General features: G+C 62.6%; 47 protein-coding genes and 2 pseudogenes (1 of these 49 cut by a window edge). 33 read left to right on the top strand and 16 right to left on the bottom strand.

Features of this window, described 5'->3' with window-relative positions; all coding sequences use genetic code 11:
* A protein-coding gene (locus ACWPWQ_RS07075; protein WP_454009392.1) for a stress response translation initiation inhibitor YciH crosses the window boundary here: on the bottom strand, window positions 1–284 show its 5' portion. 46 nt of this gene lie to the left of the window's left edge; only the first 284 of its 330 coding nucleotides appear in the window; it begins with the start codon at window positions 282–284; the stop codon falls past the left edge of the window.
* 120 nt (window positions 285–404) lie between these two features.
* On the opposite strand from ACWPWQ_RS07075, the gene ACWPWQ_RS07070 reads away from it, so the two are divergent.
* From ACWPWQ_RS07070 to ACWPWQ_RS07060, 3 genes are read left to right on the top strand one after another with little or no spacing between them, the layout of a single operon-like run.
* Window positions 405–632 (top strand): FeoA family protein, encoded by a 228-nt coding sequence (locus tag ACWPWQ_RS07070; protein ID WP_163149209.1) that lies wholly within the window; start codon window positions 405–407, stop codon window positions 630–632.
* Window positions 629–2,899: a Fe(2+) transporter permease subunit FeoB gene (gene feoB / locus ACWPWQ_RS07065; protein WP_454009391.1), complete on the top strand. Its 2,271-nt coding sequence runs from the start codon at window positions 629–631 to the stop codon at window positions 2,897–2,899. The genes ACWPWQ_RS07070 and feoB overlap by 4 nt, the downstream gene beginning before the upstream one ends.
* A gap of 43 nt (window positions 2,900–2,942) precedes the next feature.
* Window positions 2,943–3,185: a FeoC-like transcriptional regulator gene (locus ACWPWQ_RS07060; RefSeq protein WP_139436654.1), complete on the top strand. Its 243-nt coding sequence runs from the start codon at window positions 2,943–2,945 to the stop codon at window positions 3,183–3,185.
* Here the strand turns inward: ACWPWQ_RS07060 and ACWPWQ_RS07055 are convergent.
* From ACWPWQ_RS07055 to ACWPWQ_RS07035, 5 genes are all read right to left on the bottom strand, one after another.
* Window positions 3,076–3,879: a hypothetical protein gene (locus ACWPWQ_RS07055; RefSeq protein WP_454009431.1), complete on the bottom strand. Its 804-nt coding sequence runs from the start codon at window positions 3,877–3,879 to the stop codon at window positions 3,076–3,078. The two genes, ACWPWQ_RS07060 and ACWPWQ_RS07055, sit on opposite strands and share 110 nt — an antisense overlap.
* Window positions 3,825–4,268, bottom strand: a complete 444-nt coding sequence (locus ACWPWQ_RS07050) for a sugar phosphate nucleotidyltransferase (protein WP_454009390.1) — start codon at window positions 4,266–4,268, stop codon at window positions 3,825–3,827. Before ACWPWQ_RS07050 ends, ACWPWQ_RS07055 begins: the two co-directional genes overlap by 55 nt.
* Window positions 4,265–4,483, bottom strand: a complete 219-nt coding sequence (locus ACWPWQ_RS07045; protein ID WP_454009389.1) for a sugar phosphate nucleotidyltransferase — start codon at window positions 4,481–4,483, stop codon at window positions 4,265–4,267. The genes ACWPWQ_RS07050 and ACWPWQ_RS07045 overlap by 4 nt, the downstream gene beginning before the upstream one ends.
* A gap of 313 nt (window positions 4,484–4,796) precedes the next feature.
* Entirely contained in the window at window positions 4,797–5,936 is a 1,140-nt protein-coding gene (gene tapW, locus ACWPWQ_RS07040; protein ID WP_106886444.1) for a type IVa pilus ATPase TapW, read from the bottom strand.
* A 55-nt stretch (window positions 5,937–5,991) separates the two neighbouring features.
* Window positions 5,992–6,348, bottom strand: a complete 357-nt coding sequence (locus ACWPWQ_RS07035; protein WP_042654692.1) for a DMT family protein — start codon at window positions 6,346–6,348, stop codon at window positions 5,992–5,994.
* 112 nt (window positions 6,349–6,460) lie between these two features.
* On the opposite strand from ACWPWQ_RS07035, the gene ACWPWQ_RS07030 reads away from it, so the two are divergent.
* The 3 genes from ACWPWQ_RS07030 (at window position 6,461) to ACWPWQ_RS07020 (ending at window position 9,077) form a co-directional block, all read left to right on the top strand.
* Entirely contained in the window at window positions 6,461–7,210 is a 750-nt protein-coding gene (locus ACWPWQ_RS07030) for a substrate-binding periplasmic protein (protein ID WP_454009388.1), read from the top strand.
* Between the two features lie 87 nt (window positions 7,211–7,297).
* Window positions 7,298–8,305 (top strand): vitamin B12 ABC transporter permease BtuC, encoded by a 1,008-nt coding sequence (gene btuC, locus ACWPWQ_RS07025; RefSeq protein WP_202046068.1) that lies wholly within the window; start codon window positions 7,298–7,300, stop codon window positions 8,303–8,305.
* Window positions 8,292–9,077 carry an ATP-binding cassette domain-containing protein gene (locus tag ACWPWQ_RS07020; RefSeq protein ID WP_454009387.1) on the top strand — a complete coding sequence of 262 codons (786 nt, stop codon included), beginning with the start codon at window positions 8,292–8,294 and terminating at the stop codon, window positions 9,075–9,077. Before btuC ends, ACWPWQ_RS07020 begins: the two co-directional genes overlap by 14 nt.
* A gap of 338 nt (window positions 9,078–9,415) precedes the next feature.
* Here ACWPWQ_RS07020 and ACWPWQ_RS07015 read toward each other — a convergent pair whose 3' ends face one another.
* The gene (locus tag ACWPWQ_RS07015; protein ID WP_394293987.1) at window positions 9,416–10,483 is read right to left on the bottom strand and encodes a 3-deoxy-7-phosphoheptulonate synthase; all 1,068 of its coding nucleotides are present in this window, start codon (window positions 10,481–10,483) and stop codon (window positions 9,416–9,418) included.
* 141 nt (window positions 10,484–10,624) lie between these two features.
* Between ACWPWQ_RS07015 and ACWPWQ_RS07010 the strand changes: the two genes are divergently transcribed.
* A complete protein-coding gene (locus ACWPWQ_RS07010) occupies window positions 10,625–11,005 on the top strand; it encodes a diacylglycerol kinase (RefSeq protein ID WP_005328065.1) in 381 nt (126 codons plus the stop codon).
* 83 nt (window positions 11,006–11,088) lie between these two features.
* Here ACWPWQ_RS07010 and serA read toward each other — a convergent pair whose 3' ends face one another.
* From serA to ACWPWQ_RS06990, 4 genes are all read right to left on the bottom strand, one after another.
* Window positions 11,089–12,321 (bottom strand): phosphoglycerate dehydrogenase, encoded by a 1,233-nt coding sequence (gene serA / locus ACWPWQ_RS07005; RefSeq protein WP_139436667.1) that lies wholly within the window; start codon window positions 12,319–12,321, stop codon window positions 11,089–11,091.
* A 313-nt stretch (window positions 12,322–12,634) separates the two neighbouring features.
* Window positions 12,635–13,288, bottom strand: a complete 654-nt coding sequence (rpiA, locus tag ACWPWQ_RS07000; RefSeq protein WP_025327396.1) for a ribose-5-phosphate isomerase RpiA — start codon at window positions 13,286–13,288, stop codon at window positions 12,635–12,637.
* A gap of 147 nt (window positions 13,289–13,435) precedes the next feature.
* Window positions 13,436–14,032 carry a 5-formyltetrahydrofolate cyclo-ligase gene (locus tag ACWPWQ_RS06995; protein ID WP_454009386.1) on the bottom strand — a complete coding sequence of 199 codons (597 nt, stop codon included), beginning with the start codon at window positions 14,030–14,032 and terminating at the stop codon, window positions 13,436–13,438.
* A 103-nt stretch (window positions 14,033–14,135) separates the two neighbouring features.
* On the bottom strand, window positions 14,136–15,482 hold the full coding sequence (locus ACWPWQ_RS06990; protein ID WP_139436671.1) for a Na+/H+ antiporter NhaC family protein: 1,347 nt from the start codon (window positions 15,480–15,482) through the stop codon (window positions 14,136–14,138).
* Window positions 15,483–15,803: 321 nt separating this feature from the next.
* Here ACWPWQ_RS06990 and dapB point away from each other — a divergent pair.
* The 6 genes and pseudogenes from dapB to ACWPWQ_RS06960 form a co-directional block, all read left to right on the top strand.
* Window positions 15,804–16,604, top strand: a pseudogene (gene dapB, locus ACWPWQ_RS06985) (4-hydroxy-tetrahydrodipicolinate reductase); the annotation flags it as partial.
* A gap of 678 nt (window positions 16,605–17,282) precedes the next feature.
* Entirely contained in the window at window positions 17,283–18,419 is a 1,137-nt protein-coding gene (gene carA, locus ACWPWQ_RS06980) for a glutamine-hydrolyzing carbamoyl-phosphate synthase small subunit (RefSeq protein WP_025327392.1), read from the top strand.
* A 16-nt stretch (window positions 18,420–18,435) separates the two neighbouring features.
* A complete protein-coding gene (gene carB / locus ACWPWQ_RS06975; RefSeq protein ID WP_454009385.1) occupies window positions 18,436–21,660 on the top strand; it encodes a carbamoyl-phosphate synthase large subunit in 3,225 nt (1,074 codons plus the stop codon).
* A gap of 522 nt (window positions 21,661–22,182) precedes the next feature.
* Window positions 22,183–23,841, top strand: a complete 1,659-nt coding sequence (gene leuA / locus ACWPWQ_RS06970) for a 2-isopropylmalate synthase (protein ID WP_202046061.1) — start codon at window positions 22,183–22,185, stop codon at window positions 23,839–23,841.
* A 270-nt stretch (window positions 23,842–24,111) separates the two neighbouring features.
* Window positions 24,112–25,017 carry a GGDEF domain-containing protein gene (locus ACWPWQ_RS06965; protein ID WP_454009384.1) on the top strand — a complete coding sequence of 302 codons (906 nt, stop codon included), beginning with the start codon at window positions 24,112–24,114 and terminating at the stop codon, window positions 25,015–25,017.
* A 148-nt stretch (window positions 25,018–25,165) separates the two neighbouring features.
* Window positions 25,166–26,329 carry a DUF1615 domain-containing protein gene (locus ACWPWQ_RS06960; RefSeq protein WP_454009383.1) on the top strand — a complete coding sequence of 388 codons (1,164 nt, stop codon included), beginning with the start codon at window positions 25,166–25,168 and terminating at the stop codon, window positions 26,327–26,329.
* Window positions 26,330–26,569: 240 nt separating this feature from the next.
* Here the strand turns inward: ACWPWQ_RS06960 and ACWPWQ_RS06955 are convergent, their stop codons facing one another.
* On the bottom strand, window positions 26,570–27,124 hold the full coding sequence (locus tag ACWPWQ_RS06955; protein WP_404836691.1) for a DUF4256 domain-containing protein: 555 nt from the start codon (window positions 27,122–27,124) through the stop codon (window positions 26,570–26,572).
* A 28-nt stretch (window positions 27,125–27,152) separates the two neighbouring features.
* Window positions 27,153–28,118: a hypothetical protein gene (locus tag ACWPWQ_RS06950; protein WP_454009382.1), complete on the bottom strand. Its 966-nt coding sequence runs from the start codon at window positions 28,116–28,118 to the stop codon at window positions 27,153–27,155.
* 350 nt (window positions 28,119–28,468) lie between these two features.
* On the opposite strand from ACWPWQ_RS06950, the gene ACWPWQ_RS06945 reads away from it, so the two are divergent.
* The 5 genes from ACWPWQ_RS06945 to ACWPWQ_RS06925 all read left to right on the top strand — a co-directional run bounded on the left by ACWPWQ_RS06945 (window position 28,469) and on the right by ACWPWQ_RS06925 (window position 33,258).
* Complete coding sequence (locus tag ACWPWQ_RS06945) at window positions 28,469–29,119, top strand: DedA family protein (RefSeq protein WP_454009381.1); 651 nt, start codon at window positions 28,469–28,471, stop codon at window positions 29,117–29,119.
* Window positions 29,120–29,387: 268 nt separating this feature from the next.
* Window positions 29,388–30,683, top strand: a complete 1,296-nt coding sequence (locus tag ACWPWQ_RS06940; RefSeq protein WP_162519212.1) for a DEAD/DEAH box helicase — start codon at window positions 29,388–29,390, stop codon at window positions 30,681–30,683.
* Window positions 30,684–30,774: 91 nt separating this feature from the next.
* Complete coding sequence (locus tag ACWPWQ_RS06935; protein WP_454009380.1) at window positions 30,775–31,428, top strand: DUF2913 family protein; 654 nt, start codon at window positions 30,775–30,777, stop codon at window positions 31,426–31,428.
* A gap of 310 nt (window positions 31,429–31,738) precedes the next feature.
* Window positions 31,739–32,779 (top strand): M35 family metallo-endopeptidase, encoded by a 1,041-nt coding sequence (locus ACWPWQ_RS06930; RefSeq protein ID WP_454009379.1) that lies wholly within the window; start codon window positions 31,739–31,741, stop codon window positions 32,777–32,779.
* Between the two features lie 44 nt (window positions 32,780–32,823).
* Window positions 32,824–33,258 (top strand): protease, encoded by a 435-nt coding sequence (locus ACWPWQ_RS06925; protein ID WP_454009378.1) that lies wholly within the window; start codon window positions 32,824–32,826, stop codon window positions 33,256–33,258.
* Here ACWPWQ_RS06925 and ACWPWQ_RS06920 read toward each other — a convergent pair.
* The gene (locus ACWPWQ_RS06920; RefSeq protein WP_454009377.1) at window positions 33,255–34,235 is read right to left on the bottom strand and encodes a questin oxidase family protein; all 981 of its coding nucleotides are present in this window, start codon (window positions 34,233–34,235) and stop codon (window positions 33,255–33,257) included. The genes ACWPWQ_RS06925 and ACWPWQ_RS06920 overlap by 4 nt on opposite strands.
* Window positions 34,236–34,307: 72 nt before the next feature.
* On the opposite strand from ACWPWQ_RS06920, the gene soxR reads away from it, so the two are divergent.
* Together soxR and ACWPWQ_RS06910 are read left to right on the top strand one after the other, a co-directional pair.
* A complete protein-coding gene (gene soxR / locus ACWPWQ_RS06915) occupies window positions 34,308–34,766 on the top strand; it encodes a redox-sensitive transcriptional activator SoxR (protein WP_454009376.1) in 459 nt (152 codons plus the stop codon).
* Window positions 34,767–34,822: 56 nt separating this feature from the next.
* A complete protein-coding gene (locus ACWPWQ_RS06910) occupies window positions 34,823–35,401 on the top strand; it encodes an O-methyltransferase (RefSeq protein WP_454009375.1) in 579 nt (192 codons plus the stop codon).
* An 80-nt stretch (window positions 35,402–35,481) separates the two neighbouring features.
* Here the strand turns inward: ACWPWQ_RS06910 and ACWPWQ_RS06905 are convergent, their stop codons facing one another.
* Both ACWPWQ_RS06905 and gltB read right to left on the bottom strand, forming a co-directional pair.
* Window positions 35,482–36,897, bottom strand: a complete 1,416-nt coding sequence (locus tag ACWPWQ_RS06905) for an FAD-dependent oxidoreductase (RefSeq protein ID WP_265436280.1) — start codon at window positions 36,895–36,897, stop codon at window positions 35,482–35,484.
* A 12-nt stretch (window positions 36,898–36,909) separates the two neighbouring features.
* Entirely contained in the window at window positions 36,910–41,367 is a 4,458-nt protein-coding gene (gene gltB, locus ACWPWQ_RS06900; protein WP_454009374.1) for a glutamate synthase large subunit, read from the bottom strand.
* Between the two features lie 595 nt (window positions 41,368–41,962).
* On the opposite strand from gltB, the gene ACWPWQ_RS06895 reads away from it, so the two are divergent.
* From ACWPWQ_RS06895 to ACWPWQ_RS06835, 13 genes and pseudogenes are all read left to right on the top strand, one after another.
* Window positions 41,963–42,898: a TIGR01212 family radical SAM protein gene (locus ACWPWQ_RS06895; protein WP_454009373.1), complete on the top strand. Its 936-nt coding sequence runs from the start codon at window positions 41,963–41,965 to the stop codon at window positions 42,896–42,898.
* A gap of 371 nt (window positions 42,899–43,269) precedes the next feature.
* Window positions 43,270–45,414, top strand: a complete 2,145-nt coding sequence (locus ACWPWQ_RS06890; protein WP_404839003.1) for a type I secretion system permease/ATPase — start codon at window positions 43,270–43,272, stop codon at window positions 45,412–45,414.
* Window positions 45,407–46,822: an HlyD family type I secretion periplasmic adaptor subunit gene (locus ACWPWQ_RS06885; RefSeq protein WP_454009372.1), complete on the top strand. Its 1,416-nt coding sequence runs from the start codon at window positions 45,407–45,409 to the stop codon at window positions 46,820–46,822. The genes ACWPWQ_RS06890 and ACWPWQ_RS06885 overlap by 8 nt, the downstream gene beginning before the upstream one ends.
* A gap of 35 nt (window positions 46,823–46,857) precedes the next feature.
* Complete coding sequence (locus ACWPWQ_RS06880; protein WP_139436708.1) at window positions 46,858–48,189, top strand: TolC family outer membrane protein; 1,332 nt, start codon at window positions 46,858–46,860, stop codon at window positions 48,187–48,189.
* Between the two features lie 99 nt (window positions 48,190–48,288).
* Complete coding sequence (locus tag ACWPWQ_RS06875; RefSeq protein ID WP_454009371.1) at window positions 48,289–49,059, top strand: transglutaminase-like cysteine peptidase; 771 nt, start codon at window positions 48,289–48,291, stop codon at window positions 49,057–49,059.
* A 3-nt stretch (window positions 49,060–49,062) separates the two neighbouring features.
* Window positions 49,063–51,047: pseudogene (locus ACWPWQ_RS06870) on the top strand (EAL domain-containing protein).
* Window positions 51,048–51,956: 909 nt separating this feature from the next.
* Window positions 51,957–52,142, top strand: a complete 186-nt coding sequence (locus ACWPWQ_RS06865) for a cadherin-like domain-containing protein (RefSeq protein ID WP_454009430.1) — start codon at window positions 51,957–51,959, stop codon at window positions 52,140–52,142.
* A 657-nt stretch (window positions 52,143–52,799) separates the two neighbouring features.
* Complete coding sequence (locus ACWPWQ_RS06860; protein ID WP_454009370.1) at window positions 52,800–53,027, top strand: hypothetical protein; 228 nt, start codon at window positions 52,800–52,802, stop codon at window positions 53,025–53,027.
* Window positions 53,020–53,451, top strand: coding sequence for a hypothetical protein (locus ACWPWQ_RS06855; RefSeq protein WP_454009369.1), 432 nt, complete (start codon window positions 53,020–53,022; stop codon window positions 53,449–53,451). Before ACWPWQ_RS06860 ends, ACWPWQ_RS06855 begins: the two co-directional genes overlap by 8 nt.
* A gap of 781 nt (window positions 53,452–54,232) precedes the next feature.
* On the top strand, window positions 54,233–54,469 hold the full coding sequence (locus tag ACWPWQ_RS06850; protein ID WP_454009368.1) for a hypothetical protein: 237 nt from the start codon (window positions 54,233–54,235) through the stop codon (window positions 54,467–54,469).
* A 626-nt stretch (window positions 54,470–55,095) separates the two neighbouring features.
* Window positions 55,096–55,299 carry a hypothetical protein gene (locus ACWPWQ_RS06845; protein ID WP_454009367.1) on the top strand — a complete coding sequence of 68 codons (204 nt, stop codon included), beginning with the start codon at window positions 55,096–55,098 and terminating at the stop codon, window positions 55,297–55,299.
* Window positions 55,300–56,799: 1,500 nt separating this feature from the next.
* A complete protein-coding gene (locus tag ACWPWQ_RS06840; RefSeq protein ID WP_454009366.1) occupies window positions 56,800–56,925 on the top strand; it encodes a hypothetical protein in 126 nt (41 codons plus the stop codon).
* Between the two features lie 343 nt (window positions 56,926–57,268).
* On the top strand, window positions 57,269–57,631 hold the full coding sequence (locus tag ACWPWQ_RS06835) for a hypothetical protein (RefSeq protein ID WP_454009365.1): 363 nt from the start codon (window positions 57,269–57,271) through the stop codon (window positions 57,629–57,631).
* Window positions 57,632–57,671 lie beyond the last annotated feature (40 nt).

Raw genomic sequence — 57,671 nt, 5'->3', positions numbered from 1 at the left:
GCCTTGATAAGGTCCCGTTTGTCCCCCTGGATCTCGATGATCCCCTCCTTGAGGCCGCCGCCGGTGCCGCACTTCTTCTTGAGCAGGGTGGCGATGGTTTTCTGCTGTTCGGCCGGCACGCCGTGGATGGTGATGACACCGGCGCCCTTGCGTCCCTTGGTCTCGCGGCGGATGCGCACGACCCCGTCGGCGGGGAAGGGGGAGGCGCTCTGGGTGGGGGCGGATTCCTTGATGATGCCGCCGTCCGTGCTGTAGACCAGGCGGCTGTTGTTGTCGTGACTCATGGCAATACTTTGTCGGTTAGCTAAGCGGAGTTTGATTTTACGCAAATAAATGTTGAGGGCACAGCTTATAATCCTCCCCACTAAAAGCGAATTATTCTTGTTTAACTTCAGGAGCCCGTCATGGTACTCACAGAGTTGTCGCCGGGGCAGCGTGCTCGTATCAAGAACATGAACCAGCTTGGCCGCACCTTGCGACGCAAGCTGATGGTGATGGGGCTCCTGCCCCAGACCGAGATCCTCTATCTGCGGGCGGCCCCCCTGGGGGATCCGCTCCAGATCCAGTGCCAGGGCATCTGCCTCTCCATGCAAAAGAGCCTGGCCCAGCAAATCGAGGTCGAACCGGTATGAACTACTCCCTGGTAACCGTAGGCAACCCCAACAGCGGCAAGACCTCGCTGTTCAACGCCCTGACCGGTGCCCGCCAGCAGGTGGGCAACTGGAGCGGGGTCACCGTCGACAAGAAGATGGGCGAGTTTTCCGCCAAGGGGCAGGATTACACTCTGATGGACTTGCCCGGTATCTACTCCCTGGCCAATCAGGAGGCGAGCCTGGACGAACAGATCGCCAGTCGCTTTGTGCAGGGCCAGCAGCCGGACCTGCTGCTCAACGTCATCGATGCCGCCAACCTGGAGCGCTCCCTCTATCTCACCCTGCAACTGCGGGAATTGGGCCTGCCCATGGTGGTGGTGCTCAACAAGATGGATCTGCTGCAAAAGCGCCGCATCACCATAGACGAGGGGCTGCTCGGCCAGGCGCTCGGTTGCCCGGTGGTGTCGCTCTCGGCCCACAATCGCCAGCAGGTGGCGGCCTTCAAGGAGCAGATCCACCGGTTCATCGGCCAGCCCCAGCCTGCCCTGGTGCTCGATTACGGTCAGCCGCTGGAAGCCGACATCGCCGAGCTCGAGACCCTGCTCGCCCCTCACCACCTCAGTGACCGCGGCCGTGCCCTGCGCCTGCTGGAGGAGGACGTTGCCATGCAGGAGACCCTGGCGGCGGGTCAGCAGGCGGCGGCCGACAACGTGGTGAGCCGCGCCCACCACGCCCAGGACATCGATCTGCAACTGGCAGACCTGCGCTACGGCCACATCCACCACTGGTGCCAGCAGGCATGCCGCCATCAGGACAAGCTCACCGTCGCCCAGAGCGAACGGCTGGACAGGATGCTGCTCAACCGCTGGGTGGGGATCCCCTTCTTCCTGCTGGTGATGTACCTGATGTTCATGTTCGCCATCAAGGTGGGCAGCGCCTTCATCGACTTCTTCGACATCCTGGGGGGCGCCCTGTTCGTGGACGGAGTGCACCACCTGCTGGGGCTGGTGTCGGCACCCGACTGGCTGGGGGCCGTGCTCGCTGACGGGGTCGGCGCCGGTCTGCAGACGGTGGCGACCTTCATCCCAGTGGTGGGCTGCCTCTTCCTGTTCCTCGCCGTGCTGGAGAGCTCGGGCTATCTGGCCCGCGCCGCCTTCGTGGTGGATGCCCTGATGCGCCGCCTCGGCCTGCCCGGCAAGGCCTTCGTCCCCATGCTGATGGGCTTTGGCTGCACCGTGCCCGCGGTGATGGCGACCCGCACTCTGGGGTCGGAGCGCGAGCGGCTGATGACCTCGGCCATGGCGCCCTTCATGTCCTGCGGCGCCCGGTTGCCGGTCTATGCCCTGTTCGCGGTAGCCTTCTTCCCCGAATCGGGCCAGAACCTGGTGTTCGGCCTCTACCTGCTCGGCATACTGGTGGCGGTGCTCACCGGCCTCTTCCTGCGCAGCACCCTGCTGCCGGGCAAGAGCGACTCCATGGTGATGGAGATGCCGGACTACGAGTGGCCCCGTCCTGTGGATGTGGGGCTGCGCACCTGGCAAAAACTCAAGGCCTTCATCTTCGGCGCGGGCAAGACCATAGTGCTGATGGTGGCGGTGCTGAGCGTGCTCAATTCGCTGGGCACCGACGGCAGCTTCGGCAACCAGGATCAGGAAGACTCGGTGCTGAGCAAGATCAGCCAGTCGGTGACCCCGGTACTGCACCCCATCGGGATACGGGAGGAGAACTGGCAGGCCACGGTCGGCATCCTCACCGGCATCTTCGCCAAGGAGGCGGTGGTCGCCACCCTCAACAGCCTCTATGCCGGCAGCACCGGTGACGAGGAGGAGAGTGAATACTCCCTGCTCGGCAGCCTGAAGGAGGCGCTGGCCACCATTCCCGCCAACCTGGCGGACATAGATCCCGCCGATCCCATGGGGCTCAAGGTCGGGGAGCTGGCCGATCAGCAGGCGGCCGCCGAGGCCCAGGAGGTGGATACCTCCACCTATGGCAACATGCAGACCCACTTCGACGGGGCGGCCGGTGCCTTCGCCTACCTGCTGTTCGTGCTGCTCTACATGCCCTGTGCCGCCGCCATGGGCGCCCTGGTGCGGGAGACCGGCCGTCAGTGGGCCCTGTTCACCGCCGCCTGGTGCAACTACATGGCCTTCATGTGTGCCACCCTCTTCTACCAGCTGGCGACCTTTGCCGCTCACCCCGAGCAGAGCCTGCTCTGGACCCTGAGCTACGGGCTCTCCCTGGCGCTGCTGTGGTGGTTCGGTCGCCGCCACGGGGACATAGTCGCCCGCAAGGTGGTGACTCTGTGAGGGCGCAAACGAGGGGATGTCCCCATCAAGAGGAGGTCACGCCATGATATTGCGAGAGCTGGGTGATTATCTGGCGGCGCAGCAGAGGGTGAGCCGGCGGGAGCTGGCCCGCCACTTCCACACCTCGGAGGATGCGGTGGAGGCCATGCTCGGCGTCTGGATGCGCAAGGGCCGCGTCACCAAGCGGGAGACCCGGGTGTGCGGCGGCAGTTGCTGCGGCAAGAGCGAGGAGGTGATGTTCGAGTGGTGCGAACCCGGCCGGATCGGCCTGGTACAGCAGCGCTGAGCGCTCTGCCGCCAGAGAGCGTCGGCTGACAACAAGAGACCCGCCACTGGCGGGGCTCCTTTTTTGTGTTTGTTGCCGCCCCGGGGGGGGGGGGGCGCCGGGGCCCCCAACCCCGGCCCCCCCCCCCGGGGGGGCCGCCCCCTGCCCCCCCCCCGGCGCGAGAAAAGACCGGGGGCATCCTCGCAGGCGTTCTCCCCACCACCAGCCCTTCCGGCAGCCGGCAACCCTTGTCGATCACCACCCGGCGCAACCGGCAACCGGCCCCGATCTCGACCCGGGAAGAGATCACCGCGATCCAGGGTGCAGAGGAGTCGACCACGTTGTTGAACAGTACAGAGCTCACGATGAAGGAGCCGCTGACTATAGTGCCGCCGGCGAACAGGGAGTTGATGGTCATGCCGTGTTGGCCGTTCTGATCCTGCACGAACTTGGCGGGGGCCGTCATCTTCTGGCTGGTCAGATGGGCCAGTCTGATCGTAGATGTCGAGCTCGGGGTCCACCGAGCCGGGATATCCATATTTCTGCAGAGGAGTCTGATCCCCACATCGCGCCAGTAGAGGCGTTTTTGCGGGCAGCAGCCGACGCAGGAGAGGCTGAACGGATGGGCATAGGCAGTGCCCTCCTTGACCACCCGCGGGATCACGTCCATGCCAAAATCGTGGTGGGACTGCGAGTTGGCGAGATCCTCTTCCAGCAGCTGATAGAGGTAGTCGGCGTCGAAGATGTAGACCCCATGGAGGCCAGCGCGGTGTCGGGTTGCCCGGCATGGCGAGGCGGGTCGGCGAGGCTCTCGACGAAGGCGTTGATCTTGCGGCTCTCGTCCACCGCCATCACGCCGAAGGCGCTGGCCTCCTGGCGCGGCACTTCGATGCAGGCCACCGTCACCCGGCTGCAGGTTGACGTGATCGAGCAGCATGGCGGCGTAATCCATCTTGTAGATGTGATCCCCCGCCAGCACCACATATTTGGGGCCGTGCTCTGAATGATGTCCATGTTCTGGTAGACCGCATCGGCGGTGCCGCGATACCAGCTGACCTCGTCAATGCGCTGCTGGGCCGGCAGCAGCTCGATGAATTCGATCATCTGGTAGCGCAGGAAGGACAGCCCGACTGCAGGTGACGCAGCAGACTGTGAGACTTGTACTGGGTGACCACGCCGATCCGGCGGATCGAGTTGATGCAATTGGAGAGGACGAAGTCGATGATGCGGAACTTGCGCCAAAATGAACGGCCGGTTTGCCTGTTGTCCGTCAACTGCTGGAGCCGACTTCCTCGCCCCCCGGCTAACACCAACGCCATGGTCTCGTTCAATAACTTTGTCTGGACCTTGCTGTGTTGGCTGGTTGTATAACATTGAATACCCCTTTATTGATATACCTCCTCAATGGTGCCTCCGCTGGGGCCTTCTTGAGGGTTTTCAGCCCGGGTGTGGGTATTAAAACTGTTTTTTTTGTCATTTTTGTGAGCGCGCGCCATTGCCAATCAAATGGGGGCTCGGTGGGTGGTCGAATAAGGGGCAGAGGGCAGAGGGAGGGGGGGGGGAGCCGCCGTGCTCTTGTTGAACACCCGGCCGCGAGGGCGGCCGGGTATGGCGGGGGAGGGCTGCGCCTGACTAGAAGAGATCGTTGTTATCATCCTTGGTGGGCTCCAGGCTCCAGCCGCTGGCCGCCGCACTGTTGCCTATCTGCCCCTTCTCGCGCCAGAGTTTTATCTTGAGGCGCAGGTTGTTCTGGGAATCTGCGTTCTTGACCGCCTCTTCTTCGTCTATCACCCCCTCCACTACCAGATCGAACAGGGTGCTGTCGAAGGTGACCATGCCAAGGGCCCTGGATTTCTCCATGATCTCCTTGAGGCCGCCAAACTCGCCGCGCTTGATGAGATCGCGAATGGTGTGGGTGCCGAGCATCACCTCCACCGCCGCCCGGCGGCCGCCATCGGTGGTCTTCACCAGCCGCTGGGAGACGAAGGCCTTGAGGTTGTTGCCAAGATCGTTGAGCAGCTGCGGGCGGCGCTCCTCGGGGAAGAAGTTGATGATGCGGTCCAGCGCCTGGTTGGCGTTGTTGGCATGCAGGGTGGAGATGGCAAGGTGGCCTGTCTCGGAGAAGGCCAGGGCATGCTCCATGGTCTCGCGGTCGCGAATTTCCCCGATGAGGATGACGTCCGGCGCCTGGCGCAGGGTGTTCTTCAGGGCCGCGTGGAAGCTGCGGGTATCCACCCCCACCTCCCGCTGGTTGATGATGCTCTTGCGGTGGCGATGGACGAACTCCACCGGATCCTCGATGGTGATGATGTGGCCGCCGCTGTTGCGGTTGCGATGGTCGATGAGGGCCGCGAGCGAGGTGGACTTGCCAGAGCCGGTGCCGCCGACGAAGAGCACCAGACCGCGCTTCTCCATGATGGTGTCGAGCAGCACGGGGGGGAGCTTCAAGTCCTCGAAGCGGGGGATCTCGGTCTTGATGTTGCGCGCCACCAGGGAGACCTCGTTGCGCTGCTTGAAGATGTTGACCCGAAAGCGGCCTATCTGGGGCAGGGAGATGGCGAGGTTCATCTCCAGCTCCTTCTCGAACTGCTGCTTCTGCTCCGAGTCCATGAGCTCGGCGGCTATCCTGGCCACCTCGCCCGGCTCGAGCGGCACCTCGTTCAGGGGGCGCAGGGCGCCGTTGAACTTGGCGCAGGGGGGGGCGCCGGTGGAGAGATAGAGGTCGGAGCCATCCTGCTTGGCCAGGATCTGTAGCATGTCTCGCAATTCCATGTGTTGCCTCGTCACTCAAAGAAATAGGGGGAGCAATGTGCTTGAGTGTACAGCCTCAGGCACCGGTCAGTTTCTCGCGAAACACAAAAAACACCGCGCCCAGGATGCACAGGCCGGCCCAGAGGTAGTCCCACTTCAGGTCCTCCTTCAGATAGAAGATGGAGAAGGGGACGAACACGGTGAGGGTGATCACCTCCTGCAGGATCTTGAGCTGACCGACGGTCAGCACTGTGTGGCCGATGCGGTTGGCGGGCACCTGCAGCAGGTACTCGAACAGGGCGATCCCCCAGCTCACCAGGGCGGCGATGATCCAGGGTTTGTGGTTCATGCTCTTGAGATGGGCATACCAGGCGAAGGTCATGAAGACGTTGCTGCAGATCAGCAGACCGATACTGGTGATGATAGGGTTCATTAGGTTCTCCTTTGAAATCAATGCATTTTATCTCGACTCCACGGGTTTCCATAAGTGGGGCTTGAGGGTATTTTTAACCCACAAGGATGTGGCAACAGAAGGTTGAAACTGGATGGGCAAGACAAGCTGGGGAGTGCTTGGTCTGTTGTTTGCCTGTATGACGCCCGTTACCGCGATGGCGAACGGAGCGCCAACCCTGACGGTGGTGACCGATGTCTGGCCCCCGTTTCGCATGCTCGCGCAGAACGACGAGTTCCATGGTCTGGATATCGACATTTTGCGCCAGCTGCAGGCTCGCAGCGGCATAGTGCTCACCCTCAAGCGGGTGCCCTGGGGACGGGCACTCAAGCAGATGCAGACAGGTCAGGCGGACTTGATGATAGGGCTGGCCCACACGCGAGAGCGGGCGGCTTTCATCGATTACCTGCAACCGGCCTATTACCAGTGCAGGCCGGCCTTCTACGGCAAGGCGGCGGCGGTGGCCACCCTGAAAACCTACGAGGATCTGCGCGGCAGGGAGATAGGCTATGTGCTCAACTCCGCCTATTTCGCCCCCTTCGACGACGACGGCCGGCTCGACAAGCACGGGGTGCCCACCGAGGATCAGTTGCAGCGCATGGTGGAGCGGGGTCATCTGCCCCTGATGATAGGCACCGACTGCCAGGTGGATTACGCCCTGAGCCAGCGCAACGACGCCGGCCTCATCAAGGCGGACTACCGCCCGCCCCACCCCGTGGTGCTCTACCTGGGCATGAGCAAGCACTCACCCCACCATGCGCTCGGGCCTGCACTGTCGCAGGCGTTGCAGTCCATGGTGGAGAGCGGCGAGATAGCGACGCTGGCCAAGCCTTACCAGCCTTGACCTTGGGTGGTAACGCGCTGTTATCATGCAGCTTTCCTGCTGGCCCCCGGTTCGGGGGCGGCACCTGTCTCATTTCGGGGATCCCGCGTGTATCTCGCTCTCATCCACCGCCAGCAGCGCTGGCAGCGCCACTGGCTGCTCGCCCTGTCGCTGCTCGTGCTCTCCCTCTTCCTGCTCTCCCTTGCCCTGGGGGAGTTCGTGCTGCTGCCCTGGCAACCCCTGGGGGAGCTGGAGCTGCGCATCCTGCTGGAGCTGCGGCTGCCGCGCGCCCTGCTGGCCCTGCTGGCGGGGGCGGCACTCGCCTGTGGCGGCGCCGTGCTGCAGGTGATGCTGCACAACCCTGTGGCCGAACCCGGCCTGCTCGGCGTCTCGAGCGGGGCTGGCCTCGCCGCCATGGTGGCGATGGCGGTGGCCAGGTCCCTCGGGGTCTACCTGCCGGGCTGGGGGTTGTCGCTGGCGGCCTTCGGCGGCGCCCTGGTGGTGACCATGCTGCTCATCCACCTGGCGCGCCGGGCCCGGCTCGGCCACACCCGGTTGCTGCTGTTCGGGGTGGCCATCGGCATCCTCACCAATGCGGCCATGACCTGGCTGATGTACTTTGCCGACGACGGCTCACTGCGGGAATTCATGTTCTGGATGATGGGCAGCCTCTCCTATGGCAGCCAGCAGCTCGCCTGGTGGTGGCTGGTGCTGCCGCTGACCCTCGGCTGGCTCTGCTGGCAGGGCCGGGCGCTGCAACAGCTGCTGCTGGGGGAGACCCAGGCTAGGCTGATGGGGATGAACGTGGACCGCATGCGGGTGCGGCTGGTGCTGGCGGTCTGCCTGCTCACCGGGGTGGCGGTGTCCCTGTGCGGTGTCATCGGCTTCGTCGGCCTGGTGGTGCCCCACCTGCTGCGGCTGTGCGGCGGCAGCGATCAGCGCTTCCTGCTGCCCGCCTCGGCGCTGGGGGGCGGCGCCCTGCTGCTCGGCGCCGATCTGGTGGCGCGCTCGGCCCTTCATGCCGGTGAGCTGCCCATAGGCGTCATCACCGCCTCGGTCGGGGCGCCGCTCTTTATCTACCTGCTGCTGAGGCAAGATGCCGATGTCTCCCGTTAACTCCTCCCCCGATCCCCTCTGGCTGCTGGAGGCGCGGGCCCTCGGGATCCCTGCGCGGCTCTCCCCCCTGGATCTCGCCTGGGCGGGGGGGCAGCTGGTGGCCCTGCTCGGCCCCAACGGCAGCGGCAAGTCGACCCTGCTCGGCGCCCTGGCGGGTATTCTGCCCGCCGAAGGAGCCGTGCTGCTGGGAGGGGAAGTGCTCACCGATCTGAGCTGGCCGGAGCTTGCCAGGCGCCGCGCCATGCTGCCCCAGCGTCAGCCCCAGCTGTTCCATATTCCGGTGTTCCAGGTGCTGAGCCTGGGACTGGATGAGGAGGGGTTGCCCGAGGCGCAGGGCAGGGCGGTGGCCGAGATCTGCGCCGCGCTGGAGCTGGATGCCCTGCTGGCGCGGGACTTCAGCCGTCTCTCCGGCGGGGAGCAGCAGCGGGTGCTGATCGCCCGCACCCTGCTGCAACTGTGGCCAGGTCTCAACACAGATGGGCGGGTGCTGCTGCTGGACGAGCCCCTGGCGGGACTGGATCTGCACCATCAGCTGGCCCTGCTGCGGCTGCTCAAGCAGCTGGCCGGGCAGGGGTTGCTGGTGGTGATCGCCATCCACGACATCAACCTGGCCATCGACTGGGCGGATCGCATCCTCTGCCTGCAACAGGGTCGGGTGGTGAGCGAGGGGGGCGTGGAGGTCATCGACGAAGCCTTGCTGGAGCGGGTGTTCCAGATCAAGACGGATCGCGTCGAGGCGGCCGGCCGCACCTGGTTTATGCCGAGCCTGTGAGGCGGGCTTCCCCCTCATCCCCAGCCCTTCTCCCACTCTTTTAAAATAAGTGGGAGAAGGGAGCCGCTCCGTATGCTGCGGATACAGCATTGATAACCTGCAGGGCTGGGTGAAGCCAAGGGCGAGGGAGTCACCGTGGAAATGAAAAGAGCCAGGCATCTGTGATGCCTGGCTCTTTGAATGGGTAGATAGCACGTTGAGCGGTGGCTCAGGCTTTCTGCTTGTCCAGCCGCACCTGGGCCGCTTCGGCCAGCATGGCCAGCAGGGTCTCGGTGTCTTCCCATGCACGACAGCCAGGCATCCGTGATGCTCTGGGCCCAAGGAGGATGACGCAGCCGTTAACCCTGGCGGGTTTTCTCCAGCCGCACCTGAGCCGCCTCGGCCAGCATGGCCAGCAGGGTCTCGGTGTCTTCCCACGACAGGCATGCATCCGTGATGCTCTGGCCAAAGGTGACGGCGCAGCCGTTCTCCACGTCCTGACGCCCTTCCACCAGGAAGCTCTCGGCCATGATGCCGGCGATGCCGGTGCGGCCGCGGCGCAGCTGATCGCAGATATCCTGCGCCACCAGCAGCTGGCGACGGTGATCCTTCATGCTGTTGCCGTGGCTGAAGTCCACCACCAGGCGCTCCGGCAGGCCCACGTCGGCCAGGGCCTCACAGGCCTCGTCGATACTGGCGGTGTCGTAGTTCGGTCTGTGGCCGCCACGCAAGATCACATGGCCATAGGGGTTGCCGGCGGTGCGGTAGATGGTCATCTTGCCGTCCTTGTCCGGGGAATAGAAGATGTGGCTGTGGCGGGCGGCGCGCACCGCATCGATGGCGATGCGGGTGTTGCCGTCGGTGCCGTTCTTGAAGCCCACCGGGCAGGAGAGGGCGGAGGCCATCTCGCGGTGCACCTGGGATTCTGTGGTGCGCGCGCCTATGGCGCCCCAGGTGATGAGGTCGCTGATGTACTGGCCGGTCACCATGTCGAGGAATTCGGTGGCGGTGGGCATGCCCATCTCGTTGATGTCCACCAGCAGCTGGCGGGCCAGCTTCAGCCCTTCATTCACGTCGAAGCTGCCGTCGAGGCGCGGATCGTTGATCAGCCCCTTCCAGCCGACGATAGTGCGCGGCTTCTCGAAGTAGGTGCGCATCACTATGCACAGACTCTCTTTATACTGCTCGCGCAGGGTGTTGAGGCGCTGGGCATATTCGCGGGCGGCGGCCGGATCGTGGATGGAGCAGGGGCCGACGATGACCAGCAGGCGCTGATCCTCACCGGCCAGAATGGCTTCTACATCGTGGCGGGCATCCAGCAGGTTCTGGGCGACGGTGTCGTTTAACGGGAAGGCGTGCGCCAGCTCGCTCGGAGTGATCAGGGACTCTAGGCGACGGGTGCGCAATTCATCGGTGTGAATGGACATACGACTCTATTCTCGAGTGAATAAGGGGGGCGGGATGCCAAAATGCAAGGGGATAAAATAAAGCAAAAATCCCCCGATGGAAACCTTGGGAGGCTCTGATAGGATGTGAGCCTAAAAGCCATTTCAAATGAGGTAGTTATCGTGGCAAAGCCAGGCGCGACCGGGGTTACCCGCATCATCAACGCAACCGGTTACAGCATGAAGGGTCTCAAATCGGCCTGGATTAACGAGGCGGCCTTCCGTCAGGAGCTGGTGCTTGTCTTGGCTCTGATGCCGCTGGCAGGCTGGCTCGGCAACTCCCTCAACGAGATCCTGCTGCTCATCTGCATCAGCTGGCTGGTGGTGATCGTCGAGGTGCTCAACTCCGCCATCGAGGCGGTGGTGGATCGCATCGGTTCCGAGCATCACGAGCTGTCGGGGCGCGCCAAGGATCTCGGCTCCGCCGCCGTCTTCATCGCCCTGGCCCTCAATGCCCTGGTGTGGGGCGCCTTGATTGGCCGCAATCTGCTGGGCTGGTGGTAGCTTGCGAGAGCAACCTTTCTCCTGACATAAAAAAGCCCGTCGTCGAGACGGGCTTTTTGCTGGCCTGGCGCCGGGCTCAGGTATTAGTGCAGGATCCGGGCACGTATGGTGCCGTTGATCTCCTTGAGACGGGAGAGCGCCTTCTCGCTGTGCTCGGTTTCCACGTCGATCACCACATAGCCGATCTCGCTGCTGGTCTGCAGGTACTGACCGGCGATGTTGATCCCCTCGTCGGCGAAGATCTGGTTGATCTGGTTCATCACGCCCGGCTGGTTGCGGTGGATGTGCAGCAGGCGGCTGGAGCCCTTGTGGCCCGGCAGGGAGACTTCCGGGAAGTTGACGGCGGAGAGGGTGGAGCCGTTGTCTGAGTACTTGACCAGCTTGTTGGCCACTTCCAGACCTATGTTCTCCTGGGCCTCCTGGGTGGAGCCGCCAATATGGGGGGTCAGGATCACGTTGTCCAGGCCGCGCAGCGGGGTCAGGAACTCCTCGTCGTTGGACTTGGGCTCGCTCGGGAAGACGTCGATGGCGGCGCCGGAGAGGTGACCGCTCTTGATGACGTCGGCCAGGGCATCGATGTCCACCACGGTACCGCGGGAGGCGTTGATGAAGATGGCGCCCGGTTTCATCATGCGCAGTTGCTCGGCGCCGATGAGATCCTTGGTGGAGGCGGTCTCCGGTACGTGCAGGCTGATGACGTCAGACATGTTGAGCAGCTCCACCAGGTTCGGTACCTGGATGGCGTTGCCCAGCGAGAGCTTGTTCTCGATGTCGTAGTAGTAGACCTTCATGCCGATCATCTCGGCGATGATGCCAAGCTGGGTGCCGATGTGGCCGTAGCCTATGATGCCGAGCTTCTTGCCGCGGGCTTCCACCGAACGGTTGGCAAGCTTCTCCCAGACGCCGCGATGGCACTTGGCGTTCTTCTCGGGGATGCCGCGCAGCAGCAGCAGTATCTCCCCCAGCACCAGTTCGGCCACGGAGCGGGTGTTGGAGAAGGGGGCGTTGAAGACGGGAATGCCGCGCACGTGGGCGGCATCCAGGGAAACCTGGTTGGTGCCGATGCAGAAGCAGCCGATGGCGACCAGCTTGCCGGCGGCATCCAGCACCTTCTCGGTGATCTGGGTGCGTGAACGCAGGCCCACGAAATGCACGTCACGAATGCGCTCGATCAGATCCTCTTCCGACAGAGAGGTCTTCAGATACTCGACATTGGTGTAGCCGGCTGCCCGAAAGGTCTCTACCGTGTTGGGATGCACCCCCTCCAGCAGCAGTACTTTGATCTTATCCTTGTCCAGCGAAAACTTGGCTGTCATGACGTTCCCTCTATTGTTTGAAAAATGCGTTCAGGCTTGCGGTGTGAAGAAAACCGTAAAGTAGCAAAAACGTTTGGGAGAGGGAATATTTGTGACGAAAGTCAAATTCTTTGAAGTTATCAACGTTTTTTGCAGCCTGCCTGGTGCAACCCATTGAGCCATAAATAGAAACGGCGCCATCAGGCGCCGTTGTCCATTCGCGGGGGCAATAATGGGGGGCTGGTGACCCCGCGAGCCCTCCCGCAGTCAGCCTTATTGCGTGACCACGCCCTCTGGCGTGCCAATCAATACCACGCCGACCATGGCAGATGCCTTATTGGGTGACGACCCCATCCGGAGTACCGATCAGTACCACGTCGGCGCCGCGATGGGCGAACAGGCCGTTGGTGACCACGCCCACGATGGCGTTGAGCTGCACTTCCAGCCCTTTGGCGTCGGTGATGGCCATGCCCTTGACGTCCAGAATGATGTTGCCGTTGTCGGTCACCACACCCTCACGCCACACCGGGTTGCCACCCAGTTTCCTGATCTCGCGGGCCACGTATTCGCGGGCCATGGGGATCACCTCCACCGGCAGCGGGAACTGGCCCAGCACCTCGACTGTCTTGGTGTTGTCGATGATGCAGATGAACTGGTCGGCCACGGCCGCGACTATCTTCTCGCGGGTCAGGGCGGCGCCGCCCCCCTTGATCATGTCGCGGGTCCCGTTGATCTCGTCGGCGCCATCCACGTAGACGGAGAGGGCATCGATGTCGTTGAGGTCAAACACCGGGATGCCGAACCCCTTGAGGCGCTCGGTGGAGGCGATGGAGCTCGATACCGCGCCCTTGATCTCGTCCTTCATGGTCGCCAGTGCGTCGATGAAGTGATTGACGGTAGAGCCGGTGCCCACCCCGACTATGGTGCCGGGTACCACGTATTTGAGCGCAGCCCAACCGGCCGCCTTCTTCATTTCATCTTGAGTCATGATGGATCCTTATGGAAAAAGCGGGCGCATTATATCCAAGCATCCTGCCCAGAGCGACCATGGCGGTCACGTTCCGGGGCAAAAAGCCCCAAGATGTAAATCGTTTGCCTGTTTATTGAACCGAGGGGGCCGAGCTCCCCGTCAGGGTCATCCAAAGTGCCAGCTGCGGCTGGGGGTGATGATCTGGGGCAGCGGCACGTCCCACTGCGCCTGGGGCACGGCGTCCACCTGCTGGCAGTCGTGGGCGAGTCCCAGGGGACTTGGGCCCAGCCCGTGTTCGTGCCAGCAGGCCAGGGTGCGATCGTAATAGCCGCCCCCCATGCCGAGCCGGTTGCCCTCGGCATCGAAGGCCACCAGCGGGGTGCAGATGAGATCCAGCATGCTGTGGGGCAGCACCTGCTGCACATCGAGTTCGGGCTCGGCGATGCCATAGCGGTTGCGGGTCATGGGGCTGGTGGCGGTGTAGCGCAAGAAGAGCAGGTGACCCGGGGTGAAGGGGTGCAACACCGGCAGGTAGACCTCCTTGCGCTGGCTCCAGAGCCAGTGAATGGCGGGCAGGGGATCGAGCTCGCCGTCATTGGCCAGATAGAGGGCGATGCGTCTGGCCGCCTGGATCTCGGGGTGTTCCTGAAAACGCGTGACTAGTTGCTGGGCCGCCGCCTGCTGCTCGGCCTGACTCAGGCTCTTTCTGCGCTGGCGTATGAGCTGGCGCAGGCTTTGGCGTTCGGGTTGGGTATCCGGCATGGGGGCTCCTTGGCGAGGATGGGCTTGGGCTACCTTAGCAAGGGGCTGACGGGATGAAAAGTCGATGGCAGGGCCGCGGCGAGGCGGCCCCGAAGGTCAGATGTCAGACGCGCTGGGCGGCGGGGGCCACAGCGCCCGTCTGGTGCTTGAGGAAGACGGCCACGATGGCGGCCAGGGCCAGCGCCATGGGGTAGAAGCTCATGCTCACCACGGCCAGCGGCGAGAGGGCGAAGATGGAGCCCAGCAGCAGCGCCTGGGCGCCCCAGGGGATGAGGCCCTGCACCACGCAGGAGAAGATGTCCAGCATGGAGGCGGCGCGGCGCGGGGTGACCCCGTGATGATCCGCGAGATCCCTGGCCACCTTGCTCGCCACTATGATGGCGACCGTGTTGTTGGCGGTGCAGAGGTTGGTCAGTCCCACCACGCCGGCGATGCCGAGCTCGGCCGCCTTCTCGTTTTGCTCGCCGTCGTGGGCACGGGTGAAGCGGGCGATGAGGGCGGCGATGCGGGCGCTGATCCAGGCAAGGCCTCCCTGGCGCTCCATCAGGGCGCCGAGACCGCCGATGAGCATGGAGAGCAGGAAGATCTCCTGCATGCTGGTGAAGCCCTGGTAGATGTCCTTGCTGAACTGGCCGAGGGGATAGCCTCCGATCATGCCAACGCCACCGGCGGCCAGGATGCCAAGACCGAGCACCACGAAGACGTTCATGCCACCGAGTGCCAGTACCAGGATCAGCAGGTAGGGCATCACCTTGAGCAGATCAGCGCTGGCGTTGGCGGCGGGGGCCTCACCGGTGGAGCCCAGCAGCAGGTAGAGCAGGATCACCAGCACGGCGGCGGGGGCGGCAATCTTGACGTTCTCGCGGAACTTGTCCTTCATCTCGCAGCCCTGGCTGCGGGTCGCCGCTATGGTGGTGTCCGAGATGATGGAGAGGTTGTCGCCGAACATGGCGCCGGAGAGAATGGTGCCCGCCATCAGCACGGGATCGATGCCGGTGGCCTGGGCGACGCCCAGCGCCACGGGGGCCACTGCCCCTATGGTGCCCATGGAGGTGCCCATGGCGGTGGCAATGAAGGCGGAGATGAGGAAGAGACCCGGCAGCAGGAACCAGCCCGGGATCAGGGAGAGGCCGAGGGCGACGGTGGCATCCACCCCGCCGGTGGCCTTGGCCACGGTGGCGAAGGCGCCCGCCAGCAGATAGATGAGGCACATGGCCATGATGTTGCTGTCACCCACCCCCTTGAAGAAGGTCTCAAGGTTCTTGTTGAAGCCCTCCTTGCCCAGCATCAGCGCCAGCATGACGGCGGGCAGGGCGGCCACGGGGGCGGGCAACTGGTAGAAGGCGAACTCGACCCCCTGCAGGGTCAGCCAGGTGCCGGTACCGATGAAGAGAGCAAGAAAGACCAGAAGGGGCAGCAGGGCTCTGGCACTGGGTTGGGTCTGGATCATGTGTTCCTCGAGACTTGAACAATGACCTCCTGTCGCAGCCTGTGTTGGCCCGGGTATGTTCGGACACAGGGTAGGCATCCTGCCGCTATGGGGGGCTTACAGTAGTGAGTCGGGGGCATCTGGTCAAGATAGACGTCCAGATGGATAGGCCTTTTTCTTTTGTGATTCTGATGTGCTGATTAAATTCGTCAAATATTCGGAGTTAATCATAATTTGTTGTTGATATGGCGGCGCCGAGCCGACGGCCACGGAAGGCTTTTCAAAGCCGGCGCGGGCTGGTAAAACGGTCTCTTTCCATAATAAAGAGATGAGAGGGTGGAGATGGACAATCCGATCCGTGTGGCCGTGATGGGCTGTAATGGTCGTATGGGAAAGGTGCTGCTGGAGGCCATTACCAACGCCGAGGGCGTGGTGGTCGGTGCGGCGCTGGAGCGACCTGGCTCTGCCGTGATAGGCCTGGATGCGGGTGAACTCAATGGCCTGGGTCGGCTTGGGGTCATCATCAGCGACAGTCTGGACAAGGTGCGGGACGAGTTTGATCTCATCATCGACTTCACCCGCCCCGAGGTGACCCTGGCCAACCTGGCCTTCGCCCTGGCCCATGGCAAGCAGATGGTGATAGGCACCACCGGCTTTGATGACGCAGGCAAGGCCGCGCTGCACGAGGCGGGCAAGCAGATCGGCATCGTGTTCGCGTCCAACTACTCGGTCGGCGTCAACCTGGTGTTCAAGCTGCTGGAGCAGGCCGCCAAGGTGATGGGGGATTACACCGACATCGAGATCATCGAGGGGCACCATAGACACAAGGTGGATGCGCCGTCCGGCACCGCGCTCTCCATGGGGGAAGTGGTGGCGAAAACCCTGGGCCGGGATCTCAAGGAGTGTGCCGTCTATGGCCGCGAGGGGATCACCGGCGAGCGGGATCGTAACACCATCGGCTTTGCCACCATCCGCGCCGGGGATCTGGTGGGGGAGCACACCGTCATGTTTGCCGACATCGGCGAGCGGGTGGAGATAAGCCACAAGGCCTCGAGCCGCCTGACGTTTGCCAATGGCGCCGTGCGGGCGGGCAAGTGGCTCGGCCAGCAGGGGGCGGGTCTCTACAACATGCAGGACGTACTCGACCCTCAGAAGGGCACAGCGAGCCCGACCAGTAGCCTCCTTCCCCGATCTGGTATTGGTTTGCCCCGGCTCGCCGGGGGTTTTGTTTATGGTTTTTGTAAAAACAAGCGTTAAGCACCGCTTTTGTGGTGAACTGCCTAAATCGCCTCTTCCCATTTCTTCGCCACACTCCTGCGACAAAAATGTCATCAGAGGGTAACGGGAACGGGTCTCAATCTTCCCTGTAGCCCGCTTTTTTCACACCAGGTCAAACAGACTAAAAATGCAATCAAAGAAAAACGTTTTCTATTTTTCGGAGTCAGTTTTCTATCGCCAAATGGCACTTTTTGGCTTTCGTTGTTTGTTTTTTAAATTCATATTTGTCTGTTTATTAAAGATAAAATATCGATTTTTGTCTGTCAGGTGGCATGGGTGGGTGCTTTTGTTTCGGGTTTTGGCTTTTCTTTTTGGGGAGGGGGTTGCAAAGCGCCTTAGTGCATAGATAATGGGTAATGTTGCTTGTTTATTGAATTTAGATGCATTTCAAACGAGAAAAGACGTTGAAATGAGATCGTTTTTAAGTAGAATGCGCCCAATTTGCCAGAAATCTGCCGGGTTTGAGCCCTGTTTCAAACAGCGTCCGGACCCGCAACACCCAGGTAAATTGCTGAATTTAAAGCTAAATAACTGGAGGTTGTCTTGAATCACACTGCATTGCTAGTGCTGGAAGATGGAACTGTGTTCAAAGGCGTGTCGATAGGCGCCGAGGGATGTTCCGTTGGTGAAGTGGTTTTCAATACGTCGATGACGGGCTATCAGGAAATCCTCACCGATCCCTCTTATTCCCGTCAGATAGTCACCCTCACTTACCCCCATATAGGCAACACCGGCACCAACAGCGAAGATGAAGAGTCCAGTCAAATCCACGCGCAGGGATTGATCATCCGGGACCTTCCGATACTTGCCTCCAATTTCCGCAATCAGCAATCCCTCTCCGATTACCTCAAGTCCCACAACATCGTTGGCATCGCCGACATCGACACCCGCAAACTGACCCGCATCCTGCGGGAGAAGGGTGCCCAGGCCGGTTGCATCCTGGCCGGCAAGCAGCTCGATGAAGCCCATGCCCTGAGCCAGGCCCGCGCCTTCCCCGGTCTGAAGGGGATGGATCTGGCCAAGGAAGTGACTGTGTCTGAGGCCTACGCCTGGACCGAAGGGAGCTGGCAGCTCGGCAAGGGGCACGTCACCCCGGCGGCCGACGAGCTCAAGTACCACGTGGTGGCCTATGACTTTGGCGTCAAGCGCAACATCCTGCGCATGCTGGTGGACCGTGGCTGCCGCCTGACCGTGGTGCCGGCCAAGACCCCGGCCGCCGAGGTGCTGGCGATGAACCCGGATGGCATCTTCCTCTCCAACGGCCCCGGTGACCCCGAGCCGTGCGACTACGCCATCGAGGCCATCAAGACCTTCCTCGGCACCAACACCCCGGTGTTCGGTATCTGCCTGGGTCACCAGCTGCTGGGTCTGGCCTCCGGCGCCAAGACAGTCAAGATGAAGTTCGGTCACCACGGTGCCAACCACCCGGTGAAGAGCCTGGACGACAACACAGTGATGATCACCGCCCAGAACCACGGCTTTGCGGTGGACGAGAACAGCCTGCCGGAGTGCCTGCGTGCCACCCACGTCTCCCTGTTCGACGGGTCGCTCCAGGGCATCCACCGCACCGATCGCCCGGCCTTCAGCTTCCAGGGTCACCCCGAAGCGAGCCCGGGCCCCCACGATTGTGCCGGTCTGTTCGACCACTTTATTGAATTGATTAAGCAGTATCGCGCCTAAGAGGATAAAGAGAGCCATGCCAAAACGTAACGACCTACAGAGCATCCTGATCCTCGGCGCCGGCCCCATCGTCATCGGTCAGGCCTGCGAATTCGACTACTCCGGCGCCCAGGCCTGCAAGGCTCTGCGCGAGGAGGGATACCGCGTCATCCTGGTGAACTCCAACCCGGCCACCATCATGACCGACCCCGAGATGGCGGACGCCACCTACATCGAGCCCATCACCTGGGAAGTGGTGCGCGAGATCATCAAGAAAGAGCGTCCGGATGCCGTGCTGCCCACCATGGGTGGCCAGACCGCGCTCAACTGCGCGCTGGATCTGGAGAAGCACGGCGTGCTGGCCGAGTTCGGTGTGGAGATGATAGGTGCCACCGCCGATGCCATCGACAAGGCGGAAGATCGTCGTCGCTTCGACATCGCCATGAAGAGCATCGGTCTCGAGTGCCCGCGCGCCGGCATCGCCCACAACATGGAAGAGGCGTGGGGCGTGCAGCAGATGGTCGGCTTCCCCTGCATCATCCGTCCCTCCTTTACTATGGGCGGCTCAGGTGGCGGTATCGCCTACAACACCGAAGAGTTCGTCGAGATCTGCGAGCGCGGCCTGGATCTCTCCCCGACCAAGGAGCTGCTCATCGATGAGTCCCTGATCGGCTGGAAAGAGTACGAGATGGAAGTGGTGCGGGATCGCAACGACAACTGCATCATCGTCTGCGCCATCGAGAACTTCGACCCCATGGGCATCCACACCGGTGACTCCATCACGGTCGCGCCAGCCCAAACGCTGACCGACAAGGAGTACCAGCTGATGCGCAACGCCTCCATGGCGGTGCTGCGCGAGATCGGCGTCGAGACCGGCGGCTCCAACGTCCAGTTCGGCATCAATCCCAAAGATGGCCGCATGGTCATCATCGAGATGAACCCGCGGGTCTCCCGCTCCTCCGCGCTCGCCTCCAAGGCGACCGGTTTCCCCATCGCCAAGATCGCCGCCAAGCTCGCCATCGGTTACACCCTGGACGAGCTGATGAACGACATCACCGGCGGTCGTACCCCGGCCTCCTTCGAGCCGGCCATCGACTACGTGGTCACCAAGATCCCGCGCTTCAACTTCGAGAAGTTTGCCGGTGCCAACGACCGTCTCACCACCCAGATGAAGTCCGTGGGTGAAGTGATGGCAATTGGCCGCAACTTCCAGGAGTCCCTGCACAAGGCGCTGCGCAGCCTCGAGACCGGCAAGACCGGCTTCGACCCCATGGTGGATCTCAATACCCCCGACTCCCTGACCCGCATCCGCCACGAGCTGCAGGATGCCGGTTGTGACCGGATCTGGTACATCGCCGATGCGTTCCGCGCCGGTCTCTCCATGGACGGCATCTTCAAGCTGACCAAGATTGACCCCTGGTTCCTGGTGCAGATTGAAGAGCTGGTGAAGCTGGAAGAGCAGGTGAAAGAGCGCGGCATGGCTGGCCTGGACGCCGACTTCCTGCGCACCCTGAAGCGCAAGGGCTTCGCCGACGCCCGTCTGGCCAAGATCCTCGGCGTGGCCGAGGGCGAGGTGCGCAAGGCCCGTGCCCGCCACAACATCTTCCCGGTCTACAAGCGGGTCGATACCTGCGCCGCCGAGTTTGCCACCAACACCGCCTACATGTACTCCAGCTATGACGAAGAGTGCGAAGCGGCGCCGACCAATCGCGACAAGATCATGATCATCGGCGGCGGCCCGAACCGCATCGGTCAGGGCATCGAGTTCGACTACTGCTGCGTGCACGCGGCCCTGGCTCTGCGCGAAGACGGTTACGAGACCATCATGGTCAACTGCAACCCGGAGACCGTCTCCACCGACTACGACACCTCCGACCGTCTCTACTTCGAGCCGGTGACCCTGGAAGACGTGCTGGAAATCGTGCGGGTCGAGCAGCCCAAGGGCGTCATCGTCCAGTACGGCGGCCAGACCCCGCTCAAGCTTGCCCGTGCCCTGGAAGCGAACGGCGTGCCTGTCATCGGCACCAGCCCGGACGCCATCGACCGTGCCGAAGACCGCGAGCGCTTCCAGTCCGCCGTCGAGCGCCTCGGCCTCAAGCAGCCGGAAAACGGCACCGTCACTGCCCTGGAGCAGGCGGTGCAGGTCGCCGCCCGCATCACCTACCCGCTGGTGGTTCGCCCCTCCTACGTGCTGGGTGGCCGCGCCATGGAAATCGTCTATGACGAGCAGGATCTGCGCCGCTACTTCGCGGAAGCCGTGAGCGTCTCCAACGAGTCGCCGGTACTGCTGGACCGCTTCCTGGACGACGCCACCGAGGTGGACGTGGACGCCATCTGTGACGGCGTGGACGTGGTCATCGGCGGCATCATGGAGCACATCGAGCAGGCCGGTATCCACTCCGGTGACTCCGCCTGCTCCCTGCCGCCCTACACCCTGTCCAAGGCCATCCAGGACGAGATGCGCGAGCAGGTACGCAAGCTGGCCCTGGAGCTCGGCGTGGTCGGCCTGATGAACGTGCAGTTCGCGGTCAAGGACAACGAGATCTACCTCATCGAGGTGAACCCCCGTGCCGCCCGGACCGTGCCCTTCGTCTCCAAGGCCACAGGCGCGCCGCTGGCAAAGATCGCCGCCCGGGTCATGGCCGGTCAGAGCCTGCAGGATCAAGGTTTCACCACCGAGATCATCCCGCCCTACTACTCGGTCAAAGAAGTGGTGCTGCCGTTTGCCAAGTTCCCGGGTGTCGACCCGCTGCTGGGGCCGGAAATGCGCTCTACCGGCGAGGTGATGGGGGTGGGCAGCAGCTTCGCCGAGGCCTATGCCAAGGCACAGCTGGGTGCCGGCCACCAGGTGCCGAGCGAAGGCCGCGCCCTGCTCTCCGTGCGCCACGGCGACAAGGAGCGGGTGGTCAACCTGGCCGCCAAGCTGCTGGAGCTGGGTTATGACCTCGATGCCACCCACGGCACCGCGGTGACCTTAGGTGAGGCGAGCATCAACCCGCGTCTGGTGAACAAGGTGCATGAAGGCCGTCCGCACATTCTGGATCGCATCAAGAATGGCGAGTACACCTACATAGTGAACACCGCCGAGGGCCGTCAGGCGATTCAGGATTCCAAGCAGCTGCGCCGCGGCGCCCTGCAGCACAAGGTGGCCTACACCACCACGCTGCACGCGGCCTTCGCCACCTGCATGGCCATCAGCGTCGATGCCACCGCCAACGTGAACTCGGTGCAGGAGCTGCACCACAAGGTCAAGCACCGCTAAGGTGCGCGCGGACAGGGCGGCTTCCTGCCCTGGATGCAAGCCTGACAACACCCCGCCAGCGATGGCGGGGTGTTTCTTTTGGCGGGGGCGGCGGATCCCGGGCGCATCGGTTCCTCATGCACGGGGTGGCGTAAACAGCGAGAAGCAAGGGTGATTAACACCCTTAAATTGGCTTAATGCAATCATAAGTTGCCTATTTTGTGCCATTGACAACAATCTTCGCAATCACTCACCCCGAACGCCTCCCTATACTGGTTTCTCATCACATGCGTGAGCAAACAAGGTCGTCCGCACCGGCAAGCATTCAGTGCCAGAGGGTTGCGAGAGGATCAGGGCCAGCGTTATCGCGCCAGCCTGGCAGGCCCCTTCCACCGATAGGGACCAATGGAAACCGGCTGTGGGGTTACCGCCGCACCGCCAGTCAGGGTCAGCGTTATCGCGCCAGCCCGCTCCCCTCCTTGCCCCCTCTGTTACCTGCCCGGTCGCCTGGCGCCTCAGCATATCTGCCAAGGGAATCTGAATATGAGCTTCGATCATCGCAAATACCGCCCGGCCCCCGTCATCGCTCTGGCGGACCGTCAATGGCCCAACCGGGTGCTTGAGCGTGCGCCGCTCTGGTGCGCCGTGGATCTGCGGGACGGCAACCAGGCGCTGGTCGAGCCCATGACGGTGGCCCAGAAGCTGCAGATGTGGGCGCTGATGGTGCACATCGGCTTCAAGCACATCGAGGTGGGCTTCCCCGCCGCCTCCCAGCCGGATTTCGACTTCGTGCGCGAACTCATCGAGCGCAATCTCATTCCCGACGACGTCACCATCCAGGTACTGGTGCAGGCCCGGGAAGATCTCATCGCCCGCACCTTCGAATCCCTCAAGGGGGCCAAGCGGGCCATCGTCCACGTCTACAACTCGGTCAACCCGACCCAGCGCAACTATGTGTTCAACTCAGGAAGGGAAGGGGTCAAGGCCATCGCGGTGCAGGGGGCGCGCTGGGTACGGGAGTATGCGGCCCGCAACCCCGGCACCGAGTGGAGCTTCCAGTACTCCCCCGAGAGCTTCAGCAGCACAGAGGTGGAGTTTGCGGTGGAGGTGTGCGACGCGGTGATCGACCAGTGGCGATCGGCCTGCCGCCCCATGATCCTCAACCTCCCCGCCACCGTGGAGGTGAGCACCCCCAACGTGTTTGCGGATCAGGTGGAGTGGTTCTGCCGCCACTTGAAGGCGCGCCCCGAGGTGAGCATCTCCATCCACACCCACAACGATCGGGGCTGCGGGGTGGCCGCCGCCGAGCTGGCGGTGCTGGCGGGAGCGGATCGCATCGAGGGCACCCTGCTTGGCAACGGCGAGCGCACCGGCAACATGGACATAGTCACCATGGCCATGAACCTCTACAGCCAGGGCATAGATCCCGAGCTGGATCTCTCTGACATGGACGCCATAGTCGCGACCGTGGGAGCCTGCACCCAGATAGCGCTGCACCCGCGCCACCCCTATGCCGGCGAGCTGGTCTACACGGCGTTCTCCGGCAGCCACCAGGACGCCATCCGCAAGTCCCTGGCGGCCGAGAAGCCCGATGCCTATTGGGATGTGGCCTATCTGCCGATCGATCCTGCCGATCTTGGCCGCAGCTACGAGGCGGTGATCCGCATCAACAGCCAGTCCGGCAAGGGAGGGGTCACCTATCTGCTGGAGCGCGACCTTGGCCTGCAACTGCCGCGCTGGTTGCAAATCGACTTCAGCCGCCGGGTTCAGGCCCAGGCCGAGGCGAGCAGCAGCGAAATCAGCCCGGAGCAGATCCGCGCCCTGTTCGAGCAGCACTACCTCGAGCCGCTCCACGGTTATCGCATCGGCCGCTTCCAGCTCGGCCACGACAGCCAGGAGACCTTGCGCCTCGAGCTGCAGACCCCGGACGGCAGCTTGCAGCTCTGCGGTGAGGGGGAGGGGGCCATCACGGCCCTGGTCAACGGCTGGGAGCGCCAGACCGGCATGCACATAGACGTGCTGGACTACTCCGAACATGCCTTAAGCGCCGGCACCGAATCCCGCGCCGCCGCCTATGTGCTGCTGAGCGTCGACGGTACCCGGATGTGTGGGGTGGCCATAGGCCGTGACGTGGTCAACGCCTCCTTGCAGGCGGTGATCAATGGCGCCGCCCAGATCCGCGCCCTGCGCCAGAGTGCCTGAGGGGCGGGCGTGACTAGGATGAGGCCAGCCCCGTGAAGGACGCCCTCCACACCGCCTGTGCCGGGGGTTAGCCGTCGGTCACAGGGCGGCGCACAGCGTAAATTGACACCAGGATCCCTTCACCAATGTGGTGAGGGGATTGTTTTTTATGGAAAAGTCGGTTCACAATACGAGCGCCGCGCAACCAGGATTGGCCTTGCGGTTCATCGGGAGCTGGCGGCTGGGTGCAGCCGTCTGGGACAGAGGAAGTGCAGGTTTGGAGCCATAACAATGATGAAGACTCCCCCCAGGTTATCCGTACACCCCGCCCGGTTCTTCTCGCTCTCCCCTGGTCGCCGCCTCGCCCTGCTGATCCTGCCCTGCCTGTTGCTGCTGACGGGGGGCCTGGATGCCGCGAGCTTCGCGCGCCTGCCCGAACATCACCTCTACACCATCGGCGCCCTGGCCGAGGCCATCAACGTGCTGACCCTGCTGTTCATGTTCTGGGTGGTGCAGTGTGCCCAGATCTCGAACCGCACCTACCTGTTTCTCTGCGCCGGTCTGGGAGGCTGGCTGGTATCGGGGACCATAGATCTGGTGGACGAGGCCTACTTCCAGCCCTGGTGGCTCTCCACCGTCGAGGACAGCCTGCGCACCCTCGGCATGCTGGCCACGGCCTGGGGCGTGCTGCTGATGGTGCAACAGATGTATGGCGTCCAGACCCGGCTGGCCTCGCTCGCCATGTCCGACGAACTGACGGGTCTCTCCAATCGCCGCGCGTTTCGCGCAGTGCTGGAGGCCCATCTGGATCAGGGGACGCCGTTGCTGCTGCTGGATCTCGATCACTTCAAGCAGATCAACGATCGCTACGGCCACGGCATAGGTGACAATGTGCTGCAGGAGTTCAGCGCCTTGCTGTGTCAGCACTGCCCGCCGGATGGGGTGGTGGCGCGCCTGGGAGGCGAGGAGTTCGCCATCTGGCTGCCCGGCATGCTGAGCGACAAGGCCCGGGCGCTGGCGGAGCAGATAAGAGCCGCCACCGAGGCCCTGGTCGCCTGCGAGGAGGTGAGGTTCACCGTGAGCATCGCCGTCGGCATCGGTCAGGCGGGGGAGACGGTCGAGACGCTGGTCAAGCGCACCGATCTCGCGCTCTACCGGGCCAAGCACCTGGGGCGCAACCGGGTCGAGCTGGCGTGATGACGCCAGGGGGTGCCGCAGCGCTGGGCCCCGGCCGTCCTGCTGCCTTCAGATTGCCCGCGCCATCCACTACAATGACCACCTGTTTGCATTCGGGGCCCCTTATCCGGGATGAGGGGCCCGCACCCGCACTTTATCGGAAGCCCTCATGATCCCCTCTCACCCCTTATCCTTCGCCCCCTGGCGCCTCTGTGCACTGCTGGCTGCCGCCGTGCTGGCGGGCTGTGCCAGTGAACCGACCGCTCCTACAGCCGAGGAGGCCGCTGTCATCGCCAAGCAACCCAGGGCCATGCAGCCGCGCAAGCCTGCGGACATGAAGAGCCGCATAGTGCGCTTTCTGCCGCGCCAGGTACAAGACAAGCCGGGCTGGGCCAACGACGTGGTGACGGCGCTCAGCACCCAGGGGCTGACGGTGAGCGATCACAATGTCTGCTCGGTGCTGGCGGTGGCGGAGCAGGAGGCCACCTATCAGGCGGATCCCGTGGTGCCCGGCCTTGGCAAGATAGCCTGGAAGGAGATCAATGCCCGGGCGGCCAAGCTGCTCATCCCCGAGTTCGTGGTACGCACCGCCCTCTCCATCAAGTCCCCTACTGGCAAATCCTACGCCGCGCGCATCGATGCCCTTCGCACCGAGCGGGAGATGAGCGAGATCTTCGAGGACATGATAGGGGCCGTGCCCATGGGCAGGCAGCTCTTTGGCAACCTCAATCCGGTGCGCACCGGGGGCCCCATGCAGGTGAGCATCGCCTTCGCCGAGGCCAATGCCCGCAGCTACCCCTATCCGGTCAAGGAGTCCATCCGCCACGAGGTGTTCACCCGTCGCGGCGGCATCTGGTTTGGCACCAAACACATCTTCGGCTATCCCGCCGACTACCCGGACACCCTCTACCGTTTTGCCGACTTCAATGCGGGTTGGTATGCGAGCCGCAACGCCGCCTTCCAGGCCGCGGTGAGCCGGGTCAGCGGCAAGCCCCTGGCCCTGGACGGGGATCTGGTCCGCTACGACTCCGACCTGCCCGGCAAGACCGAGCTCGCGGTGCACAGCATCGCCAGCCGCATCAACATGAGCAAGCAGGCTATCCACCAGAGCCTGCTCAAGGGGGACAGTGCCGACTTTGCCCAGACCGACCTCTATCATCGGGTCTTTACCCTGGCCGACAAGCAGGCGGGCAAGCGCCAACCCCGCGCCGTGCTGCCCGGCATCCAGCTGAAAAGCCCCAAGATCACCCGAAACCTCACCACCGCCTGGTTCGCCAAGCGGGTGGATGACAGGGAGCAGGCCTGCGTCAGAAAGATGGCGACCATTCGCTGACAATCAGAGAGAACAAGGGCGGCCAATGGGCCGCCCTTTTTCGTGATTGAAAGTCGTCGCCAAACTGTTTGTGCGGTGATTGAGTACCGGTGGATGGGTTTTCTAGGGAGGGAGTCTGATGCTCACACCGAGATGATGCCCTGGTATTTGGGGAAGCGGTTGCATCCCCAAAACCGGTTCCCCTTGTTGTCCCCTTTACCCGCCGTGCGCAACACCAAGGCACCACAGCATCTGGAATGCCTAGACCCGCAGGCTGCCGCGAAAGCCCCTGGCGGCATAGTAGGACTGGGCGCCATTGTGGTAGAGGAAGACGCTGTCGTAGCGGCGATCGCAGAACAGGGCTCCTCCGAGTTCCCTTATCGCCTCTGGGGTCTCGATCCAGCTCGATGTCTTGGCATCGAAGCAGCCGAGCGTCTGAAGCGCTCGATACTCGGCTTCCGTCAGCAACGTGATGCCCATCTGCTCGGCCATCTCGGTCGCAGAGCCCGCCGGCCTGTTCTCCTTCCTGGATTCCAGCGCGGCGTTGTCATAGCAGAGGCTTCGGCGCCCGGTTGGGCTCTCGGCGCTGCAGTCACAGAAGATGAACTGCCCGGTCCGCGTGTCCTGGCCGATGACATCGGGTTCACCGCCGCTGCGCTCCATCTCGTGGAGCGAGGGCAACGACTGAGGGTTGGCGTCCAGCCTGGCGCGTACCTTTGACCAGGGGAGCCCCTCGTGACGCTGCGGGTGCTGTTCAAAGCGGGCCTGCAAGGTGACGAGCAGGTGGTCAATCTGCTCCTGGGTCAGGTTCATCATGCTGTCTCCTTCGCGGGATCCTGCGCCATTAGAAACTCATCGCCAGCCCGATGGAGTAGCCGCTGGTGTTGTGGCTGAACATATAGCGGGCCACCAGCCGGGTGCGGGTGATAAAGATGTCGTACTTGCTGCTGTCTAGCTCTAGGCCAAGGCCCAGGGAGTTGAGGCTGTTGAAGCCGAGCAGGCCGCGCTGCTCTCCCAGGTATTCGGTTCTGGCCCCCTCCAGCACATAGCGCAGCGGGCGATCCAGCAGGGTCCAGGTGAAGAGCGGAGCCCGGCGCCGCAGGTAGAGCCCGAGGTTCTCCGCCTCGGCCTGCCCCGTGATGCTGTCGGCGGTGCCGGTGAAGCTCTGCAGATGCTGATAGGAGTAGCGCAGCTCGACATCGATGTCCTGTGGCTTGGAGAAGAGCTCGTAGTCGAGCATCAGGGATCCCCCCAGGCCATACACATTGAGCCGGCCGCCGTCGAGGAAGTCGAGGTTCCTGCCCGTCCTGTACTGGAGCAAGGCGGCACCGATGCGCAGATCGCTCGCCACCGTGCCCAGGGTGAAGTTGGCGATGGGGCGCAGCACCAGGTTGCCGCCAAAGCGGTCGCGGTGCAGGCTGAAGTCCCAGCCGATGCCGCCGGTGGCGCTCAGGCTGTTCCATTTGGTGGGGATGGTGCGGCTCTCGTTGCCGTCGGTAAAGACGAACTGGGGATCGTAGCGGCTGTAGCCCAGGGTGCCCTCCAGATAGATGGGGAAGCCCTCGCTCATGGTGGCGCCGCCGCCGAGCTGGGTGATGGTCAGGGCCGAGCTTTCGTTGGTGCCGCCCCCTATGTCCAGGTTGCTGGCGGTGATGTCCGGCACCACAGTGAAGCTCATCAGGGAGACGACCGCATTGGCCCGCTGCTGAACGAGGGCCCCGTCATTGGCCTGGGCGGTCTGGCTGAAGAGTCCGAGCCCGCTCAGCAGAAGCATGCCTGCATGAAGATGAGAAGAGGGGAGATGCGCCATACCTAGCTCCATGGACCTCCTCGTCCACTGAGGAGTCCTTACACTGTAACGGTTTTCTACCGTCATGGCAGCCCGCCTTGGCGCCAACTGACTATATTCTTTGCCATTTTACGGCGCAGACCCGAGGGGGCTCTGGTGGCGAGACAACCTTGCCGCCAGCGCACCGGGTTGCCGGTGCCGGATGACGGCGTATCCACATAAATGGCAGACATTAATTTATTGTTCAGTTCCCCGGGTGTATAACGGGCCTCCCGCAGGAATTTATGGGGGTGGTACCAGGGAGGGGTGGCCAGACCGGGCCTTTGGGCCGTCATGACGGATGCGCATTACGATGATGGGAGTCATACCAGATGCAGGACATGCTGCTTGCCATATGGCATCAGGACTTTGAGCAATTAATACAACTGCAGGCGGTCGGTCTGCTCGTCACCTGTCTGGTGGTGATCCTCTTTCTGGAATCGAGCTTCGTCTTTTTGCCGCTGCCGGGGGACAGCCTGGTGCTGCTGGCCGGTGGTCTGGTGGGCATGGGAGTGCTCGGGCCCGAAGTGGTGTTCCTCTATCTGCCCCTGGCCGCCGGCATCGGCAGCGTGATGGCGTATTGGCAGGGCCATGCGCTCCACGGCACCCGCTTCATGGGCCAGGTGGAGCGGGTGATCCCGGAAGGCAGCCTGCCCCGCGCCTCCCGGCAGCTCGATCGCTATGGCTTCTGGGCCATGTTCGTCTCCCGTTTCATCCCCTTCGTCAGGGTGCTGACGCCCATGCTGATGGGGATCTCCCGCCTGAACCTGCTGCGGGTGGCCATGAGCAGCTTTGCCAGCGCCTTCCTCTGGGCCCTGGCCCTCAGCATGGTCGGCAAGTTCATGATGGCGACGCCGCTGCTGGCTGACCACCATGAACTGTTGACCAAGTGCCTGCTGGTGACCTCCTTAGCCCTCTTCGTCATCGCCGTGGCCGCCATCGGCATGCGGCTGTTCAGGCGCTCGGCCAAGAGAGCGCGCTGAGTTGAGAGGGGGACGGGCCTGCCGCCCGTCCCTTGTTCCCGAGCCACCCGGTCAGGCGGCTCGCCCCGGTGGCGTAAAAATACAGGCCATTTGAGGCGGAAATCCTGATGCCTATCTGTTACACTTCGCGCCCGCCATTTTCCGGCTCATCTTCTGACGTCATGTCAGACCCAGCCGTCCTTGGCCCCAAGCCTCGCCGAGGCCGTGCCACACGCCGGCCCAGGCCACTTAAGCCAACTACAGCTCAGCTGGAACACAGGAACCCATTATGAGATTTGAATCGTTCGATTTTGCCCCCGAGATTTTGCGTGCCGTCTCAGAGTGCGGTTATCAGGAGATGACCCCTGTGCAGCAGCAGGCGATCCCGACCATTCGCCGTGGCAGCGACGTGCTGGCCAGCGCCCAGACCGGGACCGGCAAGACGGCGGCCTTTGCGCTGCCCATATTGCAACGTCTGGTGGATAACCCGGCCCCGGCCCAGCCTTCCAACGCCCGGGTGCTGATCCTGACCCCGACCCGCGAGCTGGCCGCCCAGGTGGCGAGCAACATCAACGACTTCGCCAAGTATCTGGACATCAGCGTGCTGACCCTGGTCGGCGGTGGCAAGCAGGATGTGCAGGCCCGCAAACTCAAGGCCGGTGCGCACATCATAGTGGCGACCCCGGGCCGCCTGCTCGAGCACCTGACCGCCTGCAACCTCAGCCTCTCCGGTGTCGAGACCCTGGTGCTGGACGAAGCGGATCGCATCCTCGACATGGGCTTCAGCGCAGATGTGCAGCAGATCCTGCAGGCTGTGAGCAAGACCCGTCAGAACCTGCTGTTCTCCGCCACCTTCTCCGACGCCGTGAAGAAGCTGGCCAACCTGATGCTGGACAGGCCGCAAATCATCAGCGTCAACAAGCAGAACTCCACCGCCGACACCGTCAGCCACACCGTCTATCCGGTGGAGCAGAAGCGCAAGCGCGAGCTGCTCTCCGAGCTCATCGGCAAGCAGAACTGGCAACAGGTGCTGGTGTTCGCCAGTACCCGCGAGAGCTGTGACGTGCTGGTGGAAGAGCTGAACCTCGACGGCATCAAGTCCGCCGTGGTCCATGGCGAGAAGGCCCAGGGCAGCCGTCGCCGCGCCCTGCGCGAGTTTATGGAAGGCAAGGTGCGGGTGCTGGTGGCCACCGAAGTGGCCGCCCGTGGTCTGGACATCCCGGATCTGCAGTACGTGGTCAACTACGATCTGCCCTTCCTGGCGGAAGATTACGTTCACCGCATCGGCCGCACCGGCCGCGCCGGCAAGAGCGGCATGGCCGTCTCCTTCGTCAGCCGCGAGGAGGAGCGCACCCTGCTGGAGATCGAGGCGCTGATCGGCCAGAAGATCCGCCGCATCATGGTGCCGGGCTACGAGGTGAGCAGCCGTGACGAGCTGATCAAGCAGTTGCAGGAGCGTCGCCGCTTCGGCAAGCGCCCGCAGCGGGAAGACAACGCCGCCGCCCAGGTGATGGCCGAGGCCAAGCTGCAGGGCCAGCGTCTCAAGCGTCTGGCGGCCGCCAAGAAGCCTCGCCAGTCGAAGTAAGCGGACAAGATGATGCAGGGGAGCCTTGGCTCCCGACTCAAGGCGCCGTTGGCGCCTTGATGCTGTTTACCGATCACCCAGAGGACGTGCGATGACCCCGCCAGTCAAGAACCCGCAAGATTACAATGAGGCCCTGCTCGACATGGCCACCCAGAGCCTGGCCGAGCTGGCCCGCACCGCAGAGCAGAAGGCGGGCAAGCGTACCCCGGCGCAAGAGAGCCACTTCCTCTGCACCTGGATGGCGGACTCCCTCAAGGAGAAACGCTTCTCCCGTCTGGTGATGGAGGACTTGAAAGCCTGGGTGCAGCTGGGTCGCACCCTGGGGGCCGGGGCCGATCTCAAGGGACTGCTGTCGCGCATCGTCTGCCAGTATGGCCGGGCCATGGCCGAGCCCGGGCAGTTGGGCGCCAGGCTCGCCACCCTGGTCGCCGAGCTGGAGAGCGCGGGTTGGCTGGTGTTTACCGACAGCGAACTGAGCACCAAGCAGCGGCTGCTGAGCCAGGGCCAGTCCAGCCTGGTCATCTCCGCCAGCGAGTATCTGGGCCATATCGAGGGGGGGGAGCTGGTGAAGCCTCTTACCCTCTATGTGCGCGGGGATGAAAAACAGCTGGCCGAGGCGGCCTTCAAGCTGGGGTTGCTGCTGAGCCAGGGTGACAAGAAGAGCACCCTGGTCAAGCACCACAAGGCCTACCGTCTGGTGCCGGGCAATGCCCAGCCCGCCCTGGCGCTCCTGGCCGAGGGCTGAGCCTGATCTGAGCCCTGACGCTCATGCTTCTTTCATTACCCCGGCCCAGTGCCGGGGTTTTTGATGGCCTGCCGCCAGCGGGACAGGCCATGACGGCAGGATGAGCGACGGGAAGGGGGCCCGTTCCGGTGTGCTGCCTCGGCTATTTTTGTCGCAATTGAATGGTTTGTCCGGCCGTCCCCCTCTGATGGGGGACGTCACCCATATGGTGAGATGGTGACGCAGACGTTCTGCTCTAGGGTGGTTTGGCCCCAAAGAGGGCCATATGGAAGCAAACCGCCTGATGGCGCTACTCAATGAATGAGGAAACATGATGAAAGCAACCCCCCTTGCCCTGCTGCTGACCAGCGTGCTGGCCTCTCCGCTCTGCGCCGCCGGGCTCGATGCCAGGCTCACCCTGGTGGATGGCAGCACCGACGATGTGCGGGTCAACCTGACCCTGACCAACACGGGTGACAAGCCCATCCGCCTGCTCAAGTGGCAGCTGCCGGGCAGCGAAGATGCCCCTCTGTTCCTTGTGGAGCGCGACGGCGAGAAGGTCGGCTACGAGGGGGCCCTGATCAAGCGGGCGGCGCCAACCGACAAGGACTTCCAGTTGCTCAAGGCTGGCCAGAGCCTGACGCTGCAGGCGGAGGTTTCCGGTCTCTACGACATGAGCGCCCAGGGCCAGTACAGCATCCGTTACCGGTTACCGACGCTGCCACAGGAGGCGAAGGCCGCCAAGGCCAAGCAGGCCCAGGGGAGCGAATCCAATGTCGTGACCCTGTGGGTAGAAGGGGTGGCTGACGAGCGGGTACTCGCCAAGGCGGCGGTGGCCGAGCCCCAGGCGGTGACCGCCTCGGTCAGCTTCAGCGGCCGCTGCAGCAACACCCAGAAGAGCGACATCCTCACCGCGCTCGATGCCGCCAGCGGCATCACCAACAACTCCAGCAGCTATCTGGCGGTGGACAAGCCCGATGGCCAGCGTTACCGCAGCTGGTTTGGCGCCTATGACACCTCTCGCTGGAACCAGGCCGAGACCCACTTCAGCAAGATCAAGGATGCCATCGACAACAAGCCGCTCACCTTCGACTGCGGCTGCAAGCAGAGCTACTTTGCCTACGTCTATCCGGATCAGCCCTACAAGGTCTACCTGTGCAAGAGCTTCTGGACGGCGCCCGTCACCGGGACAGATTCCCGCGCCGGCACCATAGTCCACGAGCTGAGCCACTTCAACGTGGTGGCGGGCACCGACGATCTGGGTTACGGTCAGGCCAATGCCCGCAATCTGGCGAGCACGGACCCGGTCAAGGCGCTGAACAACGCCGACAACCACGAGTACTTCGCCGAGAATACCCCGAGCGAAAACTGAGTCGTAAGCAGGGGCCGGATGGCCCCTTTTTTGACGGAGGCACCATGATGACACTCTTGCTCACCACCCTGGCGCTGGCCCCCTTGCAGTGCGAACTGTCGGTCAGCGCCGAGAGCGGGGTGAACGAGCCACTGCCGCTGGTGATGACCTTGACCAACAAGGGGGAGGGGCCACTCGAGGTATTGACCTGGTTCACCCCCTTCGAGGGGTGGTTTGCCGATGCCATCGACCTCACCCGAGATGGCAGGCCGTTGCCTTACCGGGGACCGCTTGCCAAGCGTGGCGCGCCCGGTGATGGCGACTTCCTCCTGCTGGGACCGGGGGAGCAGAGCCATGCCGATGCGGATCTGGCGCAGGCCTACGATCTGTCGCAGCCGGGCAGCTACCGGCTCAGCTACCGTGTCCAGCCGCTGGGGCTGACCCGGGGGCTGGCGCCCAGCTGTCCCGCCATCGATTTTATCCGGGTAGTAGCGCCTTAGGGGCGTTGAGGGCGAGACGCCGCGTCCAGCAACCCCACCGCGCGGGCGGCGACCGCCAGATAATGGGGTGAGTGGGCCTGCTCTCGCCAGCAACAGTGCACCAGCTTGATCACATGGTCGTCCAGGCTCTCGATTGCCCGCGGCAGCACCTGTGCCCAATCCAGCCCGGTCGTATCCGGCCAGCGCTGGGCCTGCAACCTGGGAGCCCCGACGGTGATGTAGGCGGCGGCCACCGCCTGCCACATCAGGCTCTGCCAGGGCGCTTTGAGCGCCGCTGGCAGGTGGCGCGCGACGATGGCGGCGGCCCGGCTGCCGGTCACCAGATGCAAGACGGTGAAGTTGCCGGTCTGCCAGTAGAGGGGCAGGGCGGCCTCGGCCAGCTGTGCCAGCACATCTTCCCCGTCATCGAGGCTTTGCGGCAGCGTGTCCGGCCAGCGGGGATCGGCCGCCACCTGCCGCAGGCGGGCGGTGATCCACTCTCCCTCCCAGCGCGACCCCTCCCAATGGGCCGCCAGCCCCGCCAGCAGGCGAGTGACGTCCCGGCAGGGGGCCCCCGTTCCGGCAGGCAGGATCAGCGCCTTGCACTGCCAGGCGGCCAGCGCCGCCGCCTGCTCCCCCAAGTGGCCGTTTTCCAGCGCACAGGTGAAGCGGATGAGGGGATGAAAGGCGCCGCCTGCCGGGGAGAAACGCTGCGCCAGCAGCTCTTCGAAGCATGGCAGCCAGCCCTCTTCGGCGAATCGGGCCAGCAGTTGCTGGCGCAGTGCCACGAAGCGGGTCTCCTCCTCTTCGCCCTGGTTGTTCTCCCCGGCGGGCAAGGCTTGAGTGGTCTGCCAATGGGTAAAGAAGTGCTGCAACTGCCGGGGGCTGGCCCCCATCTCGTGCAGGGCGTGCAACGCCATGGGGCAGTGGTTGGTGGTGCCGCGACCATTGAGGGCGAAGGTCTGGTTGGCATCGAGCAGGGCGTAGAGATGATCCATTAGCGTTTGACTCCTTTTGTCGGGGGAGACAGGATTATGCAAGTTAAAGTTAACTTGAGATCAAGGACGAAGATGGATCGCAAATGGCTGGCCATAGGCCAGATAGCCAAACGTGCCGGTGTGAACGCCAGCGCCCTGCGCTTCTACGAGCAGAAGGGGCTGATCCAGAGCCTGCGCAGCGAAGGCGGCCGGCGTCTCTACCCCCAGGATGTGCTGCGGCGCATCGCCTTTATCCGGGTGGCGCAAGGGATGGGCCTCACCCTCGACGAAATAGCGGCGGCCCTCAGCGGGTTACCCGATGGCCGCACGCCGGATCGCGGCGACTGGGAGCGGATCGCCGGTCAGTGGCAAGTGCTGCTGGACAGCCGCATAGCCGCCCTGCAACTGATGAGGCGCAAGCTCACTGCCTGCATCGGTTGTGGCTGTCTGTCGCTGGAGCACTGCGCCCTCTACAACCCGGAGGACAGGGCTGCGGGCCAGGGAAGCGGCCCTCGTTACTTGCTGGGGGATCTGCCCCCCGCCACCGATTGAACCGCGCAGGCCATGGGCAGTGCCGGGTCAGCCTGGATGACTCTCAAGGAGGAAACATGGATCTGGAACAACTCAAACGGGAGCTGGAGCGCTTTGGCGAACAGCATGACGAGGCGCAGCCATCCCGGGGCTGCAAGATGCTCAACATCACCCGTGACACCGGCGAACTGCTGGCGCTGCTGGTGCAGACGAGGGGCGCGCAGGCGGTGCTTGAGATAGGGACTTCAAACGGTTACTCCACCCTCTGGCTGGCGGAGGCGGTGAAGAGACTGGATGGCCGGGTCACCACCATAGAGCGGGATGAGAAGAAGATCTCTCTGGCAGAGACCAACTTTCAGCGTGCGGGACTGAGCTCCTGGATCACCCTGCTGGCGGGGGAGGCCGGCAGCCTGTTCCCCAGCCTGCCGACGGCGGGTTATCAGCTCATCTTTCTGGACTCCGATCGCCAGCACTATCAGGGATGGTGGCCCGAAATACGGCGCCTGCTTGCCCCTCGCGGCCTGCTGGTGGTGGACAATGCCATCTCCCATGAGAGCGAGATGAGGGACTGGATGGCGCAGGTGAGGCGCGATCCCGATTTTCTGACCTCGCTGGTGCCGGTGGGCAAGGGTGAGTTTCTGGTGGTGAGATGCTAGGGCGCATCACCGAGAGTCAGGCATAAAAAAACAGCCCCGCATTGGCGGGGCTGTCTGTTTGGGGAGACTCGGTCGGCAGCTTACACCGACAAATAGTCCATGATCCCCTCGGCGGCCTTGCGACCCTCGTAGATGGCGGTCACCACCAGATCCGAACCGCGCACCGCGTCGCCACCGGCAAACACCTTGGGATTGCTGGTCTGGAAGGCATGTTCAGCCTGCTCGGGGGCCTTGATGCGATCCCGGCTGTCGAGCTCGATACCGTGATCACGCATCCAGGGCTGGGGGTTGGGCTGGAAGCCGAAGGCCATCACCACAGCATCGGCGGCCAGCACCTGTTCGGAGCCCTCGACCACCACGGGATTGCGACGGCCGTTGGCATCCGGGGCGCCAAGCTCTGTGCTCACCACCTTGATGCCGCAGGTGCGGCCCTGGGCGTCCAGCTCCACGCCGATGGGCTGGAGGTTGAACATAAATTCCACCCCTTCCTCCTGGGCGTTCTTCACCTCCCGCTTGGAGCCCGGCATGTTCTCGGCATCGCGGCGGTAGGCACAGATCACCCGATCGGCCCCCTGGCGGATGGCGGTGCGCACGCAGTCCATGGCGGTATCGCCGCCGCCGAGCACCACCACCTGCTTGCCGGCGAAGTCGATGTAATCGCTCTGCGCCTTCTCGAAGCCCAGCAAGCGGTTCGCGTTGGAGATGAGGTAGGGCAGGGCGTCATAGACACCCGGCGCCTCTTCGTTGGCAAAGCCGCCCTTCATGTACTTGTAGGTGCCGACCCCGAGGAAGACCGCATCGAACTCACCGAGCAGGTCGGCGAAGGTGACGTCACGGCCCACTTCGGTCTCGAGACGGAACTCCACCCCCATCCCCTCGAAGATCTCGCGACGGCGCTGCATCACCTCTTTCTCCAGCTTGAAGGAGGGGATGCCGAAGGTCAGCAGACCGCCGATCTCCGGGTACTTGTCGAACACCACAGGGGTGACGCCGTTGCGCGCCAGCACATCTGCACAGGCGAGGCCAGCGGGGCCGGCGCCGATGACGGCGACCCGCTTGCCGGTCTTCACCACCTTGGAGAGATCCGGGCGCCAGCCCATCTCGAACGCCTTGTCGGTGATGTATTTTTCGATGTTGCCTATGGTCACGGCACCGAAGCGATCGTTCAGGGTGCAGGCACCCTCACAGAGTCTGTCTTGCGGGCAGACGCGACCGCACACCTCCGGCAGGCTGTTGGTCTGGTGGGAGAGCTCCACTGCCTCCAGGATGCGACCCTCGTTGGCCAGTTTCAGCCAGTTGGGGATGTAGTTGTGCACCGGGCACTTCCACTCGCAATAGGGGTTGCCGCAGTCGAGGCAGCGATCCGCCTGCATGCCGACCTGGGCCTGGTTGAAGGGCTCGTAGATCTCCACAAACTGGATCTTGCGGATCTTGAGCGGCTTCTTGGGCGGGTCGACCCGCTGGACATCGATAAACTGGAATACGTTCTGGCTCATAGGGTTCCCTCCTTATTGCGCCTGGATTCTGAGTTCTGCACTAGAGCGGCTGGTGTGACCAAGCAGGGACTTGACGTCGCTGGACTTGGGCTTGATCAGCCTGAACTTGGGCACATAGGAGTCGAAGTTGGCCAGGATCTCCTCGGCGCGCGAGCTGCCTGTCTCGTTGAGGTGCGCCGTGATGATGCCGCGCAGGTGCTCCTGGTGGATGGCAAGGTCAGCCACGTCCAGCAGTTCTACCAGCTCGGGGTTGGTACGCTTGGCAAAGTTGCCGCACTCGTCCAGCACGTAGGCAAAGCCCCCAGTCATGCCGGCTGCGAAGTTGACGCCAGTGGTACCGAGTATGGTCACAATACCGCCTGTCATGTATTCACAGCCGTTGTCGCCAATCCCCTCGACGACCGCGAGGGCCCCGGAGTTGCGCACCGCGAAGCGCTCGCCCGCGGTGCCTGCAGCGTAGAGCTTGCCGCCGGTGGCGCCATAGAGGCAGGTGTTGCCTATGATGGCCGCCTCGTGGGACTTGAACGCCACGCCGACGTGGGGTTTGACCACCAGCTTGCCGCCTGTCATCCCCTTGCCCACGTAGTCGTTGGCATCACCCGTGAGTATCATCTCGAGGCCGCCAGCGTTCCAGACGCCGAAGCTCTGGCCTGCGGTGCCGTTGAAGTGGACCCGTACCGGATCGGCGGCCATGCCCTGGTTGCCGTGACGTTTGACTATCTCGCCGGAGAGGCGCGCACCCACCGAGCGGTCGGTGTTGCGGATGTCGTAGCGGAACTCGCCACCGCTCATGTTCTCTACCGCCTCCAGCAGGTCGTCCACCATCTTGAGGTTCAGCGGCCCCTTGTCGAAGGTGGGGTTGTGCTGCTGGCTGAACAGGCTGGAGCCTGCCGGTGCCACAGGGCTTGCCAGGATGCCGGAGAGATCCAGCTTGGCCTGACGGGCGGTGAGGCCGGGCAGGGCTTCCAGCAGATCGGTACGACCGATGAGGTCGGTCAGCTGGGTGACGCCGAGCTCTGCCATCAGCTCGCGGGTCTCTTCGGCGATGAACTTGAAGTAGTTCATCACCATCTCCGGCAGGCCGGTGAAGTGCTCGCGGCGCAGCTTCTCATCCTGGGTGGCGACGCCGGTGGCGCAGTTGTTCAGGTGGCAGATGCGCAGGTATTTGCAGCCGAGCGCCACCATGGGGCCGGTGCCAAAACCGAAGCTCTCGGCGCCGAGGATGGCCGCCTTGATGATGTCCAGACCGGTCTTGAGACCGCCGTCCACCTGCAACCGCACCTTGTGGCGCAGGCCGTTGGCGACCAGGGCCTGCTGGGTCTCGGCAAGCCCCAGCTCCCAGGGGGAGCCGGCGTATTTGACCGAGGTGAGGGGGCTGGCACCTGTGCCGCCGTCGTAGCCGGAGACGGTGATGAAGTCCGCATAGGCCTTGGCCACGCCGCAGGCGATGGTGCCGACGCCGGGCTCGGAGACCAGCTTGACCGACACCAGGCAGTCCGGGTTGATCTGCTTGATGTCGAAGATGAGCTGGGCCAGATCCTCGATGGAGTAGATGTCGTGGTGGGGCGGCGGGGAGATCAGGGTCACGCCGGGCACGGAATAGCGCAGCTTGGCTATCTGGGCCGTCACCTTGTCACCGGGCAGCTGGCCACCCTCGCCGGGCTTGGCGCCCTGGGCCACCTTGATCTGGACCACATCGGCGTTCATCAGGTAGTGGGGGGTGACGCCAAAGCGCCCCGAGGCTACCTGCTTGATACGGGAGTTCTTCTCGGTGCCGAAGCGCTTGGGATCTTCACCGCCTTCGCCCGAGTTGCTCTGACCGCCAAGGCGGTTCATGGCAACCGCCAGCGCCTCGTGAGCCTCGGGGCCGAGGGCGCCGATGGACATGGCGGCGGAGTCGAAGCGGGGGAACAGCTTGGCCGCGGGCTCAACCTGCTCCAGCGCAACCGGGGTGGTGCCCTGCTTGAGGACGAGCAGATCGCGCAGGGTGGCGACGGGGCGCTCGTTCACCAGGCGGGAGTACTCCTTGTAATCGGCGTAGTTGCCGGAGCGCACCGCCACCTGCAGGGTCTGCACCACATCCGGGTTGTAGGTATGGTACTCGCCGCCGTGGACGAATTTCAGCAGCCCGCCCTGGGTCAGCGGCTTGCGACCGAGCCAGGCCTGGCGCGCCAGATTGACCTGATCCTGTTGGATGTCGGTGAAATCGGCCCCCTGAATGCGGCTGGATACGCCGCGGAAGCAGAGCTCGACCACGGAGCTGGACAGCCCCACGGCTTCGAACAGCTGGGAGCAGCGGTAGCTCGCCACAGTGCTGATGCCCATCTTGGACATCACCTTGTAGAGTCCCTTGTTGATGCCGTTGCGGTAGTTGAGCATGGCCTGGCGCAGGCTCATCTTCAGCACCCCTTCCTCGACCTGTTTGGCCAGGGTCTCGTAGGCGAGATAGGGGTAGATGGCGGTGGCGCCAAAGCCCAGCAGCACGGCGAAGTGGTGCGGGTCGCGCACGCTCGCTGTCTCCACCAGGATATTGGCGTCACAACGCAGGTTGTTGTCCACCAGGGTGCGCTGCACCGCCCCCACCGCCATGGCGGCCGGGATGGGCAGGGTGTCGGCACTGATGTCCCGATCAGAGAGCACCAGCAGCACTGTGCCATTGCGCGCCTTGTCGGCCGCGTCGGCACAGAGCCGCTCCAGGGCCGCCTGCAGCCCCTCTTCGGGCTGGTAGTTGAGGCTCAGCACTGCGTGACGGTAGTGCTCCCCTTCCAGTGCCAGCAGCTGGTGGAAGTCGGAGTAAAGCAGGATAGGCGACTGGAACAGCACCCGGTGGGCGTGGCCGAAGGTCTCGTTGAAGACGTTCTGCTCGCGGCCGATACAGGTGGCCAGCGACATCACGTGGTTTTCCCGCAGCGGATCGATGGGCGGGTTGGTCACCTGGGCGAACATCTGGCGGAAGTAGTCGTACAGGGTGCGCTGGCTGGAGGAGAGCACCGCCATCGGGGTGTCATCCCCCATGGAGCCCACCGCCTCCTGGCCGTTCTCGCCGAGCACGCGGATCACCTGATCCAGCTCCTCGTAGGAGTAGCCGAACAGTTTCTGATAGGTCTTGAGCTGATCGTCCGGGAGCTCGCGGGCGCCTGTGCTGGCGTCATCCATCTGCTCGAACGGCACCAGTCGCTTGCAGTGCTTGTCCATCCACTGCTTGTAGGTGTGACGGCTCTTGAGATCGTCGTCGATCTCGAAGCTGGTCCACACCTTGCCGTTGCTGGTATCCACCACGAACAGCTCCCCCGGGCCGACCCGGCCCTTCTCCAGCACTTCGTCCGGGGTGTAGTCCCAGGTGCCGACCTCGGATGCTAGGGTGATGAACTTGTCCTTGGTGATGACGTAGCGGGCCGGGCGCAGGCCGTTACGGTCCAGGGCGCAGGTGGCGTAGCGGCCGTCGGTCATGACGATGCCGGCCGGGCCGTCCCAGGGCTCCATGTGCATGGAGTTGAAGTCATAGAAGGCGCGCAGGTCGTCATCCATGTTCGGGTGCTTCTGCCATGCAGGCGGGATCAGCAGGCGCATGGCCCGGAACAGGTCCATGCCGCCGGCCAGGAAGAGATCCAGCATGTTGTCGAGGCTGGAAGAGTCCGACCCCGTGGTGTTGACGAAGGGGGCGGCCTCCTGCATATCGGGGATCAGCGGGGTGGCGAACTTGTAGCTGCGCGCCTTGGCCCACTGGCGGTTGCCGGCGATGGTGTTGATCTCGCCGTTGTGGGCGAGGTAGCGGAATGGCTGCGCCAGCGGCCAGCGCGGGCTGGTATTGGTGGAGAAACGCTGGTGGAACACGCAGATGGCGGCCTGCATGCGGATGTCGGCGAGATCCAGATAGAAGCGCGGCAAATCCACCGGCATGCACAGCCCTTTATAGACGGTGACCAGGTTGGAGAGGCTGACCACATAGAAGTAGTCGTCGCTGATGCGTTTCTCGATGCGGCGACGCACTATATAGAGGCGGCGCTCGAGATCCTTGTCGACCCAGCCGGGAGGCGCGTTGACAAAGACCTGTTCAATGCTTGGCAGGGACGCCTTGGCGATGGGACCGAGCACATTGGTATCGATGGGCACCTTGCGCCAACCGACCAGACTCAGGGTCTCTCTTTCCAGCTCCTCGTCGATGATGTCGCGGGTCTGCTGGGCCAATACGGGGTCCGGGTTGAGGAACAGCATGCCCACCGCATAGTTGCGGCCCAGGTGCCATCCCTTCTCTTCGGCGACAGCGCGATAGAAGCTGTCCGGTTTTTGCAGCAGCAGACCACAGCCATCGCCGGTCTTGCCGTCGGCGGAGATGCCGCCGCGGTGCTGCATGCGAGCCAAGGCTGACATCGCGAGACGGACAAGCTTGTGGCTGGCTTCCCCTTCCATGTGGGCCAACAGGCCGAAGCCACAGTTATCCCTCTCCAGCTTTGGATCATATAGTGACATTGCATTTCTCCCTTGCTCGGCCTTCCATCGCACTGTCATCAACAGATTGCATAAATTGCGATTGGCTCTTGTGGTTCCGTCCGCCTGAGGTGGCGAATCTCCAAACTAATGGGATTTTCGAGCAAGGTCAATTGGACATCCCGCTTGTTTGCAATGTTACACCGCACAGCAAAATGCGGGTTTCGAGACTCAATTCGGTTTGCTGCAAAGCCTATTAAGTTAATTTTATTAAGTTGATTAAACTGATAATGACGAACGGTAGTTGACTACTTCCGCGTCACCTGACTGTAATAATTTACCAATCCATTCCGGTAAGGCGAGCTTTTGAGGGGATCACATTCAGAATCCTGAGCTGTACATTTATCCGTTTGAGCTGGCAGAATTTACAGTGCTAACAGCCAGTTAGAAAGGAATTGCTCCACTTCTCCCTCTTTTCCAGAAGGCTTGTGGTTTAAAGTAACCTTACAAACCTGTCTGTGGGTATTTATCGCACGCAATGTGAATATTTATATAGTTTTGGGAGTGGTGGCTTGATCCAGCTCAGCCTGGGGGGCGGGCCTCTACCAGGTAATGACAGCTCTCTATCGGAGGTGTCATGCAGTTACACGAACTCATCAATACATTCGGCCAGGATCTCAAGCAGCGTCATGGCCAGAAGATCCACAAACTCTCCATCCACGGCGCCTTCACCTGCCCGAATCGGGACGGCACCCTGGGCCGCGGCGGCTGCACCTTCTGCAATGTCTCCTCTTTTGCCGACGAATCGACCCAGCAGCTTTCTGTCGTGCAACAGCTGCTGGCACGCCGGGACGAAGTGACCCGCGCCAAACGCTATCTCGCCTACTTTCAGGCCTATACCAGCACCTATGCCGAGGTGGAATACCTGCAACGCATGTATGAGGAGGCGTTGTCGGTCAGCGACATGGTGGGGCTCTGTGTCGGGACCCGGCCCGACTGCGTGCCGGATGCGGTGCTGGATCTGCTGGTGGGTTATCAGGCCCGTGGCTACGAGGTGTGGCTGGAGCTGGGGCTGCAGAGCGCCCATGACAAGACGCTGCAGCGCATCAACCGGGGCCACGGCTACGCCGCCTATGTCGATGCGGTCGAGCGGGCTCATAGGCGCGGCATCAAGGTCTGTGCCCATCTGATCGTTGGCCTGCCCGGCGAGGTGCCCATGGATAGTCTGGAGACCCTGCATCGCATCGTTGCGACCGGGGTCGAGGGGATCAAGCTGCACCCGCTCCACGTGGTGGAGGGGAGCACCCTTGGCAAGGCGTGGCAGGCAGGGCGGCTGGAGGTGCTGACCCTGGAACGCTATGTGGAGGCGGCGGTGGCCATGATCCAGCACACGCCCCCCGAGGTGGTCTATCACCGCATCTCGGCGTCGGCGCGCCGTCCGACCCTGCTGGCTCCTGCCTGGTGCGAGAATCGCTGGACCGCCATGGCCGAGATCGCCGCTGAGCTGACTCGTTCAGGCCCCCAGGGGCATGCCCTGGGCCGACCCTTCTCGCTCGCTCCTTTTAATGAGTGACGACTCTAATTTCATCAAAAAAACAGAGGGTTATTAGATGAAATTCAGTCTTTGCAGTATAGTTTCGTTCAAGTCGCCTTGATAAGATGGTCGGCTTGAAAAAGATATTGTTATCAATAACTCTTTAGTAATTAATGGACCGGGCAGGATATCTCGCACTCCTTGCCGTCATCAGATGACGTGCGTGGCTCCTCTCTCCCCGGCTTGACGATGTGTGAGTCTGGCGATGGCATTCGATGCCACTGCCCAGTGCGCTAATTGGGTTGTCGGTTCGCGATGATGGGATCTGCTCTGCATTCACAGGTCGCCACCAGGTTCCGGGTGATGATTTCCCTGCGACAACCGTCTGAATCATGTTTTGACAGGATGCTATGCAAGCAGAAACCAGCCATATAGATGAACTATTGGAATGCCTGGTCTTTTTGACCCGTTTTTATGGCGTACCCAATAGTCAGGATGCCCTCACCACGGGCTTGCCACTGGTCTCGGGCCGTCTGAGTACGGCGCTCTTCAGCCGCGCTGCCGAGCGTGGCGGTTTGTCCGCCCGTGAGGTGATCCAGCCACTCGAAAACATCTCTCCCCTGCTGCTGCCCTGCGTCTTGCAGACGCGGCAGGGCGGCGCCTGCATCCTGCTGGAGTGGAACAAGGACAGGAGCCAGGCCAAGGTCATCTTCCCCCAGGCCGGTGATGCGACGCAGTGGGTCAGCACTGCCCAGCTGGGTGACGAGTACAACGGCCGGCTGTTCTTCGTCAAGAAGCAGTTCAAGTTCGATGAACGTTCCCCCAAGGTGCTGGAGACCCGAGATGGTCACTGGTTCTGGAGCACGCTGTTTGAATCCCGTGGCATCTATCGCGATGTGCTGATTGCCTCCATCCTCATCAACCTCTTTGCGGTGGCCAGCCCCCTGTTCACCATGAATGTCTACGACAAGATCGTGCCCAACCTGGCGTTCGACTCCCTCTGGGTGCTGGCGGTCGGGGCCATGGTAGTGTTCACCTTTGACTTCGTGATGCGCCAGTTACGCAGCTACTTCATCGACATTGCCGGCAAGAAATCGGACGTGCTGCTGTCAGCCAAGATCTTTGCCAAGGTGATGGGGATGAAGATGGAGTCCCGCCCGGCCTCGACGGGGGCGTTCGCCAAGCATCTGCAGGAGTTTGAATCGGTGCGGGAGTTCTTCACCTCCGCCACCGTATCGACCCTGATTGATCTGCCATTTGCGGTGTTCTTCCTCTTCATCATCTGGCTGTTTGCCGGCGTCATGGTGGTGGTGCCCATCGTCGCCATGCTGATCCTGGTGGCCTACAGCTTCTATATCCAGGCCCCCCTCAAGCAGTCCATCGAGGAAGGCTCCCGCCTGGCCTCCCAGAAAAACGCCAACCTGATCGAAAGCATCTCCGGCCTTGAGACCGTCAAGATCTTCGGCGCCGAGAGCATGTTCCAGCACCGCTGGGAGCAGGCGGTGTCCCACATCTCTACCTGGGGCGTGCAGACCCGTCGCATCACCAACTCCATGTCTTCCCTGGCGAGCTACATCCAGCAGGTGGTGACCGTGGGCTTGGTGATCGTAGGTGTCTATCAGATATCGGAAGGGCTGGTGACCATGGGGGGCATGATCGCCGCCGTCATGTTGTCCAGCCGCGCCATCGCGCCCATGGTGCAGCTCTCCGTGCTGTCGACCCGCTACAACCAGGCCAAGTCCGCCCTGGAGATCCTGGAGAAGATCATGATGACGCCGGGCGAGCAGGAGGAGGGCAAACAGTACATTCACCACCCCATCATCCAGGGCCGCATCGAGTTCGAAAACGTCTCCTTCAAATACCCGGGCATGGAAAGCAGCACCCTGCACAACATCAACCTGCGCATCGAGCCGGGCGAAAAGGTCGCCATCATAGGACGGATCGGCGCGGGTAAAACCACGCTGGAAAAGTTGCTGATGGGGCTCTACCGACCGACAGACGGTCTGGTGCGCCTCGATGGCTTCGAGCTGGATCAGCTGCCACCGGCCGCCATTCGCCGCAACATCGGCTGTGTGCCGCAGGATGTGACCCTCTTCTTTGGCTCGGTGCGGGACAACATCATGCTGGGCAACCCGCTGGTGGATGATGCCCGGGTCGTGCGCGCCGCCAAGCGGGCCGGCGTCACCAACTTTACCAATCGGGATCCCAATGGGCTGGACCGGCAGATAGGCGAGGGCGGGCGTCAGCTCTCAGGTGGTCAGCGTCAGGCCATTTTGCTGGCCCGTGCCCTGCTCAACGATCCGCCCATCCTGGTGATGGATGAGCCAACGTCCAACATGGACAACCAGTCAGAGATGCATGTGAAGCAGGAGCTGGCCAGGCTGGGGCCTGAAACCACGCTGATCCTCATCACCCACAAGACTTCCATGCTGGATGTGGCCTCCCGGGTCATCGTCGTGGAGCAGGGGAAGATAGTGGCTGACGGCCCCAAGGAGACGGTGCTGCAACAACTGAAGGAAGGCAAGGTGCGGGTACAGGAGACGGCCAATGGCTAACAACTGGTTCAAGAAAACGGCACCAGACACAGTGTTGCCCGCCTCCGAGCACCTCGAGTATGTCGACGACGGTGCCGCCGCCGTCTTGCTGAATACGCCAACTCGCGCCAAGGTGCTGCTCTGGGCCTGTTTCCTGTTCTTCATGAGTGCCATCATCTGGGCCGCCTGGGCGGAGCTTGATGAGGTCACCGTGGGTCAGGGCAAGGTCATTCCATCTCGCCAACTGCAGGTGATCCAGAACCTGGAAGGGGGGATCGTCAAGGAGATCTTCGTCAAGGAGGGGGACATAGTCGAAAAGGGGCAGCCTCTGCTGCGCATAGACGATACCCGCTTCAAGTCGGACTTTCGCGAGCGTGAACAGGAGCTGGTGATCCTCAAGGGCGACATCGCCCGTCTGCGTGCCGAGATCCGCAGTGTGGTGGTCAAGAGAGAACCCAACCTCGGCTGGCGTGAGCAGGTGGTCATCGACAAGCAGCCCATCGTCTTCCCCGAAGGGTTCGAGAACGTCTTTGCGGAATACGTGGCCCGTGAAAAGTCGGTCCAGGACGAGCGGCTCAACAACTTGAACAACCAGCTCTACATACTCGGTCAGCAGATCGAGCAGAAGGAGCAGGAGACCATAGAGCTCAATGCCAAGATAAGGACAGTGAGCCGCAGCGTGGATCTGGCTCGCCAGGAGCTGAACATCAGCCGGCCTCTCGCAAAAGAGGGTATAGTTCCTCAAGTGGAGCTAATTAAACTGGAGCGGCAGGTCAACGAGATGCAGGGCGAGCTGGAAGCCAACCGCCTGCTCATCCCCAAACTCAACTCGGTGCTGCGGGAGACCATCTCCAAGCGCAATGACATCGCCTTGAAGTTCAGAGCGGACTCCCAGACCGAGCTCAATGAACGCCAGGGCAAGCTGAGTCAATTGTCCGAGGGCCAGGTCGGTCTGCGGGACAGGGTCGATCGGACCAGCGTGATAGCGCCTCTCAAGGGCACCATCAAGAAGCTCAAGATCAATACCCTGGGGGGGGTCGTGCAGCCGGGCATGGATCTGATGGAAATCGTGCCGCTGGAGGATACCCTGCTGGTGGAAGCCAAGGTCTCCCCCAAGGACATCGCCTTCCTGCGACCCGGACTGGAGGCCGTGGTCAAGATAACTGCTTATGATTTCACTGTTTATGGAGGTTTACATGGCAAGGTTGAGCAGATAAGCGCCGACTCGATCCAGGATGAGGAGGGCAACTCCTTCTATCTGGTTCGGGTGCGTACCGAGAAGAGTTATCTGGGCGATGAGCTTAACGCACTTCCCATCATCCCCGGTATGTTAGCCAGTGCAGATATTATTACTGGTAAAAAAAGTGTCCTAGACTACTTGCTCAAGCCCATCCTGCGGGCTAAGCAGTCGGCACTGAGAGAACGATAAGCCAACAATCTAAAAACAACATGACTGGAGATACCATGAAGAAGACGATTGTTGCCATGCTGGTTAGTGGCACCATACTGTTCCCGGGCCTGAGCCAGGCACAGACACTGGAACAGTCAGTGGCACAGTCACTGGCTACCCATCCGAAAATCAAGGAAGCTTTTGATCTCTATCAGGCACGACTGTACCAGCATGATGGAGCCAAGGGCGGCTACTATCCCACCATCGATCTGCGTGGCGGCGTTGGTTACGAGAAGACCGACAGCCCCTCGACCCGTGCGGCGCCCGCCAACTCGCAGACGATCGATGATTCCATGACTCGTAAGGAGGCCGGGATCAGCCTGCGCCAGATGCTGTTTGACGGCTTCGATGTCAGCAGCAACGTGGCCCGGACCGATGCTGCCGCCCAGGCCCAGCGTCTGGCCATGATCTCCGAGGCGGAGAACACGGCCCTGCGGGTGGCCGAGGTGTACCTCAACATGCTGCGCCAGCAGGAGATCCTGGAGCTGTCCAAGCAGAACCTGGAAACCCACGAGCAGATCCGCAGTGACATCCAGAAACGGACAGACTCAGGTTTGGGTTCGACGGCGGACCAGACCCAGATCGATGGTCGTGTGGCTCGTGCCTACTCCAACCAGGCGGCCGCGGAGAACAACTATCGGGATGCCGAGAGCGAGTTCATCCGGGTCGTGAATGAGGTGCCCAAGGATCTGGTACAACCGGCCCCCAACAGCCAGTTGATCCCTGCCACCCTGGAGGACGCGCTGAAGACGGCCACCGAGGTTCACCCGACCCTGCTCTCCTCCCTGCAAGACATCGAAGAGGCCAAGTATCAGCATGAAGGTTCCAAGTCCGGGTTCTACCCGAACGTGGCCTTCGAGGTGGATCAGAACTGGAACGAGGACATCGATGCGGTCAAGGGACGCAACGACGATCTCACCGCCATGGTCCGGATGCGCTACAACCTGTTCCGTGGCGGCTCCGATCTGGCTGAAAGCAAGGCCACCTCGGCACTCTATTCCCAGGCAAAAGACATTCACCTGAATGCCTTCCGTCAGGTGGAAGAGGGAACCCGTCTCGCCTGGAATGCCAAGGAGTCGCTGGCCAAGCAGAAAGTCTTCCTGAAAGAGCACGTGGACGCCAGCTACGACACCGTACAGGCGTACAAGAAGCAGTTTGGTCTGGGACAACGGACCTTGCTGGACGTGCTGAACACGGAGAACGAACTGTTCGAGGCTCGCCGCAGCTACATCACGGCCGAGTATGATGCCCTGCTGGCGGATTACCGTATCCTCAATGCCACCGGGGGACTGCTCAATGCCATGAATGTACAGCAGCCCGCTGACTGGCAGGCCAATAACAACTGATGGTCATCGTGCTGATGTCATATCAGTCAGAAGAAATGGCTGCAGCTTGCTGCAGTCATTCTTTTATGCGTTTGGCTCTCAACTGAAGATTGCAATGGCATGCCGCAGGGGAAACATGTGACATCGTGGTGCAAGGCTGGGAGCCGCGGGCTCTTCTGGCCAGCATGGCTCATTCGCCACGTGCAGCGTTGGCGGCTCCAGCTGTTGTGGCTGGTGCTGCTGTCTATCCCTCTGTTGCTCAGCGCCAGCCAGCCCTTGTCGTCGGAAGATCTGAAGCTGGTCAAGCGGGCGGAGGAGACCTACGGCTCTCGTGCAGGCAAGCGGGTCACCAGCTGGCGCACGCTGGCCATGCAGAACCGGGCTGCGGGTCTGACGGAGCGGCAGAAACTGGAGAAGGTGAACCAGTTTTTCAATCAGATGCGGTTTATCGATGACATCAAGCTGTGGCACAAGAAGGATTACTGGGCGACCCCGCTGGAGTTTTTGGGGGCGGCTGGCGGAGATTGTGAAGACTTCAGCATTTCCAAATACTTTACGCTGCTGGAACTTGGCATTCCGGATGAAAAAATGCGGATGGTATATGTCAAGGCATTGGATTATAACCAGTTTCATATGGTTGTTGCCTATTATGAGACGCCAGCATCAGTGCCTCTCATTCTGGACAACCTTGTCGGCGCCATTCGCCCGGCCAGTCAGCGGGCGGATCTGGTGCCAATTTACAGCTTTAACGGTAGTCACTTGTGGCTGATGAAGGCGCGTGGTCAAGGGGAACTGGCCGGGCAATCATCCCGCTTGGGATTATGGACTGACTTACGCAATCGCATGACTTCAGGGCGATTGGCTCGGCCTGTGGTGAATTTGGATGATTAACCTATGACGCTCTACAGACAACTATTGGCAACCATGCTGTTACTGTTCGGATTGCTGTTTGCCGCCACCTATTGGGTACAGTTCAATTCGACCCGCAACTATCTGGCGCAACAGCAGGAGACCACAGTCATCAACACCTCCACCGCCCTGGGTCTGGCGTTGACGCCTTATCTGGAGAACGGGGACAAGGTGAGTGCCGAATCCGTCATGAAGGCCGTGTTCGACGGTGGCTACTATCGGCTGGTCCGCCTCGATCTGCTGGCTTCCAAGGATGTCATCGAGCTGGAAAACAGCAGCGACATTCAGGGGGTGCCGCAGTGGTTTATCGGGCTGGGCCTCTTCCCTGAGGTATCCAACGAATCCATTCTGACCTCGGGCTGGCTGCAACTGGGCAAGCTGAAGATAGTGGGCCATCCGGGACAGGCCTACTACGAGCTCTGGAAGGGGATGAGCGAGCTGGCGACCTGGTTCCTGGTGGGCTTCCTGATCACCACCATACTGCTGATGCGGGCACTCAACTACCTGCTCAAACCGCTCAAGCTCATCTGCGAGCAGGCGGTCGAGATAGAGCTGCACCACTTCGGGCACGCCATTCCCGAGCCCAAGAGCCGCGAGTTGAAACAGGTGGTGCAGGCCATCAACACCCTCTCGAGCAAGCTGGCGGTGCAGTTCAAGGAGCAGGCCGATGAAGCCGAAAACCTGCGCGCTCGCGTCTATGTGGATGCGGTCTCCGGGCTCGGCAACCGCTCCTACTTCGTGGGGCAGGTCAATGCCTGGATCGCCGAGGCGGGACAGGGGGGCGTCATGCTGGTGGCCGTCGACATGCTGGACGATCTCTATCGTGAGGAGGGCTATGCCGCGCGGGACAACATGGTCAAGTCCATCGCCCAGGTGCTCAGGGAGTTGCTGGACGGCTGGGATGGTGCGGCGCTGTCCCGGATCTCGGCCACCGAATATGCCCTGCTATGTCCTACTGATGATCTGTCGCAGCTCAAGGATCTGGCGGAGCTTATCAATAGCCGTATCGCCGATCTGGTGGTCAATCCCATGGGTGAGAGCGGTGCGCTCTCGGTTGTCGGGATCGCCGGCCGTGATGGCGATGATGATCTCTCCGCCCTGCTGACCAAGGCGGACAATGCGCTGGGCAAGGCGCGCAACGAGCGGCGGGGTGCCGTCGTCATGGAAGGGGGCTCGGATCAGGGATTGATGGGGCGTTTGGCCTGGCGTGATCTGGTACAGGATGCAATGGCCCGAAACCTGTGGCGCTTCAAGGCGCAGCCTGCCTGCCGCTTCGATGATGGCACGCGCCTGCATGCGGAGCTGTTTGCCTCCATCTCGCGCGATGGGACCGACTATTTCGCCGGCCAGTTCTTGCCCGCCATAGAGCAGTTCCAGATGGGCGCCGAGTTTGACAAGGCAGTACTGGAAGCCTGCCTGCCCTTGTTCAGGCAGCAACCCGAGCTGGTGCTGGCGGTCAACATCACCGCAGGGTCGCTCTGCTCGGATGAGTTCCTGACCTGGCTGAGAGACTATCTGGCCGTGAACGGCGAGTTGAAGGAGAGGCTGCTGTTCGAGATCCCTGAGGCCGCCATCATGAAACACAAGCAGCATGTGACCAACCTGGTCGACGTGCTGCGAGAGCAGGGCTTCCTGTGGGGTGTCGATCACTATGGTCGCCACTTCCAGTCCCTGGGGTATCTCGAGGAGCTTGCTCCTGCCTACGTCAAGGTGGATCATGGCTATACCAGCCAGGTCATGGAGCCGGGCGCCGATACCTCCTTCCTGGCTGCGGTCTGCCGGGCAGCCCACAATGCGGGTGTCACGACCATCGCCACCCGAGTGGAAGATCAGCAGCAGGTCGAGGTGCTGGCCTAACCTGCAATATTACAGACGGTTACCAGGGCTTCGTTCATCCGGCATTCCTACCTCGCCGTGAATCAGGCAATCATATTGAAAGGGGTCCCACGGGGCCTTTTATATCCATTTAGAATATATGAAGGTGCTTTTCTGCGATGGAGACAGAAAGCCTGAAAGACGAGTTGTTGGGGTTATTGATTTATTCGGTGTAAAAAACATTCATTCGATCTGGCGACCGGATGAAGCCAAACAGATTCAATGTTGTACATTTTTGCAACTGAAGCCCGATGAGCGCGCATCTAGAGTGTAGGCATCAAGATTCGTCACCCTGAGCAATGGATATGCGCACCCAAATCATCGACAAAACCGTCGTCGTCTCTTCCGTGGAAGGTAATGTTCAGATCCCTTGCTTGCCGATGCAGGCGTCGCCCTCTCCAGCCCGGCGAGATATTGTAACCGGGCGCCAAGCTCAATATTGCCGACGATGTGAAACGATGCTGCACCCTACGATGACAACTTCGGACAGGCCGCTGCCGCCCCTGCCGAGACAGATACACCGGCCGAAGGGCAACCCTCATCATCGGTCGAGAACAGCAACCTCCTCCAGAAATCTCGTGGCCTTGCAAGAATCCATCCTGCAAGGGGTCGACCTGACTAAGAACTTTGAAGCCGCCGCAGCCGGCGGGGCGCTCTGCCGCAGGTGGGGGCGGCATCGGCGGGGTCGCGGGCCAGTGGCAACGGCGGCTTTGTCGTCATCGATCGTATCGGTGATGCGACCATAGCCGAGTCGGATTCGATACCAGCTATGATGCCTTGCTCGATCAGGAATGTGCTGCAGGAAGACGATCTCCCGCCAGAGAATGAGCCTGAGCGATCTGGATGAATCTGAAGTCACCCAGGAAGACCAAGCCATCAGGTAACCTGCCGATCACCCAGCAGCAACTCGGATGGTCCTCAAGACACATCCATTGCTCTCATAAAGTTGTGCGCCAACATCGGCATTCTGGCCGGTGTCGAGAGCTCATTGAGGATAGGCCCCCATCATCAATGCCGACGGCTCCTACACCTTCACTCCGGCACTCAACTACACAGGCCCCGTGCCGCCGGCCAACTACATAGTGACCGATGGCGACGACACCAATAACGACACCTACCATCACCATTACCGGATGAGACAGTCTCCTTGGGCGGGCTGCAGGTCGAAGGGCGAGTTTGTTCTGGAGTGAAGCCGCGATTACCGACGGCAGCAGTCTGAATGCTGCAGGTCTGACCAAGAGCGGCGCCTTCACCTTCAATGCGGCAGATGGCACCAGAGCCTGGCTCTGGGTGGCGTGTACCATCAGTAACGGTCAGGTCATCAGTAGCCTGCAGGCGATCCGGGAGCCCTCTGGCAATCAACTGTTGGTGACAGGCATCAGTTACAACTCAGTGACAGGCGCCGGCACCAGATTCTTACAGCTACACCCTGAGCGATAACGAGGCTCACACTCAGCCTGCCAATGACACTGCCCTGACCGAAAGCTTGAACGTCGCGCTGACGGACAGCGACGGTGGCCAGCACCAGCGCCAGTCTGGATGTGGTGATACAGGACGACGTGCCTGATGCCCAGACGACACTGGATTCGATAGCGGCTGGCGGGTTTGTCCGGCCACGGGCAACCTCATCACGACGCGGCGGCAGGGGGATGCGGGCGACAGCGACACGGGGGCAGACACTCCGGGGTGCGGTGGCGCGCTGGTGTCCTCGGTGACGGCGACGACGGCGCGCCGCCGGCGCTGACGGCGGTGGCGGCGACCGTGGTGCAGGGCGCCTACGGTGTGCTGGACGCTCAACTCCGATGGCTCCTACAGCTATGTGCGCGATGCCGGTGCCGCCGGGCGGGGTGTCGGAGGTATTCACTTACACCCTGCGCGACGAGGGGGATGGCGACACCGACACGGCGACGCTGACCATCGCGATTGGCAACACGCCGCCGGAGATAAGCAACCTGACCCCGTCAGTGAATGGCGGGGACGTGGTGGTGGATGAAGATGACTTGGCTGACGGCTCGACAGCAGCAGAGCTTCCGACACAGGCTGGCAGTTTCACCATCAGCTCGCCGGATGGGTGAAATTTCGCTGACGATAGGCGGGGTAACGTTCATCAACAACGGGGTGTTCACGGCGGGCCTGTTTGTCACGGGGCTGGGGAACACCTTGAGCATCACGGGCTACAACCCGCTGACCGGGGTGGTGAGCCAGCCACACCTCCTGGGGGACAATGAAACCTATGCTAACGGGGCGGGCGAGAACAGCCCGTTTGAAGACTTCGCGGTGGTGCTGACGGACCAGGACGGTCAGTCCGACAGCGACACGCTGTCGGTGAACATCGTCGACGACGTGCCCGATGCCCAGGACGAGAGACACCGATTCGATAGCGGCTGGCGGGTTTGGTCCGGCCACGGGCAACCTCATCGACGCGGCGGCAGGGATGCGGGCGACAGCGACACGGGGCAGACACCCGAGGTGCGGACGGCGCGCTGGTGTCCTCGGTGACGGCGACGACGGCCGCCGGGGCGCCGACGGCGGTGGCGGGGGGGCGACCGTGGTGCAGGGCGCCTACGGTGCTGACGCTCAACCCGGACGGCTCTACAGCGTGCGCGATGCCGGTACGCCGGCGGTGTCGGAGGTATTCACTTACACCCTGCGCGATGCGGACGGCGACATTCGACACGGCGACGTTGACCATCGCGATTGGCAACACGCCGCCGGAGAAGAACCTGACCCTGCCGCAAGGAATGGCGACGGTGGTGGATGAAGATGACTTGGCTGACGGCCTGGACAGCAGCAAGGAAAGAGCCCGACACAGGCTGCAGCTTCACCATCAGCTCGCCGGATGGGGTGGCCTCGCTGACGATAGGCGGGGTGACGTTCATCAACAACGGGGTGTTCACGGCGGGGTCGTTTGTCGATGGGGCTGGGTAACACCTTACATCACGGGCTACAACCTGCTGACCGGGGGTGGAAGAGCGCAGCTACACCTCTGGGGGACAATGAAACCCATGCCAACGGGCGGGCGAGAACAGCCTGTTTGAAGACTTCGCGGTGGTGCTGACGGACCACAACGACAGCGACATCGCCGTCGGTGAACATCGTCGACGACGTGCCCGATGCCCAGAATGACACTGATTCGATAGCACGGTGTTTGGTCCGCCACGGGCACCCTCATCACCGGACGCGGGCAGGGGATGCGGGCGACAGCCACGGGGGCAGACACCCGCGGACGGCGCGCTGTCCTCGGTGACGGCGACGACAGCCGCCGGGCGCTGGACGGGCGGTGGCAAGCGACCGTGGTGCAGATGCCGCCGGTGTGCTGACGCTCAACCCGGATGGCTCCTACAGCTATGTGCGCGATGCCGGTACGCCGGGCGGGGGTGTCGGAGGTATTCACTTACACCTGCGCGATGGGGATGGCGACACCGACACGGCGACGCTGACCATCGCGATTGGCAACACGCCGCCGGAGACAGCAACCCGGACCCCGTCAGTGAATGGCGGGGGACGTGGTGGATGAAGATGACTCTATTGACGGCCCGGACAGCAGGCGAGAGCCTGATGGCCGGCAGTTTACCGCCATCAGCCTGCCGGATGGGTGGCCTCGCCGACGATAGGCGGGCATGCCCGCGCGCGCCGGGTAACACCTGAGCATCACGGGCTACAACTCGCTGACCGGGGTGGTGAGCCGGCAGCTACACCCTGGGGGACAATGAAACCCATGCCAACGGGGCGGGGCGAGAACAGCCTGTTTGAAGACTTCGCGGTGGTGCTGACGGACCAGACGGTCAGTCTGACAGCGACACGTTGTCGGTGAACATCGTCGATGACGCCCGATGCCCAGAATGACACCGATTCGATAGCGGCTGGCGGGTTTGGTCCGGGTTACCGGCACCTCATCACCGACGCGGCGGTGCAGGGGATGCGGGCGACGGCGACACGGGGGCAGACACCCGGGGTGCGGACGGCGCGCTGGTGTCCTCGCACGGCGACGACGGCCGCCGGGGCGCCGACGGCGGGGGCGACCGTGGTGCAGGCGCTCACGGTGTGCTGACGCTCAACCTGACGGCTCTTACAGTTATGTGCGCGATGCCGGTACGCCGGGCGGGGTGTCGGAGGTATTCACTTACACCCTGCGCGACGGGGATGGCGACACCGACATCGGCGACGCCGACCATCGCGATTGGCAACACGCCGCCGGAGATAAGCAACCTGACCCCGTCAGTGAATGGCGGGGACGTGGTGGTGGATGAAGATGACTTGGCTGACGGCTCGGACAGCAAGGAGAGCCTGACACAGGCTGGCATTACCCACCAGCTCGCCGGATGGGGTGGCCTCGCCGACGCATAGGCGGGGTGACGCCCATCAACAACGGGTGTTCACGGCGGGGTCAGCTTGTCACGCAACACCTTGAGCATCAGGCCACAACCTGCTGACCGGGGTGGTGAGCTACAGCCACCCTGGGGACAATGGAAAACCTGTACAACGGGGCGGCGAGAACAGCCTGTTTGAAGACTTCGCGGTGGTGCTGACGGACCAGGACGGTCAGTCCGACAGCGACACGCCGTCGGTGAACATCGTCGACGACGTGCCTGATGCCCAGAATGACACTGATTCGATAGCGGCTGGCGGGCTGTCCGGCCACGGGCAACCTCATCACCGACGCGGCGGCAGGGGATGCGGGCGACAGCGATACGGTGCAGACACCTGGGTGCGACGGCGCGCTGGTGTCCTCGGTGACGGCGACGACGGCCGCCGCCGACGGCGGTGGCGGGGCGACCGTGGTGCAGCGCCTACGGTGTGCTGACGCCTCAACCCGGATGGCTCTACAGCTATGTGCGCGATGCCGCGCCGGGCGGGGTGTCGGAGGTGGTCTACTCGACACCCTGCGCGACGGGGATGGCGACACCGACACGGCGACGCTGACCATCGCGATTGGCAACACGCCGCCGGAGATAAGTGTTCCGACCGTCAGTGAATGGCGGGGACGTGGTGGTGGATGAAGATGACTTGGCTGACGGCTCGACAGCAGCAAGGAGAGCCTGGACACAGGCTGGCAGGGGCTTCACCATCAGCTCGCCGGATGGGGTGGCCTCGCTGACGAACATCGCGCCGGGCATGGCGGCCGTTTAGCCACACCTGGAGCATCACGGGCTACAACCTCGCTGACCGGGGTGGTGAGCCGCCGTTACACCCCGGGGGACAATGAACCTATGCCAACGGGGCGGGCGAGAACAGCCTGTTTGAAGACTTCGCGGTGGTGATGGACGCGACCAGGACGGTCAGTCCGACAGCGACACGCTGTCGGTGAACATCGTCGATGACGTGCCCGATGCCCAGAACGACACCGATTCGATAGCGGCTGGCGGGTCGGTCCGGCCACGGGCAACCTCATCACCGACGCGGCGGCAGGGATGCGGGCGACGGCGACACGGGGCGACACCTGGGGTGCGGACGGCGCCGGTGTTCCGGTGACGGCGACGACGGCCGCCGGGCGCTGACGGCAGTGGCGGGGGCGACCGTGGTGCAGGGCGCCTACGGTGTGCTGACGCTCAACCTGGACGGCTCAGCAGTTGCGCGCGATGCCGGCCAGCCGGGCGGGGTGTCGGAGGTATTCACCTCTATACCCTGCGCGACGGGGATGGCGACACCGACACGGCGACGTTGACCATCGCGATCGCGCAACACGCCGCCGGAGGAGCAGCAACCTGACCTCGTCAGTGAATGGCGGGACGTGGTGGTGATGAAGATGACTTGGCTGACGGCTCGGACAGCAGCGCGAGCCTGACACAGGTTGAGCAGCTTCACCATCAGCCTGCCGGATGGGGTGGCCTCGCTGACGATAGGCGGGTGACGTTCATCAACAACGGGGTGTTCACGGCGGGCCGTTTATCACGGGGCTGGGTAACACTAAGCATCACGGGCTACAACCCGCTGACCGGGGTGGTGAGCTACAGCTATACCTGGGGACAATGAAACCCATGCCAACGGGGCGGGCGAGAACAGCCTGTTTGAAGACTTCTCAGTGGTGGTGCTGACGGACCAGGACGGTCAGTCCGACAGCGACACGCTGTCGGTGAACATCGTCGACGACGTGCCTGATGCCCAGAATGGACACTGATTCGATAGCGGCTGGCGGGTCGGTCCGGCCACGGGCAACCTCATCGCCGACGCGGCGGCAGGGAGATGAGGGCGACAGCGACACGGGGGCAGACACCCGGGGTGCGGACGGCGCGGCTGGTGTCCTCGGTGACGGCGACGACGGCCGCCGGGGCGCCGACGGCGGTGGCGGGGGCGACCGCGGTGCAGGGTGCCTACGGTGTGCTGGACGCTCAACCCGGACGGCTCTACAGTTGTGCGCGCGCCTGCTGGCGGGTGTCGAGGTAACTACCTCTACACCCTGCGCGACGGGGATGGCGACACCGACACGGCGACGTTGACCATCGCGATTGGCAACACGCTGCCGGAGATAAGCAACCTGACCCCGTCAGTGAATGGCGGGGACGTGGTGGTGGATGAAGATGACTTGCTGACGGCTCGGACAGCAGCGCGCCTGACACAGGCTGGCAGCTTCACCATCAGCTCGCCGGATGGGGTGGCCTCGCTGACGATAGGCGGGGTGACGTTCATCAACGCTGCGTTCACGGCGGGGTCGTTTGTCACGGGCTGGGTAACACTTTGAGCATCACGGGCTACAACCCGCTGACCGGGGTGGTGAGCTA

The sequence above is a fragment of the Aeromonas sp. Marseille-Q7275 genome (assembly GCF_965119515.1).
Note: the sequence above shows the minus strand (reverse complement) of the source record. Positions and strands in the feature narration are given on the sequence as shown.

What these genes read in the sequence shown, in the direction of transcription:
- ACWPWQ_RS07070 (WP_163149209.1), top strand. Translation starts at nt 405, where the DNA reads ATGGTACTCACAGAGTTGTCGCCGGGGCAGCGTGCTCGTATCAAGAAC.
- feoB (WP_454009391.1), top strand. Translation starts at nt 629, where the DNA reads ATGAACTACTCCCTGGTAACCGTAGGCAACCCCAACAGCGGCAAGACC.
- ACWPWQ_RS07060 (WP_139436654.1), top strand. Translation starts at nt 2,943, where the DNA reads ATGATATTGCGAGAGCTGGGTGATTATCTGGCGGCGCAGCAGAGGGTG.
- ACWPWQ_RS07050 (WP_454009390.1), bottom strand. Translation starts at nt 4,268, where the DNA reads ATGATCGAATTCATCGAGCTGCTGCCGGCCCAGCAGCGCATTGACGAG.
- ACWPWQ_RS07045 (WP_454009389.1), bottom strand. Translation starts at nt 4,483, where the DNA reads ATGGCGTTGGTGTTAGCCGGGGGGCGAGGAAGTCGGCTCCAGCAGTTG.
- tapW (WP_106886444.1), bottom strand. Translation starts at nt 5,936, where the DNA reads ATGGAATTGCGAGACATGCTACAGATCCTGGCCAAGCAGGATGGCTCC.
- ACWPWQ_RS07035 (WP_042654692.1), bottom strand. Translation starts at nt 6,348, where the DNA reads ATGAACCCTATCATCACCAGTATCGGTCTGCTGATCTGCAGCAACGTC.
- ACWPWQ_RS07030 (WP_454009388.1), top strand. Translation starts at nt 6,461, where the DNA reads ATGGGCAAGACAAGCTGGGGAGTGCTTGGTCTGTTGTTTGCCTGTATG.
- ACWPWQ_RS07020 (WP_454009387.1), top strand. Translation starts at nt 8,292, where the DNA reads ATGTCTCCCGTTAACTCCTCCCCCGATCCCCTCTGGCTGCTGGAGGCG.
- ACWPWQ_RS07015 (WP_394293987.1), bottom strand. Translation starts at nt 10,483, where the DNA reads ATGTCCATTCACACCGATGAATTGCGCACCCGTCGCCTAGAGTCCCTG.
- serA (WP_139436667.1), bottom strand. Translation starts at nt 12,321, where the DNA reads ATGACAGCCAAGTTTTCGCTGGACAAGGATAAGATCAAAGTACTGCTG.
- rpiA (WP_025327396.1), bottom strand. Translation starts at nt 13,288, where the DNA reads ATGACTCAAGATGAAATGAAGAAGGCGGCCGGTTGGGCTGCGCTCAAA.
- ACWPWQ_RS06995 (WP_454009386.1), bottom strand. Translation starts at nt 14,032, where the DNA reads ATGCCGGATACCCAACCCGAACGCCAAAGCCTGCGCCAGCTCATACGC.
- ACWPWQ_RS06990 (WP_139436671.1), bottom strand. Translation starts at nt 15,482, where the DNA reads ATGATCCAGACCCAACCCAGTGCCAGAGCCCTGCTGCCCCTTCTGGTC.
- carB (WP_454009385.1), top strand. Translation starts at nt 18,436, where the DNA reads ATGCCAAAACGTAACGACCTACAGAGCATCCTGATCCTCGGCGCCGGC.
- leuA (WP_202046061.1), top strand. Translation starts at nt 22,183, where the DNA reads ATGAGCTTCGATCATCGCAAATACCGCCCGGCCCCCGTCATCGCTCTG.
- ACWPWQ_RS06965 (WP_454009384.1), top strand. Translation starts at nt 24,112, where the DNA reads ATGATGAAGACTCCCCCCAGGTTATCCGTACACCCCGCCCGGTTCTTC.
- ACWPWQ_RS06960 (WP_454009383.1), top strand. Translation starts at nt 25,166, where the DNA reads ATGATCCCCTCTCACCCCTTATCCTTCGCCCCCTGGCGCCTCTGTGCA.
- ACWPWQ_RS06955 (WP_404836691.1), bottom strand. Translation starts at nt 27,124, where the DNA reads ATGATGAACCTGACCCAGGAGCAGATTGACCACCTGCTCGTCACCTTG.
- ACWPWQ_RS06950 (WP_454009382.1), bottom strand. Translation starts at nt 28,118, where the DNA reads ATGGCGCATCTCCCCTCTTCTCATCTTCATGCAGGCATGCTTCTGCTG.
- ACWPWQ_RS06945 (WP_454009381.1), top strand. Translation starts at nt 28,469, where the DNA reads ATGCAGGACATGCTGCTTGCCATATGGCATCAGGACTTTGAGCAATTA.
- ACWPWQ_RS06940 (WP_162519212.1), top strand. Translation starts at nt 29,388, where the DNA reads ATGAGATTTGAATCGTTCGATTTTGCCCCCGAGATTTTGCGTGCCGTC.
- ACWPWQ_RS06935 (WP_454009380.1), top strand. Translation starts at nt 30,775, where the DNA reads ATGACCCCGCCAGTCAAGAACCCGCAAGATTACAATGAGGCCCTGCTC.
- ACWPWQ_RS06930 (WP_454009379.1), top strand. Translation starts at nt 31,739, where the DNA reads ATGATGAAAGCAACCCCCCTTGCCCTGCTGCTGACCAGCGTGCTGGCC.
- ACWPWQ_RS06925 (WP_454009378.1), top strand. Translation starts at nt 32,824, where the DNA reads ATGATGACACTCTTGCTCACCACCCTGGCGCTGGCCCCCTTGCAGTGC.
- ACWPWQ_RS06920 (WP_454009377.1), bottom strand. Translation starts at nt 34,235, where the DNA reads ATGGATCATCTCTACGCCCTGCTCGATGCCAACCAGACCTTCGCCCTC.
- soxR (WP_454009376.1), top strand. Translation starts at nt 34,308, where the DNA reads ATGGATCGCAAATGGCTGGCCATAGGCCAGATAGCCAAACGTGCCGGT.
- ACWPWQ_RS06910 (WP_454009375.1), top strand. Translation starts at nt 34,823, where the DNA reads ATGGATCTGGAACAACTCAAACGGGAGCTGGAGCGCTTTGGCGAACAG.
- ACWPWQ_RS06905 (WP_265436280.1), bottom strand. Translation starts at nt 36,897, where the DNA reads ATGAGCCAGAACGTATTCCAGTTTATCGATGTCCAGCGGGTCGACCCG.
- gltB (WP_454009374.1), bottom strand. Translation starts at nt 41,367, where the DNA reads ATGTCACTATATGATCCAAAGCTGGAGAGGGATAACTGTGGCTTCGGC.
- ACWPWQ_RS06895 (WP_454009373.1), top strand. Translation starts at nt 41,963, where the DNA reads ATGCAGTTACACGAACTCATCAATACATTCGGCCAGGATCTCAAGCAG.
- ACWPWQ_RS06890 (WP_404839003.1), top strand. Translation starts at nt 43,270, where the DNA reads ATGCAAGCAGAAACCAGCCATATAGATGAACTATTGGAATGCCTGGTC.
- ACWPWQ_RS06885 (WP_454009372.1), top strand. Translation starts at nt 45,407, where the DNA reads ATGGCTAACAACTGGTTCAAGAAAACGGCACCAGACACAGTGTTGCCC.
- ACWPWQ_RS06880 (WP_139436708.1), top strand. Translation starts at nt 46,858, where the DNA reads ATGAAGAAGACGATTGTTGCCATGCTGGTTAGTGGCACCATACTGTTC.
- ACWPWQ_RS06875 (WP_454009371.1), top strand. Translation starts at nt 48,289, where the DNA reads ATGCCGCAGGGGAAACATGTGACATCGTGGTGCAAGGCTGGGAGCCGC.
- ACWPWQ_RS06855 (WP_454009369.1), top strand. Translation starts at nt 53,020, where the DNA reads ATGGGTGAAATTTCGCTGACGATAGGCGGGGTAACGTTCATCAACAAC.
- ACWPWQ_RS06845 (WP_454009367.1), top strand. Translation starts at nt 55,096, where the DNA reads ATGGCGACACCGACATCGGCGACGCCGACCATCGCGATTGGCAACACG.